Genomic DNA, 57,671 nt, shown 5'->3' on the forward strand with positions numbered 1-57,671 from the left:
ACCGGTATCCAGATCCATGCCGTCGAGACCGGTTGTATCAAACTCAGGAAGGGAAGAATCAGCTGCTGTATCACCCGTGTCAGGAAGGCTGTTTGTATCCGGAAGATCATTCATATCCGGAAGATCGTTCATGTCAGGCAGGCTGCTGTCAGAAAAGTCAAAAGTTTCAGGTGTGTCCGGTTCTGAAGCTGGAACTTCAGCTGTATCTTCTGCCGTTATTTCAGTTTCTGGTTCCGGTTCTGAAGTTTTCGGTTCAGGCATTTCAGCATATTCGCTTGGAAGGCCTTCGTTCATGTTTATTATGCCGCCGTTTTCAGATTCCTGAGGCTGTTCAAGGTCAAATTCTGCAAAAGGATTGTTTTCCGTGTCCTGAGAAAAATCTGTAATACCGGAATCCGGAGTGTCCTGTATATCCTGAGCCGGCTCTGGTTCCTGCGGCATTGAAAAGTCATCACTGAAGTCAGCAGTCTCTGCATTTAAGTCTGAGCCTGTGTCTGTGGTGAAATCAGTATTGAAATCCGGAATGTCATTCGGTATGTCAGCCGGTATGTCTTCCGGAACTGTAAGGTTCTCCTGAAATGCTGATTCATCAAGGGACGGAAGTTCCGTGTTTAAATCGTCCGTAAAATCTGTGTCTGTAAATGTATCTGAAGTTTCCGGTGCGGCAGGTTCACTCTGCGGTTCTTCTGGAAGCGGTTCATCAAGATCTTCAAGTTCCGGGAGTTCCTCAATTGTTCCCGGTTCTTCCGGCTCATCAAGTACTCCAAGTCCGTTCAGAAGGTCGTCTGCTGACTGCTGGTCTGCTGAAGGTTTCTGAGGAGATAGAATTGAATCAAGAAGGGCATCTGTTTCTGCGTCGCTGTCAGGAACTTTTTGAGGACTGGAGGTTTTTCTTGTGTTCTGAACTGGTTTTGCTTTTGGAACAGGCTCCGGTTCAGGCTCTGGTTCCGGTTTTGCTTTAGGTGCCAGCAGGGCATCCAGGTCAAGGTCTTCAATCGGTATTTCTTTTGGCGGCTCAGGTTCTTTAGGCGGCTCAGGTTCTTCAAATTCACTTAAGTCGAAGTCGCTTATATCCATGTCTGCAGCAGGACCGATGATGTCTGACATATCCGGTGCCGCAGGTTCGGAAGGTTTCTGTTCTTTTGGTGTGTCGGAGTCTTCGTTTTCTTCACCGAGAAAGTCAGAGAAGTCATTGGCTTCCCGTTCCAGTTCAGCAGCAGCTGCGTCAGCCTGAGCCTGGTCTTCTTCAGAAAGGACAGGAAGACCGAATTTAAAATCTTCTGAGTCGTCTATATCTTCTATGTTTCTTGGAATCGGAACTGTAACTGCCTTTTCACTGCGGGCAGCGCGAATCTTTACTTCGTCTCCGAGATTTAATAAGTCTGAGTTTAACTTCTGAAGCTGGCTTAATCCTGGCATTTGTCTATGATTATACTCCGCAAAAGGGCTTTTTTTCAATGTAAACAGGGCCCTTTATTCTACTTATCGGAATGCTATTTTTTTTCTAAATACTTATGTTTGGTTTCCGACAATAAAAGTATGAGAAAGTATCTTGCATTTTTATTTATGTGTTTTTCTTTCGGAACATTTTTATATGCTTCTACGGATGATGACAGGTGGGATTATTCGATTCTCGTTTCACAGATAGACTCTGTACAGGCGCCTTATCTTTCGGGCAACAGCGTTATTTTTACTGCCGATAAGAATGCCCGTCATGTGGGAATTGCCCTGGATTATGAGAATTTCTCCACAATTCATTCCTTTTCTAAAAAAGTAAAAAAAGACATGGATGATAATGTGGTTGATTCCTTTTATTTTTATGTACTCAATCTTCCTAAAAACGTTCAGGAGTTTAAATACCGCCTTGTGATTGACGGTTTGTGGACGATGGATCCCCTTAATTCCAACAGGGTATTTGATCCTAAATCAAACTTAATGCTTTCTGTCTTTGATGCCGGAAGGGATATTCCTGCCGTTACGGAGGAAAAGGGAAGGGGAAAAGTTCATTTTGTCTACAGGGGAGAAAGCGGCCAGCATATCCGTCTGGGGGGAAGTTTTACAAACTGGGACAGCTGGATTTACGAAATGAAGGAAGTCAGTGCGGGACTTTATGTTCTGGATCTTACCCTGCCACCCGGAACTTATCAGTATGCTTATTATTCCGGAATAAAGTCCTTTGTGGACAGGACAAATCCTGAGAGGTGCTATACCGATGAGGGAAAGGAAGCTTCCCTTCTGATAGTTAAATAAAAAAAAAGGCATGCCTGAGTTACTGGAGATATACTTCAAAATTCAGACATGCCTTTTTTGTTTTACAGAGAAAAAGTGTTTTAGAAATGGAATCCGCCCGGAAGCTGCATGTTTCCAAGCTGGCTTAAGTCCATTCCGCTCATCTGCTGCATCATTTTTGCCTGCATTCCGCGGTTTCTTGTAAGTTTTTTCATTGTAAGCTTTGTCTTTTCAAACTGCTTGATGAGTTTGTTTACTTCCTGTACGGAAGTGCCGCTTCCTTTTGCAATACGCTTTCTTCTTGAAGGACCGATGATAAGGTGATTCAGGCGTTCTTTATATGTCATGCTCTGGATAATGGCTTTCTGATGTTTAATACCTGCTTTATCCACCATGCTTTCATCAAAGTTGCTCATTCCCGGAAGCATCTGTACGATTTTTGAAACGCTTCCCATTTTTTCTACGGATTCAAACTGTTCAAGCATGTCCTGCAGCGTAAACTCATTGCGGGCCATCTTTTTCTGCATCTTGATGGCAGCTTCCTGATCTACGGTTTCCTGGGCTTTTTCTACGAGAGAAACAATGTCTCCCATGCCGAGGATTCTTCCTGCAATACGGTCCGGATGGAACTGTTCAAAGTCATCTGTTTTTTCGCCGGTACCGATGAAAAGGATTGGTTTGCCTGTAATGGTCTTAAGGGAAAGGGCAGCACCGCCCCTTGCATCAGAGTCAAACTTTGTAAGGATTACACCGGTAATTCCCAGCTGTTCATCGAAACTTTTTGCAATGTCAACTGCATTCTGACCGGTCATGGAGTCAGCTACGAGAATTGTTTCTACAGGATCGGTTTTCTTTTTAAGCTCAACCAGTTCCTTCATCATGGCTTCGTCAATCTGAAGGCGTCCTGCAGTATCTATGATTACAGTATCAATTCCGTTCTTTTTTGCAAATTCAATGGCATTTTTTGCAACTTTAACAGCGTCTTTAGCTCCCTCTTCCTTGTAAACCGGAACATCGATTTTCTGTCCTAAAACGGAAAGCTGTTCAACTGCTGCCGGGCGGACAAGGTCACAGGCTGTAAGAAGAGGTTTTCTTCCGTCTTTTTTAAGTTTTGCGGCAAGTTTATGTGCTGCTGTTGTCTTACCTGCACCCTGAAGACCAAGAAGCAGGATTACGCTTTGTGTGTCAGGTCCTTTCAATGCAAGGTCAGTTTTTTTATCTCCAAGCATTGAAACGATTTTGTCATGAATTATCTTTACAAACTGCTGTCCCGGGTCTACTGCTTTAAGGACTTTTTCGCCTTTAGCTTCTTCTATGGTTGAGTTTACAAAGCGGCGTACAACCCTGAGGTTAACGTCAGCTTCAAGAAGAGCCATCTTTATCTGTTCTACGGTATCCTCAATGTTTTTTTCTGTAATTTTTGAGTTTCCGCTTAATGTTTTTACAATAGAACTAAAGGTTCCTGTGATTTTTTCGAGCATTTTGTATTCCTTATGAAACAGTATCTTTTATCAGTAATTTTTGCCGTTTACGAGATCCTTGAGACACTGTTCCGGGGTTTTTTCTTTGTTAAGTACTTCATAAAGGGCATTGCAGATAGGAAGCTTAAGGTTTTTCTTTTCTGCAATCTGATGAACGTATTTACAGGCAATGGCACCTTCCGGAAGATATCCGACTTTCTTGATGTTTGCAATAAGGTCGTCAAGGTTTGAGAAACGGTTCAGCATGTCAGTCTTAATAAGATCCTGTCCGAATTTTCTGTTCCGTCCGAATTTTGATTTACAGGTAACGTCAAGATCTCCCACACCGCTTATGGATGTAAAGGTTGCGGCATGTGTGGCACCCATGGCAAAGCCGATCTGCTGGATTTCGTTAAGTCCTGCTGCCATGAGAAGGCTTTCTGTGTTGTCTCCGAAAATATCTGAAGTTTCTGCAAGGGCATCCATGCTTCCGTATACAACGGCAATTACGTTCTTAACTGCTGCACATACCTGAACACCGATAGTGTCAAATGAAGCATAGGCCATGATACCTTTAACAGCCCTGAGCATATCACGGACTTTTATTGCGTTGCGGTGATGATTGCTGGCTGCAATAAGACCGGTAATCTTGCCTAAGGCAACTTCTTCTGCATGACTCGGACCTGCAATATATACGGTGCAGTCTTTATAGCATTCAGGAAGTGCGTTTTCCATTGTCTCAAGAACAAAATGAGGAATGTCGTCAGAAGGCACAAAACCCTTTGTTATTGAAGCAATTATTGTAGAACCGTCCTGGATGTTTTTTACATCAGTAAAGCGGCTGATAGTAGATGCAAGGTAGAGTGAAGGAGTTGCAAGAATAAGAACGTCCTTGTCTTCTGCAACTTTTTTTATGTCCTGACAGCAGGTTACACTGTTATTAAGTCTGTAACCTGAAAGATATCTTTTATTTTCGTGTTCTTTGTTGATTGATTCGACTACATCTTCTTCCATTGCCCACAGCTGTACTCTGTGTCCGCCAGAAGCAAGGGCTGTTCCTAATGCGGTACCCCATGCACCTGCTCCAATGATTCCGATTGAAAGAGTTTCCATCTTTTACCTCATGTAATAATTATAAATTTTATGATACTCCACTGGTGAATATTTTTCAATATTGAAGCCGTGACGTGCAATACAGTGTTCTGTTTAATGTATGGAAGAAAAAAACTGAAGTTTACGATTCTTTTATGAAATCCGGAATTTCCTTCTTTTTTGTATAGTACATATCATAGGCATGGGTTCCCGGAAGTCCTGACTCTATTCTTTCATTTTCTTTTTCAAGCTGGAACTGAATCATTCTCTTGAAGACGATTAAAAGGGGTTCAGGATCTGCTTCTGCCGGGGCAAGGGCGTTTTCCTGAAGTTCTTTTATGAGGTAATAGCAGGATTCTATTGTAGAGATGCAGTATTCCGATGGTTCATGCTTGAAGGTAAAAATACTTTTGTATTTTCCATAAAAAGAGAATTTTGGCAGTGAGCTGACGTTGGTACTGTACCTGAGCATTTTTTTTGAGCAGAACCAGGTTGAATCAATGATAATGACGAGAAGTTTTCTGTCAGAAAGATTTTGTTTCAGAATCGGGCTTGAGGCTGTATGGGCGTCCTCACCGGGATAAAGTAAAACCGGATAATACTGAGGATCTTTGAGAAGTGCGCACAGCCGTTCGTTTTTAGTAAAGTCTATTCCTGTTATGATTTCGCTGTCCGGAAGACAGAGGGAGGCAAGTCGTCCTGTTCCTGTTCTCTGGCGTTTTGCTTCCTTCGGATGCATAAGGAATACGAATTTGACGTTGCAGTTTACAGGGGCTGTATATTTACAGTAACAGCTGGCTTTCGGTCTGAAACATTTATAGCAGATTTCTCTCATGGAAGGGAGTTTAGCATAACCATGCGTTTTTTACCATATAGTGTACAATTTTAGAAAATTTTAGTATTTTGTATGTGAAGCTGACCGTTTTTCAGTCGGCATATTGAATTATAACGAGGCATTTTTATGGCAAAGAAATTAACACCTATGACCCTTTTATGCGGTTACCTTGGCGCCGGAAAAACAACTTTGATGAATAAGGTCCTTACAAATCAGCAGGGATATAAAGTTGCTGTTATCGTAAATGATATCGGTGAAGTAAATGTTGATGCAAAACTTATTGCAGACGGAGCAAAAATTACAGATACAAGTTCAATTGTTCCCCTTACAAACGGTTGTATCTGCTGTACCCTTAAATCTCAGCTTGCCCAGAATATAGAAAACATTATTAAAAGCGGTAAGTATGACTATATCATGATAGAAGCGTCAGGTGTATGTGAACCTATGCCTATTGCCCAGGAACTTCAGCTTATAAAAAACGGTGTTCTTGACAATGTTGTAGGCGTTGTTGATGCAGCCCGTCTTGTAGATGAATTTGCAGGAGGCGATAAGCTTCTTCATAAAGATGATATTGAGGAAGAAGACATCGAAAGCCTTCTCGTACAGCAGATTGAATTCTGTTCAACCCTCATTATTAATAAGAAGGATCTTGTATCTGAAGATGATTTTAAAAAGGTCCGCAAGGTTATTGAAGCCCTTCATCCTGGAGTAAAGGTTATCGAGACTTCCCACGGAGATGTTCCGGTTGGAGAGATTCTTGCTACCGGAAGCTTTGATTTTGATGCAGTTTATTCATCTGCCGGATGGTGCAAGAAACTTGAGGAAGGTGAGGCTGATGAAGATGAGCATGAGGAACATGAACATCATCATGACCATGATCACGAAGAACATGAACATGAAGAACATGACCATGATCACGAGCATAATCCGGCACATGGAGAAGAAGGTCATCACTGTGACGAGCACTGCCATCACCATCATCATGAACACCGTCATGAAGGTGAAAGTGAAGATGAGTATGGAATCGGAACTTTCATTTACATGCGCAGAAAGCCTTTTGACCGCGTAAAACTTGATGAATTTGCAAATAAATGGCCTCGCAACATTATCCGCTGTAAGGGTCTTATGTGGTTTGCTGATGAACCGGAAATGGCCTGGGTTTTTGAAACTTCAGGACGTCAGATTCAGGCCGGATATTCAGGACAGTGGGTAGCTGCATGTCCTGAAAATGAACAGAAGCAGATTCTTGCCGCAAATCCGCAGATTAAGGATGAATGGGATGAGAAAGTTGGTGACAGAATGATTAAACTCTGCATCATCGGTCAGAAACTTGATAAAAAAGCCATCAGTGACGCCCTTGATTCCTGTCTTGCAGACTAAGCTGCTGATGAAGAAACATAAATATCTGTTACCTGGAGTTATAAATGACATATTTCATTGAAACCTATGGCTGTGAAATGAATCTCGCCGAATCCGCTTCTGTGGAGAATATTCTTTCTTCCCGCAGGTGGACAAAAGCTGATAATCCCCAGGTAGCAGATCTTGTAATAATCAATACCTGCTCAGTTCGTGCTACGGCAGAAACCCGCATTTTCGGACGCCTTGGTTTTTTTACGGGGCTCAAAAAAGTGCGTGCAATGGAAAAGGATGCAAAAGTCAAAAGTGATGAAATGAAAGCCGCCGTTGATTTTGTTAAGGAACACGGAAAGGTTCCCCTTACGCTTATCGTAATGGGGTGCATGGCTGAAAGACTTTTGAAAACCCTTCAGAAAGACTGGCCCTGTATTGATTATGTTGTAGGAACTTTTGCAAAGAATAAATTCGGGGACATCATTACGGATATTGAGGAAGGCAGGGAACCGGTTCAGATAGAAGAAGAACCTGTTTATGTTTTTGCGGAAACATCTTATGAAGAAGGTGCCTTTTCAACATTTGTTCCCATCATGCACGGCTGCAATAATTTCTGCTCATACTGCATTGTTCCTTACGTGCGGGGCAGGGAAACGAGCCGTCCTTTAAATGAAATTCTTCACGAGATTGAAGTTCTTTCTGCAAGGGGAGTAAAGGAAATAACTCTTCTGGGACAGAACGTTAATTCCTATAATTCTGACGGACTTACATTTCCGGCTCTGCTGAAAAAAATCAGTTCATATCTGGATGAAATAAAGTCCAGTATCAGGTGGATCCGTTTTGAGTCAAGCAATCCTAAGGATTTTTCTGATGAACTTATTAAAGTGATTGCAGAAGATCCTCATGTCTGCAAAGGCATTCATGTTGCCGTTCAGCACGGGTCTACAAAAGTCCTTAAAGCCATGAACCGCAAGTATACCAGGGAACAGTACCTGGAACTTGTATCAAAAATAAAGGCGGCTGTTCCTGAAGCCGCGCTGAGTACGGACCTTATGCTGGGATTTCCCGGAGAAACTGAAGAGGATTTTGAACAGGTGCTTTCACTGCTGAAGGAAGTACAGTATTCAAGTGCCTTTATGTACTATTATAATCCGAGGGAAGGAACTCCGGCTGCGAAGATGGATAATCAGATTCCGCTAGAAATAAAAAAAGAGCGTCTTCAGAAAGTTATTGACCTTCAGCTGAAAATTCAGTCCCAGGTAATGCAGAGGCGTATCGGTAAGACTGTTACTGTTCTCTGTGACATTATCAGCCGTGATAACCGCAGTGAGCTTCTTGGAAAAACATCCCTTAACGAGAGGGTTGCTTTTACTGCAAAACCTTCCCTGATCGGACATTTTGCAACGGTAAGGATAGACAGCCTTAACGGAAATACCTTCCGGGGAACTCTTGTTGAATAGGGCCTGTCCGGCTCAGATTCCTTTAATTCAGGAAGAAATGTGCCGATAAATTAAACAGGATTTTTTTTAGGGGTTTGAATATGCTTTTAAAACTTATAGGAGCACTTGCTGTGGCTGTTACGGCTGCAGTTCTTACGGGCTTTAATCTTGAGAACCGCTGTGACGTATGGATTTTTCATAATTTTACCGATGTGCCGGTTTTTTATACTGTTCTTGCCTCTTTTATTGCCGGCGTCATTGTTACTGTATTCGTTCAGGCTTTCAGTTCCGGCAGTTCTTCTGGAAATGAAGAAACAGGTAAAAAGAAAAAGTCACGCAAAGATAAAGATAACGGGGATGATGCTTCAAAATGAGTTTTAAGAGAACTGTCTGTTTTATTCTTACTCTTTTCTTTTTTGCCGGAATACATGCTCAGTCCGGAAAACTTTCTGCTTTATCCGTAAAAAATGAAGCGCTGAAGAAAACAGATGCAGCTTCATCAATAGAATATCTTCTTGCAAATGCAGATTCTACGGCTTCTGCTTCAGACAGAAGGGCTGTTCTTTATTTTGCCGCCTGTCTTCTGGAACAGAGTCAGCGTTATGAGGAGGCTGCTGCTTCCTATGCAAAAGCTGCAGGCATCAGTGCCGGCAATGCAGAGGGAATGCCTGCTGTTTCTAATGAACAGATTGTTCTTTGCGCAGTCCGCTCTTCCCTGGGTGCCGGAAACTTTCAGACTGCGGAAAGTTATCTGAACAGTGCAGTCCGTTCTTCAAAAGATAAATCCGTAAACGCATATGTAAATCTTTATTCTGCATGGACTTCCCTGTGTAAGGCTGCTTCCTATGATGAAGCTTCTGATACTGTAGAACTTCTTAAAGCTTATGCCTCCATGTCTTCCATGAAGGAAGTAAGGCATCTTGTCGTATTTACGTTATGGTATGTTACCGGCAAACAGATGTACGGGGATATTTTATTAAAGGAATATCCTTCTTCTCCTGAAGCAATGATAGTGAAGGGAAAGGTAACTCTTTCTCCGGTTCCCTTCTGGCTTTATATGGTCCGTAATGTAAGTGAGGTTACAGAGGCGCCGGCAGTTCCTGAAAAAAAAGAGAATCAGGTTCAGCAGCAGACTTCGCCTGCATCTGTTGCTTCTGAATCTGTAAAAAGGCAGATAGGTCTTTTCAGGGAAAAACAGAATGCAGAAAATCTTATTGATTCTCTTAAGAAAAAAGGTTTCAATGCGTACATGGAAGAAGAAAAACGCTCTTCCGGTACTGTATACTTTCTTGTAATTGTGGATGATGATTCAGAAGGTACTATGGGACTTAAGCTCATAGATGCCGGATATGAAAGTTACGTGCTTCCGTAAAAAGCCTTCCTTGTTGTAAAGTTCGTTCCTTTTCTTTATACTCTTAGAACTATGTCAGAAAGAAACGAAAAAGAGTTATGTCATTGGGCAGACCAGCAGGCCGCCCGTATTATTAAAGAAAAGGGTGATCTGCCTTCCTATACCTGTGCTTCAGGAATTACACCTTCAGGAACAGTTCACATCGGAAACTTCCGCGAAATTATTACAGTTGATCTGATTGTCCGTGCTTTGCGTGACAGAAACAAGAATGTCCGTTTTATTTATTCATGGGATGATTATGATGTATTCCGCAAGGTTCCTGGTAATATGCCTGAGCCTGAGGAACTTGGTAAGTATCTCAGATATCCTATTACAATGGTACCTGATACTTTCGGTCGTGATGAAAACTATGCCCGCCATCATGAAGTTGATATAGAAAAACAGCTTCCGAGAGTCGGCATTCATCCTGAATTTTTATACCAGGCAAGCCGTTACCGTGCAAACCGTTATACCGAGGGCATGAAAAAGGCTATGCAGAATCGTGAACTCATCAAGCAGTGCCTTAATGAATACCGTGATGATGAACATAAAATGAAGCCGGAGGATGTATACTGGCCGGTAGCTGCTTTCTGCTGCAAATGTAATAAGGATACTACAGAGATTCTTGATTATGACGGTGAATACGGTATTACTTACAGATGTACAAGCTGCGGTCATGAAGAAAAGGGTGACCTCCGTACTTCAAAAGAATTTAAGCTGGGCTGGCGTGTTGACTGGCCTATGAGATGGAATGAAGAAAAAGTAGTGTTTGAGCCTGGTGGAAAAGATCATATCAGTCCAGGCGGAAGTTATGACACTGCAAAACTTGTTTCTAAAAAAGTATTCGGCTGGGATGCTCCTGTAACCATGAAGTATGACTTTGTAAAACTTAAGGGTGTTCCTGGAAAAATGTCTTCTTCTAAGGGAAAGGTTATTTCCCTTGTAGATGCTCTTGAGGTTTATCAGCCTGAAGTTCTCCGCTATATTTTTGCTTCCAATAAAGTAGATCATGAATTCTCAATCAGTTTTGATCTTGATGTACTTACTATTTATGAAGCCTATGACAGAACGGAACGCATTGTATGGGGCAGAGAAGAACCTAAAGAAAAAGACCCTGCAAAGAAGGAAAGCATTATCCTCCGTGAAAAGCGCATTTATGAACTCAGTCAGATTGACGGAATGCCGGAAGAAATGCCATATCAGATTTCATTCAGGCTTCTTACAACTCTGCTTCAGACTTATTCCGGAGATGTTGATGCAGTCATCAAGGCTCTTGGTGATGTAAAACCTGCACAGGAAGAATGTCTGCGCCGCCGTGCAGCCTGTGCCTGGTATTGGATTACAGAAAGCGCTCCTGACTGTGCAGCTGACATGTGCTTTAAAATCCGTGATGACGGAAGTAAAGCTGAGGATATCAGCGGAGACATGCTTACTGCCGTACAGAGAGTACGTGATGAAGTAGTTTCTAAACTTGAAACTTATGCTCTTGATAAGGAATGTCAGCAGGCAATGTACGATATTGCTACTTCTCTTGGACTTGAAGCAAAAGCGCTGTTTACAGCCCTTTATCATGCCCTTATAAATAAGGACCAGGGGCCTCGTCTTGCAAACTTCATGCGCATTATCGGTAAGGAACGCCTTACAAAGATTCTCAGCGTATATTAATTCTTATTGATGTTATTTCAATGAGGAAAAAAATCCCGAAGCCTGTTTTTTTACAGTTTCGGGATTTTTTTTGTATGAATATTTATCAGTTTCTGCAGAGAATCAGGACATCTTTTGCCTTAATCATAAGGTCATTTCCTGCCTTTACAGATGCTGAGGTCAGAAGTTCTTCTGCTTCAAAAGGAATGTTTATTTTTTTATCCTCAGTTCCCTGATTGAGTATGAAGATAAATTTTTTGCCGTCGGAAGAAACTCTCTGTGTTACTTCAATATCTTTTACCGAAGGAAGAACAGGTTTTATTCCCGCTTCATCTGTAATGCTAAGGATGAGTTTTTCAAGAAGTCCGCTGTCTCTGTCGGCGCAGGTTCCTACATACCAGGCTTTTCCCTGTCCGAAAGAGTTTTTTGTAATTACAGGAGTTCCCTGGTAAAAGTCGCTTCCGTAAACAGCAATAGTTTCTGCCGTGTCCGGATGAATGATGTCTGCAAGAATGACAGCCGGATATTCACCTTTGAGGGAACCGTCTTTTATTACAACGGAATTTGGTTTTCCAGGAAGAAGGGCATCTGTCTCTTCTGCCCAGATTCCGCATACTTTTCTCAGTTCTCCAGGATAACCTTTATCCGTTACGAGATCATTTTCGTCTGTCATTCCGCTCATTACAGTTGTAAGAAAAGTTCCTCCGTTCTGAACGAAGCGCTGGATTTTTTCTGCGTTTTCTTTACTTATCATGTAAAGGGCAGGGGCGATTACGACTTTGTATTTATCAAGACTTTGATCCGGTGAAATTACATCTACAGGAATATTCTGTTTACAGAAAGCGTCGTAATATTTGTAAACTTCATCCGTGTATTTAAAATCAACGGATGGACCGGAACTGAACATTACTCCCCACATGCAGTTCCAGTCAAAGAGAATTGCAGCTTCTGTTTTTTCCAGAGAACCGATGAACTTATCGGACAGAAGTTTGAGTTCTTTTCCCAATGCGGCAGTTTCTTTGAATACTCTTGTTTCTGCACTCGGGTAGTGATCGATTACGGCACCATGGAATTTTTCGCAGCAGCCCCTGCTTCTTCTCATCTGGAAGAAGAGGACTGTATCAGCACCGTGAGCAACTGCCTGGTAACTCATGAGGCGCATTACGCCGGGACGCTTAAGGGAATTATAAGGCTGCCAGTTTGTTACGCTTGGTGTCTGTTCCATAAGGCAGAAAGGCTTGTCTCTTTTAAGTCCCCTCATTACTTCATGATTGAAGGCAACTCTGGTATAGGAATCATTTGGAGAAGGATAGTTGTCCCAGCTTATAAAATCCATATAAGGTGCAAATTTATTGTAGTCAAGTTCAGGATAAGTGCTCATGAGGTTTGTAGTAACCTTTGCATCAGGAAGTACGGAGTGAATTGCATCAGCTTCCATGCGGTACATATTTACGATTCCCTCTGTGTTGAATCTGTAGTAGTCGATGGTCTGAATCTGCATGTTGGTACGGTCATAGTTCCACCGTTCACTGATGTGGCTTGGAATCTGAATGTCTTCCCAGTCGTAGTATGTATGGCTCCAGAAAGCAGTGTTCCATTTTTCATTCAGGTTTTCTATAGTCTTGTATTTATTTTTGAGCCACTGCCGCCAGGCTTTCTTACAGTTGTCACAGTAACAGAGTCCGCCGTATTCATTTGAAATATGCCATGCCAGAATATTGCTTCTGTTTCCGTAGCGCTCTGCAAGTTTTTTTGCAAGAAGCGGCGCGTATTTTTTATAGGTAGGGCTGTTTGGACAGGAATTATGTCTTGAACCGAAATTATGTTTTCTTCCGTCAATGTCTGTTCTCAGAATGTCAGGATATTTACGTGCCATCCAGGCAGGATGTGCTGCAGTAGATGTTGCCATGCAGATATTCATGCCTTTCTGACTTACCATGTCTACGATTCTGTCCAGATCAGAAAAATCATATTTTTTTTCTGACGGCTGAAGTTTTGCCCAGCTGAATACATTCAGGGTTACCGTATCAATTCCGGCCTGAGGCAGAAGTTCCATGTCTCTGTTTCTTTCTTCAATACTCCACTGTTCAGGATTGTAGTCTCCTCCGTAGAGAACCTTTTTTACCTTTGGATCGTTAATCATATAAACCTCTTTTCAGCCTTAATAGCCTGCTTTTTGTGCACGGCATTTTCCGGCATTTTTTTATTTTACACAGATGTTCTAAAACAGACAATAAAAATGCTGTTCCCGTTTGAAACAGAAACAGCATAAGGTTTTCATAATCTTCATTCGTGAAGAATTATTTGTTCCATAAATCAACTTTTTCTTTAATGAGGCCTGTAAGGATTTTTCCGGCTTCATCAAGTTTCATGTCCAGAAGTTTTTTCTGAAGAGCATTCCACTGTCTGTCAAAATCTTCCGGCTTTCCCAGAACGATAAGTGCAAGCTCGCTTTTTACTTCCTGGTCTGCAGCCGTAACCATTTCATTTACGTTCTGAGGAAGGGCATACTGCCATACCTGTCCGTGCCTTGATACCCCCAGTTCTTCCGGTGACGGGAACAGATCTATCCACATTTCTGCACCGTAAGCTTTAAGTGTTTCTTTTTCTACATCAAGATAGTTTGCAATTATAGATTCTTTTGAAGTCGGTGTAATTTTATCTCCGTTAGAATCTACTGCAGCATTTCCTGCCTGAGGGAAGGGATAGCACCATCTTCCGACACCTGTTTTAGTTGCATAGTTAGGATCTGTTGCCGCAGCCTTCATTTCTTCAGCAGAGCGTACCCTTTTTCCTTCTTCATTGACTGTGTAGTTTATTCCCTTTATTCCCCAGTTGCAGAGAATCTGTGCTTCTTCCGAACACATCCAGTCAAGGAATTTAAATGCAAGTTCCGGATTCTTGCAGGACTTTGAAATTGCAATACCCCATCCGCCGGAATATCCGTAGTCTTTTCTTGAAGGATCTTTTGTCGATTCGTCAGCCTGAACCGGAAGATAGGCATAGGTTCTGTCTTCCATTCCGTTGTTGATGAGTGAAGAACGGGCTTCTCCATAGCCCCAGGTCGGATAGGAAATTCCCAGGACTCTTCCAGAGGCAATTTTTGCCCGCCATACATCTTCTTTCTGGGTAAAGCTTTCAGGATCAAGAAGTCCGTCTGCATTTATTTTATTAAGCCATTTGTAGAATTTGTAAATATCTTTGTTCAGGAATTTATATTGGGCTTCAAGTGTTTCCTGATTTACGATCCACTGACCGTCATCAGGATAGCCTATGGTGTAGTTTCCCGGATTGGAAAGATCTATGTACCACTGCCAGGTATCGATAAGCAGGGAAAGTCCTATTGTCTTCTGTCCGTTAATTGTCGGATGAAGTTCTATGTATTCACGCAGAGCCTGCTCATAGTCTGCAAGTGTCTTTATTTTCGGATAGCCGAGTTCCTTGAGGACTGCATGCTGAATCTGCATTGAGCCGCCTGTTTCAAGAACTTCACTTTTTACGCCGTATGTTCCTACAGTATATATGTGAGGATCTGAAGGAGAATTACGAAGCTTTACAATCTGGTCTCCATAGAGTTTTTTCATATTGCTTCCGTATTTTTCAATAAGATCATCAAGGGGAATGACGGCTCCTGCTTCAATAAGTTTTGTAAGCTCACCTTTTGCAAAAATAAGATCCGGGAGGTCACCGCTTACCAGCATGAGTGGAATAGCATTTGTATCTCCGGCAACAGGATGTTCCAGTTCAAGGGCAACTCCAGTCCGTCTTGTTATTTCTTTTGCAACGGGATCGGTAAAGTATATGTCTTCATTCAGGTCAGAAGTAAACATTGTAAGTACTACTGCATCACCGAAATCCGGTTTTTTTACGCATCCTGATATGAACAGACTGCCTGATATAAGTAAAGTACATGCTGCTGCAGAAGCTGCTTTTTTTATAAACGTCATTTTCTACTCCTTGACTGCGCCTAATGTGATTCCGCTTACAAAGTATTTCTGTACAAAAGGATACACTGCAAGAATCGGTACTGTACATACGATTGTAATTGCCATTTTAATAGCCTCCGGACTTTTTGTCGAAGCCTTGAGTGATTCAGAATGAATGTCAATGGTACTTCCGCTCTGGCTTACACTGTCAAGAACTTTCATAAGTTCAAACTGAAGTGTAGAAAGTGTCGTCCTGTGACTTCTGGTCATGTAAATGTAAGTGCTGTACCAGTCATTCCAGTGACCTACTGCAACAAAAAGCATTACTGTTGCAAGTACAGGCTTGCACATAGGCAGTATGATTCTGAAGAAAATCGTCAGGTCATTTGCACCGTCAATTCTCGCTGCTTCAGAAAGAGCCTGCGGTATGTTCATCATGAAGCTTCTTATAAGGATGATGTTATACGCACTTATGAGGGACGGAATTATGTAAACCCAGAAGGAATTGAGAAGGTTCAGGTTTCTCATGAGAAGGTAACTTGGAATAAGTCCTCCAGAAACATACATTGTGATTATGAGAATCCTGAGAAAGGGTTTGCGGGCAATAAAATCATGCCTGCTTAAAGGGTAAGCGAACATTGCACAGCACAGGGTGCCTAAGAAAGACCCCAGTACTGTTCTTACTATAGAGTTAAAAAATGCCGTTCCAAGATTGCTTCCCGTTTCAAAAAGGTCTGTGTAATTTTTGAAAGTCGGTTTTCTCGGAAAAACGGTTATGCCCCCTTTTACTGTATCAACAGCATCATTCAGGGATTTTGCCAGTACGTTTAAGAAGGGGTAGAGTGTTACTGTAACTACCAGAATCATTATAAGAGAACTTATTATGTGTATGTTGTTTTTTTTCGTTACCATCATTTTGTCTGCTCTCCTGAGTTTTTTTACATGATGTTGCTGTCGAATTTTTTTGCTATGCGGTTTGCAAGTATTATCATTGCAATACTTACAATGGATTTGAAAATTCCAAGGGCTGTTCCGTAAGAAATATTGTACATGGAAATACCGTAATCAATGATATATTTATCAAGAACCTGAGCCACCGGATCAACAACAGGGTTCGAAAGAAGCCACTGTTTTTCAAAACCGATATTGATTATGTTTCCCACATTCATTATGAAAAGTGTAATGATTGTCGTACGGATTCCCGGCAGAGTAACATGCCAGATTTTATGCCAGCGGTTGCAGCCGTCAACTTCTGCCGCCTCATAAAGCTGCTCGTCTATTCCGGCAATGGCTGCAATATAAATGATTGCATTCCATCCTGTTTCTTTCCAGACATCAGCAAAGGTAACAATCCACCAGAACAGTTTTCTGTCTGCCATGAATGCGTACGGGGATTTTATTATGCTGAGTTTGACGAGAATCTCGTTTACTGTTCCGCTGGGAGAAAGTGCAGAAGAAACAATGTTTGCGACAATAACCCATGATACAAAGTGAGGAAGATAGGAAACTGTCTGAACAAATTTTTTTGCACGAAGGGATGAAACTTCATTTAAGAAAATTGCAAAGGCAATCGGGAATACTGTTCCTGCAGTAAGTCCCATGAGGCTCATTCCGATAGTGTTCCAGAGTACCTGCCTGAATTTCGGAGCAAGGATTGGATCTGTAAACATTCTCTTAAACTGATACAGTCCGACGAATTTTGATTTTGTAAATCCCAGAAAAGGATGGTATTCTTCAAATGCCATGAGCCAGCCTGTAAGCGGAACATAGCAGAAAATCACCAGCCAGATTACGAACGGTACTGACATGAGAAATAAATACCGCTGTGAGTAAATCTTCTTTCCCAGAGAAGTTTTATGAATTATTGTAACGCTGTTTTCTTTCATGCTATTAAGGTAGCACCCGCCGGACAGGAAAAAAACATTAAAAATTACAATAAAAAACTTTGAAAAAAAATTGCAGGGCTGTTTTTATTTTCCTGCTTCTTTTAAGCCTGCCTTGAATTCTTTAGGGGTAAGTCCCGTGTATTTCTTGAATTTCATAAAGAAGTAATCAGTGTTTGCATACCCCACCAGTTTTGAAATCTGATAGACTTTAAGGTCCGTCTCTGTCAGACGTTTTTTTGCTTCTTCAATTCTAATCTGGTCGAGGAATGTATTGAACTGCACTCCTGTATGTTCCTTGAATTTTTTACCAAGGTAAGCACTGTTGCAGTAAAACATCTGTCCCAGGGTTTCCAGCTTAAGGTCATCGGCATAATTAGTTTTGATATAGGCAATTACTTTAGTGATTGTAGATGTTGAAGTATTTGTATTGAAATTTTCAATAAAGTCGTAACTGAATTTTGTTACGATTTCATATACGTCGCAGAAACGTGTTTTCTCAAGAATCTTAGGAACAAGGTCATAGGCTGAGCTTATCTCAAAATCCCTTTCCGGATATTTTTTTAACAGACCGGCCTGCAGTTCTATTATGTAAGTAATGCACTGTGTCTTTACGGCATCAGGATTAAGTATGGAGGTTAAGGCAGTTTTTGACGAATCCAGAATCTGCTGGAGATGTTTTTTATCATAAGTTTCTATGCAGAAAATAACGTCCTGGATTCTGGATTCAAAATTAAACTTGTCCTTGAGTGCATTTTCGTGAATTTCGGTGCAGTGAATCAGGCTTGAGTCTTCCCCGAAGAAAAGTCTGAATGTATTGTTCCTGCATTCAAGAAAAGATTTAAGCGCTCCCTCCACTCCTTTGTACGGGTTGCCTGTAATGACAAAAGGGCTTTTCTGAAACCTCTGGATGAACCGTTCCGTAGTTCTGTCAACTGCATCCGTGCTGCAGTCTGCAAACAGTACGATTATATCCTGGTCATGTACAACTGTAATCGGATTTAACTGGGAAAATGCAGACTGAATTTTTTTCTCAAGTTCATTGATACGTTCTGCATATCCGCATCTTTTGCTTGAGAAAAGTACGGCCTGATAGCTGCGGTTGTCTTCGTATCCTTCAGGAAAGGCATCTTCTTTTACTCCGAAAAGGAACAGCTGTGAGAAACACTGCTTCAAGTCTGCAGCGTCATTTGCGGTTGAGACCATGTCTTTTGCAAGTTCTGTAACCTTTTCTTCAAGCTGTTCTTCATCTATGGGTTTTACAAAATATCCCTTTGCACCGTAATTCATGGCTTCTTTTGCAAATTCAAAATCAGAGAATCCGGAAAGAATCAGAAAGGCCGTATTTTTTTTGTATTCACTGCCGGGATTTTTTTTAAGTTCCGCTATTTCCTTTAAAACTTCAACTCCCGTTTTTACCGGCATTTTTATATCAAGAAGAACCAGGTCCGGCTTCAGTTCCAGAATTTTTTCCAGTGCCTGATTTCCGTCTGAGGCTTCTCCGCAGATTTCATAGCCGCATTTGTTCCAGTCGATTATTTTTTTCAGTCCGTTTCTGATACTTTTTTCATCATCTGCAATAAGTACTTTAAGCATTTGTATCCTCTGTAACTAAAGGTAAAGTCAGCGTAATTGCCGTAATCTTCTCAGGAATGCTGAAGATTTTCATACCGTATTTCTGTCCGTAGAAAAGTCTGATTCTCTGATTGACGTTTACAAGTCCGATGGAAGATCTGAACTCTTCTACGTTGGTATTGTTAAGCCTTCTGTTCAGTTCGTCAAGTTTTTCTTCAGGAATTCCTTCTCCGTTGTCCTGCACTGTTATTTTTAAGACAGCTTCTCCGTTTTCTGTTTCTGTCTTTATCAGTATGTAAATAAAACCGTTTTCAGTTTTTGATTCAAGTCCGTGGGCAAAACAGTTTTCTACAAGAGGCTGTATAAGGAGGGGAAGGATTTTTATCCTGTTTATGTCGCAGAGGGGAACTATGTCGTAGGAAATTCTCTCTCCAAATCTTTTATGCTGGATGTCCAGATAGTTTCCTATGATTTCGATTTCCTGCGAAAGAAGTACGTTTTCTTCTTTTACAGAAAGATTGTATCTGAGTATCTTAGCAAGGATTTTCAGCATGTAAGGTACGTCCCGGTCTTCACAGCTGAGGGCCTGCATTCTTATGTGTTCAAGGGTATTGAAGAGAAAGTGGGGATTTATCTGTGCACTGAGCATTTTAAATCTTATGTCATTCTGCCTTGAAGTCAGCTGTTCTTTTTCTATGTCACGGATGTAAACTTCGTTTATGAGTTTTTTTATCTTTCTTGAGGTTTCGTATACCTCATCATATATTTCAGAGAATTCATCAGAACCTCCGATTGAAGGCGGAATGTTGAAGTTGTTCGTACCTACGCTTACGATACCTTTTCTGACTTGAGAAACTCTTTTATGTATGGAAAAAGCAAGAAGCAGAATCATTGCGAGGGATGAAAGAATAAAAAGAAGAAAGACTATGGAAATGTTGAGTCTGAATTTTGCAGTGGTCCTGAAAAGGTTTTCCATTGATATGAAAATATTTATCGTAAATTTTTCGTTCTGTCCGTGGTCAGGAGAAAATTCTTTTTTCAGTATGCTGAATTCTTTGGAGTCAATTTTTATTGTGTCACTGGATTTTTTTCCGGTGAGATTTATAAAGGTCGTTTCCGGATTGTTTATGGAACTGAAAATGCACTGGTCAGAAAATTCTATGATTGAAGAATAGGGTGCAGATTTTAAACGCTGATTGATGAAGTCATTGCTTACGTTTATGCACAGTATTCCGATGAGGGTGTGATCAATTCCGTTCCAGACAGAACGTATAAGAGTCAGATGGGGTTTTTGTGTGATGGAATCTTTTTTATAGTACCAGAAGGGAGCACCGTTAAGGGAAACTGCATTTCTGTACCAGTCACTTCCCGTAACGTCATAAGTGTTTTTGGTGAAGAATCCGTTGTCGTGCAGACTCATGTTTGACGTGTAGAATCTTATGCTTGAAATTGAACTGTAAGCCTTGATAAGCGGATCAATGAATTTTACCTCATTATATGCTTTGTACACTTCCAGCGGTGAGTGATATTCTTTTGATATGATGTTCCGTATTTCTGTGTTTACGCTGAGAACATTGGAAAGTTCGCTTATTCCGTTGAAACTTTCTTCAAAAAAAATATCAAGGGTGCGGAGAGTGCTTTCTGCTTCTTTGTTTTCCCAGCTGTTAAGGGTTTTGCTCAGCCATGAAATAAAAATTGTAAATGTGATTATAAGCGGAATGAAAAAAGTTATCGCATAAAGAAAATAAAGTTTCTGTGAAATCTTGAATCGGTTTATAACGGAAAAGAAAATGTTCCTTATGTTCATAAAAAAGACCGGAAAAATAAGATTACAGAACCGTCCTGAAAAATCAGGAATGTCCGTTAAGTTTCAGGACGTTCTGTTTTTTTTTGTGAATCTTTACCAGTTTTTAAGGAGACTGCTTGCAGAGTCCAGTGCGTTTGCGGCAGATTCTTTAATAGCTTTTGAATTTGCATCTACGCTTTCTTTGATTGTATCTTTGTATGAATCTGCAGTTGAAGAAAGTGAATCAGCGTAAGCTTTTGCCGTAGCATCAAGTGTTTCTGAGTATGCTTCTGAAGTTTTTTTGAGCGCTTCAATCTGTGCGTCCAGTGATGCAGATATGTTTCCTTTATCTGATGTGGAAGTATTTTCTGTTTTCTGTTCTGAAGTTTTTTCAGATGATGTTTCAGTTTTAGATTCTTTTTTTGAGCATCCGGTTATTGCTGCGGCAGAAAAAGCTGCGAGAATGATAGCTGCTGTAATTTTTTTCATTTGTGTCCTCCCGAGTATGAGTCCTGTTTTCAATAGCACTAAGTATATCAGCAAGATTGAAAAATAAAAAGTTTTTTGCTGAAATTTATGATGTTTTTTTTACATTGATCAGATTTTATTCTTATGGTGTATCATAATGAAAATGGGAGATTGTATGAAAAAGATTGTAAAATCACTTGCAGCTGCAGCATCGGCTGTTTTAGTTTTTGCAGGATGTGCAAGTACCGGTTCATCGGGAAGCACTTCTCCTCAGTATACTCAGAAAGGATGGAAGAGTGTAAAAATTCATGGCGGCGGTATGGTTCCGGGCCTTATCTATAATACTTCAAAGCAGGGTGTTCTTTATGCCCGCACGGATATGGGAGGCGCTTACCGTTTTGATGCTGCATCTCAAAGCTGGATTCCCCTTACAGATTTTGCAGGTGTGGAAGACTACGGACGCCTGGGTATCGCAAGTATTGCTACAGATCCTGTTGAACCGAATCGTCTCGTAATTGCTTCCGGAACATACACCAATGACTGGGAAAAAGGTCCTTCTCAGATGCTTGTTTCTGAAGATTACGGAAATACGTTTAAGAGAATTGACATGTATAAGTCAGACGGAACTCCACTTAAAATGGGCGGCAACATGCCTGGACGCGGTGCCGGTGAACGTCTTGCAATAGATCCGAACAATAATAAGATCGTTTATTTCGGAAGCTTCGGCGACGGTCTTTATAAAAGTGAAGATTACGGACATACATGGAAAGAAGTAAAGTCATTCCCGGCAAAAGGAAATGTCTACGATGAAGGTTTCAGTACATGGTCACATTTTGATCATTATTTCGGAATCATGTGGGTTGTCTTTGATCCTGAAAGCGGAACTCCTGGAAACGGAAGTAAAAACATTTACTGCGGTGTTGCTGATACAAAAAATACAATCTATGAATCTAACGATGCAGGAGTTACATGGCATCCTCTTGAAGGCCAGCCGAAAATCGGTGATTTCAGTTACGGAAAGCCTGAGGCTCAGAAAGCCCGTGGAGAAGCTAAGCATAAGCACATGACCGGTGATGTATGTTCATGTCACATGTATTATCCTTTGAAAGGAGTTTATTCACCAAAGGGAGAACTTCTTGTTTCTTACAATGCAGGTTTTGGTCCTTACTCATCTGCATACTGGGGAGGAGCAATCTGGAAGTTTAATTTCAAGACAAGGGAATGGACTGACATCTCCCTTCCTAAACATGATCCTGATCCAAGCTATGCAACGACAGACCGTGCCGTAGGAAGCGTTGCCGTTGATTATCAGAATCCTGATGTCCTGATTGCCGTTACGATGAATGAATGGTGGCCTGATGAATACATTTACCGTTCAACAGACGGAGGTGCAACATGGGATCCTATCTGGTATCTCGACGGATATCCTAACCGTGTAGATAAATATTCAATCAATATTAAAGACGTTCCGTGGCTTGACTGGGGAACACAGAAAACCCTTCCTGAGGAAAACCCGAAACTGGGATGGTGTATTGCAGATATTGAAATAGATCCTTTTGATTCTGACCGCATGATGTACGGAACAGGGGCGGGAATTTATTCTACCGGAAACCTTACTGACTGGGACAGGGGAAAGAGGGTTAACTTTATTCCTTATGCAGAGGGAATTGAAGAGTGTGCCGTTCTTGATCTTATAAGTCCTACAGAAGGAGCTCATCTTATTTCCGGTGTAGGTGATATCGGAGGATTTGTTCACTACGATCTTACAAAAGCATCTCCGATGATTGTCAATCCTAACATCAGTGGAGTAAGCAGTCTTGATTATGCAGCAGAGGATCCGTATTACATAATCCGCATGGGAGACGGCAAGCTCATGATTTCTTATGACGGCGGAGATGAATGGAACCCGGTAAAGAATTATATTCAGGGTGCAAATGAAGGCTGGGGCGGAACTGCTGCAGTTAATGCAGATTCAAGTGTAATTGTATGGGCACCGAGCAATCTTGTTCCGAGCTGGACTGATGATGAGGGTGAACACTGGAATGTCTGCAGTGGACTTCCAGAAAACTGTAAGGTTGTAAGTGACAGAGTAAATAAAAACAAGTTCTACGCTTACGGTGGTGATAAAAAATTCTATGCAAGTACTGACGGTGGAAAATCTTTTGTCATGGTAAATGACAGATGGAATAAATCCGGAAAAGATTCATGGCAGAGTGATCTTAATGCAGTAATCGGCTGCGAGGGACATCTGTGGTTTGCTGCAGGAGAAGCAGGTCTCTATCATTCTGAGGACGGAGGAATTACATGGACTTCCATCAGCGGATTTGATGATGCACTTGTAATCGGTCTCGGTAAGGCAAAGGACAGCTCTTCTTATCAGGTGCTTTATACAAACAGTAAGTATAAAGGAAAGTATGGAATCTATATGTCGGAAGACAAAGGGGTAACCTGGACCCGCATAAATGACGACAACCATCAGTACGGTGCTGCAAATACAGCCATTACCGGTGATCCGAGAGTTTACGGACGTGTATATCTTGGAACCAACGGCCGCGGTATTGTATACCGGGATGTTTTTGAAAACTGACTGTTTATATAGTAGTATTTATAAAAGTTTAGAAACATACTCCGTTTAAAACTTTTTTAGCTTTTTCCCCTGTTCAGCTTCACCCTGAACCAGGGGATTTTTTTTACGATTTTACCTTCAGACAATATAGGGATGACCAATAAGTTCAAAAAATGTCATTTTCGGGCTGTTAGCAACTTTTTATAAGTGTCATTTTCGGGCTGGACCCGAAAATCCCCCTGCATGAGATTGCCGCATCAAGTGCGGCAATGACAGGCTGTCGAGCACGGCAATGACTCATACTTATTGGTCATCCCCCAGAGGTTTGCACACCTTGTTTTATCTATTTTGATTTTGTTGTATACTTTCAGGAAATAATTTTTTTCGAGGTTGTTTTATATGAGTGAAAATTGCGGTGGAAACTGTTCCGGCTGCGGTCAGAACTGTGAAAAGCGTTCTTTAAAGGAAAGTCTTCATGAAGGTTCAAGCGTAAAAAAAGTAATAGCTGTTGTTTCCGGAAAGGGTGGTGTAGGAAAATCTCTTGTTACAAACCTTCTTGCCTGCAAAGTTCATAGGGATGGTTTTAAAACCGCCATTCTTGATGCAGATATAACGGGACCTTCTGTTCCTACAGCATTCGGTCTTCACGGAGAAAAGGCTGAAGCCGGTGCAATGACAATGAAAGATGGTAAGGCTCAGGAATATCTTAAATCCGTAAAGACTTCTACCGGTATTCAGATTATGAGCATGAACTTTCTGCTTCCGGAGGAAAATACTCCTGTAATCTGGAGGGGGCCTGTAATTTCTGGTGCGGTAAAGCAGTTCTGGACAGATGTAGTATGGGAAGACGTAGACTTTATGTTCGTTGACTGTCCGCCGGGAACAGGTGACGTACCTCTTACTGTTTTCCAGGCACTTCCTGTTGACGGAATCATTGTTGTTGCTTCTCCACAGCAGCTTGTACGCGTTATCGTAGAGAAAGCAGTAAACATGGCCAACATGATGAATGTTCCTATTCTCGGTCTTGTAGAAAACATGAGCTATGTTGAATGTCCTGACTGCGGTAAGCAGATAAGAATTTTCGGCGAAAACAATATTGAAGGAATTGCCAGGGATTTTGGCCTCAAAGTTCTTGCCCGCATTCCTATTGAACAGAAGATGAGCGTTACGGTAGATAATGGAGAAATTGAAACTCTTGATGTAAACTATGTAGACGAAGCAGCTTCTGTTGTAGAAAATCTTTTAAAATAAGCGGCAGAATTTAATAATGAAGCTGGTCTGTGCACCCATGGCAACTTTAAGTCATGAAGCCTTCCGCCGTATTACGGAGGGCTTTGGCGGTTGCCATGAGTATTTTACTGAAATGATAAATGCAACTTCTCTTTTGAATAACGGCCCCTGGGAGAAGTTTTACCTTATTAACGAAACTGCTCCTGAAAAAATCGTGTGGCAGCTTACGGGAAGTGATGCAGAAAAAATAGCGGAAGCTGTTCCTGTTGTATGTTCCCGTGGTGGAACAGGGGTTGATCTGAATATGGGCTGCAGCGCTCCACAGATTTATAAAACTGGAGCCGGTATTGCATGGATGCTTAAAGATATTTCTGAAACAGAGCATCTGGTCAGTCTTGTCAGAAATCGTCTTGATGAAGCAGGCCGGCAGTATGGACGAAAATTCCGTTTCAGCGTAAAATGCAGGCTCGGTGATGAGGATTATACAAAAGAAAAGTTTTTTGATTTCATCCGCATGCTTTACGAAAACGGAGTTGAGCTTGTAACCCTTCATGCACGGACAAAAAAAGAAAAATGCGTCCGTACTGTTCCCCGCTATGAAATTGTTGAAGAACTTGCCCTGAAATTTCCTGCACTCGATGTTTATGTAAACGGAAGCATAAAGGATGTTTCTTCTGCTGACTTTGCCTTAAAAAAATGTCCTTTCGTAAAGGGAATGATGATTGCACGTCAGGCAGCCGTTACTCCGTGGATTTTTAGTCTGCTGGATAGATACATTAACGGCACGGAGCTGAAGGTTTCTAAAGTTGACCGGATGCAGGTTGCCCTTGATTTTGCAGACTATGTAGAAAAGTATCAGCCGGAAGAATTTTACCGCACCAGAATCCAGAGGTTCTTTGCGTACTATTGTACTCAGTTTTTTTTCGGTCATCTGTTTTCATCAGAACTTCTTAATTATAAAAGTATTGAAGATACGAAGAAAAAAATAGAGGGCTACTTTGAACGTAACCCTCATGAAAGATTTATTGAGCTTTAATCAGATAAGCCTTACATTCTGTCAAGGTATGGAACCAGAACGAGATCCATTGCATTTTTAAGGACTGTATGAGTGCATTTTGCAAGGGAAAGTCTTGCCTTTGCAAGTTTTGCATCTGATTCTGCAATTGACATGATCGGACAGTCTCTGTAGAAACTGCTGAATGCCTTGCTTACGTCATAAATGTAAATGGCCATTGCGCTTGGATCAAAATTCTGAGCTGCATACGCTACAGTCTTCGGGAATCTTTGAAGTGCCTTTATAAGTTCCCATTCACTTTCATGGGTAAGAAGAGAAAGAGAGTCTCTGTCTTCTGCAGGTTCAAGACCAGTTTCCTTAGCCTTGCGGAGTATTGATGCAATGCGTGCTCCCATGTACTGAAGGTAAGGACCTGTATTTCCGTTAAAGCTGAGGCTTTCTGCCGGATTAAAAAGCATGTCCTTAACAGGATTGACCTGAAGAAGATAGTAGTGAAGGGCTGCAAGTGCAACTTTTTCTGCAACTTCATCAGCATTTCCGACTTCCTCATCTCTTCCCCTTTCTTCAATAGCTTTGCGGGCATCTTCGTGAAGGGAATCTATAAGATCGTCTGCATCTACAATTGTTCCTTCACGGCTCTTCATTCTTCCGCTTGGAAGATTTACAAGACCGTAGCTGAGGTGATGGAGTTTTTCTGCCCAGTCAAATCCCAGTTTTTTAAGGATGTAGAAAAGAACCTTAAAGTGATAGATCTGTTCTGAGGCAACTACATATACCAGCTGGTTGAAGGCCCAGTCGTTGTGGCGGCTGATGGCTGTACCGATATCCTGGGTAATGTATACGGAAGTTCCGTCCTTGCGGAGAAGAACTTTTTCCTGATTAGTGCCGTCTTTTCCTTTTCCGGTTGCTTCAGTAACGTCGATTCTTACGGAACCGTCTTCAGCCTTGAAGAAAATGCCTTTCTCAAGACCTTTGAGGATTTCGTCTTTTCCCTTGAGGTAGGTTTCGCTTTCAAAATAAAGCTTTTCAAATCCGACGCCTGTTCTTTTGTATGTTGCCTGAACGCCGTCAAGAGCCCAGCCGTTCATCTTTTTCCAGAGAATATGGAGCTCGTCATCGTCAGTTCCTTTTTCCCACTGTTCAAGCATTGCCTGAGCTTCATCATTTGCTTCCGGGTGTTCCTTTGCATACCTGTCAAATTCAACATAGCACTGGCCTACAAAATGGTCACCTTTCATTCCCAGACTTTCAGGGGTGTCATTGTTCTTTTCATGGAAGAGCTTATATGCAAGCATGCTCTTGCAGATGTGTACGCCGCGGTTGTTGATGATGTTTACACGGTAAACTTCTGCACCTGCTTTTTTAAGAATCCTGCTTACTGATTCACCAAGGGCATCATTCCTTAAGTGTCCGAGATGGAGAGGTTTGTTTGTATTTGGTGAAGAGTATTCAATCATTACTTTCTGACCTTCAAGAGGTGCCTTGCCGTCCTCATTTTTTGAACCGTAAGATTCTCCCTGGGCAATAATGTCAAGAAGAATATCTGCTCCGGCACTTGCTTTGTTAAGCTTTACGTTTACATAAGGACCTGCTGCTTCTATAGAACCAAGCTCTGATGCACCGGAAAGGGCAGCTGTAATTTTAGCAACTTCCTGAGCGATAGCCATTGGAGATGAACGGAATGCCTTTGCAAACATAAACATAGGAATTCCAAAATCTCCCATTTCTGGTTTAGGCGGATTTTCCACACGGATTGAATCTATGGTAATCTCATCGCCTTCCAGTGATTTTTCTTTTTTGTACTGATTAACAGCCTGTAAAACTAATTTCTGAAAAACTTCTCTCTTATCTGCCATAATAAATTGATTTTATCAGAAGTGCAGTTTTTAAGGAAGTGAGGAGACTTAAAATCATCAGGGTATTGCCTCAGGAACTGACTTTACTTAAGAAGTCCGATTATTCCTCTTGTATACCATTTCATGTTCAGAATTTCGCTGTCAGACAGTGTATCGTTTTCTTTGATTGCCAGATTGAAGTCCTGTCCGTATACAGGTCCTGAAAATACATTGAGGGTTCCGTCTTTCAGTTTGGTTCTTGCTTCCAGAATGTCCATGTAAATATCTTTGTCGATGTTGCTTATTTCATCAATATCAACGGCTCCGTCAGCTATTGAACCCCAGTAACTTCTTGCAGTCCAGGTTCCGTTAAGAATTCTTTCTACGTCGTCAAGAATGTATGCAGCCCAGTTGAAGGTTGCAGCCGTAATGTAATAGTCAGGAGACAGGTCTCTGGATGATGAGTTGTAGCCTATGGAATAAATTCCGTTTGATGCGGCAACGTCCTGTGCATCTGCAGAATTCTGGTGCCAGGTTATTACGTCACAGCCTTTTTCTATGAGAATGCGGGCTGCCGTTTTTGAAAGATAGGGATCATACCATGTGTCAGTCCATATGATTTCTATTTTTGCCTCAGGATTGATTTTTCTTGCTCCCAGGGTAAATGCATTAAGTCCCTGGATAACTTCAGGAATAGGCACTGATGCTATATAACCGATTTTTCCGGTGTGGGTTTTTGCTCCTGCAGCCATTCCTGAAAGATAACGGGCCTGATAGATGCGGGCAAAGAATGTTGATACATTTTCTGCCGTGTGGGTTCCGGCAAACCATGAAAACTTTATGTCAGGATATTTTTTTGCATATTTGAATACAGAGTCTTCAAATCCGTATCTGGTGGCATAGATTACGTTGCAGCCGTTTTCTATCAGAATGTTCATTGCCCTGTCGCATTCTGTAGTTTCCGGAATGTTTTCTATGACCATAGTTGGAATTCCTTTTTCCTCAAGGACATATCGGGCCTGTTCAAATGCCTGGGTAAAACCGTTGTCATTTGTCTTTCCGGAATAAATGAATCCGGCCTTGATGTTTTCCGGCGTTATTTTTCCTGAAAAACCTTCCGGATTCTTTTTACAGGATTCCAGCGGAACTGTAAACATAGTAACCGATATGATTAAGAGAAGTATTCCTGACTTTTTCACGATTGCCCTCTTTTTGTTATGTATACTCCTTTAAAAACCGCATCAGCAGTCCTGCAGGAGGTACGGGATAAAAAGTACCCGGAGGTATTTTTTATCTTATATCCTATTATGACACGAAAATTTCATTTTGTGCTGAAAAAATGATGTTTTTATATGAAAAAAATTTGATTTTAATATGTTTGAAATGAGTTTATTATGAAAAAATGCGTTATTTTACAGTTTCGGCAGTTTTTTCAGATTATTGCGTGTTGCAGAGAGACAGAGATCTCTGTATTTTCGGTTATTCTTCCGGTTTTGACGGAGAAATGGTTAAGTGTGTCCTGAAATCAGGAGGAAATATTCTTTCAAGCTCTGAAAGCAGGATTGATTCTGAAAAATGGACGGTTACTCTTCCCGGAACAGGTGCCTGCAATGAATGTACCCTGGAAGTGTCCTGCGGCGGGGTTGTAAAGATTTTTAATCATGTTGCCGTGGGGGAAGTCTGGATTGCCGGCGGTCAGTCAAATATGGAATTTGAAATCGGCAGCTGTACGGAAAAAGATGATGCATTTTCTGAATCAGGGGATGATGGAGTAAGGTTTTATTATACACAGAAAATAGGATGGCTGGATGAATCTTTCTATAATAAAGAGAAAGAAACGCACTGGGAAACTTATTCCTCGGATAAAAAAAAGCACTGGTCTGCAATAGGATATTTTTTTGCAAGAAAAATTGCCCGAAAACTTGGAGTTACCGTAGGAATAATAGGCTGTAACTGGGGCGGGACATCTGCTACCAGCTGGATTGACTTACAGTCCCTTAGAAAAGAAAAGTACCTTGATGTGTATTTTGAGCCCTATGAAAAAGAAAGCGCCGGAAAATCCGTGGAAGAGCAGTGCCGTATTTTTGATGAGTATACGGCTTATCATGATGAATGGCAGAAAAAATGTGATGCCCTTTATAAAGAAAATCCTTCAATTGAATGGCAGGAAGTTATTGATATTATAGGACCATGTGAATGGCCGGGACCTAAAGTCTGCAAGAATCCTCTCAGACCTGCGGGGTTATACGAATGTATGGTCAGCAGGATAATGCCTTATACTGTAAAGGGGGTCATTTATTATCAGGGAGAAAGTGATGATAAGCACAGCTTTCTGTATGAAAAACTTTTTACCCTGCTCATAAAAAAATGGCGGGAATATTTTAATTCTCCAGAACTTCCCTTTATTTTTGTCCAGCTGCCGGAGCACCGTTATGCCGCAGACAGGGATTTTAAAAACTGGTGCATCATCCGGGAAAACCAGATGAAGGTAAGGAATTTTGTAAGGAATACTTTTATGGTGTCTGCCCTTGATCAGGGGGAATATAATGACATTCATCCGAAACATAAAAAAGTTCTGGCCCTGAGAATGGCTGACTGTGCACTGGTTAACTGTTATGGAACAGATGAAAAGAAAGAAACGGAAAATCCTGCTTTTGAAAGCTGTACTGTAGAAAAAAACAGAATCCGGATTGTAATAAAGCGTTCCGGTACGGGACTTGAAATTCGGGAAGATAAAAAGGAACTCCAGCATCTTATTGAAATGGAAAAAGTGCAGGGAAATGAAGTTCCTGAAGATTTTACAGGGGTTGAGATTGCAGGCGCTGATAAAAAATTCTATCCTGCTGCCGTAAAACTTTCTGGTGTACGGAAGAACATTATTGAAGCTGAGTCTCCACAGGTTCCTGAGCCTGTTTATATCCGTTATGCCTGGTACAATTATGGTCCGGTTACTGTATTTTCCCGGGAAGGCCTTCCTTTGTGTCCTTTCAGAAACTATTCAGAATCCGTGGAAGAGACAGAAAGCGCAGGCATTCAGCAGGTAATGGAACTGTGAATGTTAGCCTGAGTTAATTGTATATTTATGCAAAAAAAACTATAATTTCCTCATAGAAAATGCGTGATTGTTATAAAATTCTGGGTGTGTCTCACTCTGCGACGGCTGCAGAAATAAAGAGGGCATATCGTTTAAAAGCAAAGCTTCTGCATCCGGATTTAAGTCAGGACGACGGAGAAAAATTCCGTGAACTTGTAGAAGCCTATGAAACTCTCTCAGATCTGAAGACACGGCAGCTTTTTGATGAGTCATATTCCTACGGTAAGTTTTACGGAAAAAAACGGGATTCTGTTTCCTTTGATTACAGAACCTGGCTTCTTGAACGTGAGGATGACGAAAGCAGGGCCAAGCTTATTTTCTTTGATTTAATGCACAGAAATGAAGATGAGGCAGTAAAAGAATTTAAGCGTATGAATTCTGAGCGGACCGGTTTTAAGCTTTCAAGATGGTTCACCCGGGAAGATTTTATGGATTATGGATTTATTCTTGCGGAAGAACTTGTACTGCGGCAGGAGTATTATGATGCGGTGATTCTTCTTGAGCAGATAATAAAGATGGAATATTCCTACAGTTATTTCAGATTGTTTTTTCCGGAGGTTCTTTCTCTTGCCCGGCATATACTGAGGAACAACATAGAAGGACAGGTAAATGATGAACTTGCCCTGGATGCCTGGGAGATGGCCCTTGATCTGAAACTGGGAAATTCTGACGATGCTTTTTTCCTTCAGAAAATGGCGGATGTTTATGAGCGTATGGGAGATTTTCGTACGGCTGATGTCTGCAGGGAAGAATCAATGAGGCTGAAGGGGATGACCAATAAGTTTACATCCTAGTGTATAGAACTAGATGTGGCGTAGCGTTCAGTATGAGTCATTGCCGTGCTCGACACGGCAATCTCTTGTATTGTAATTAAATAGATTTTCGGGTCGTGCCCGAAAATGACATTGTTTCCGTTAATAGTGTTTATAAAAGAGGTGAATATATGATCAGACTTAAGAATGAAGACCAGATTAACAAAATCAGAAAAAGCTGTCATGAACTGGCAGATCTTTTTAATGAAATTATTCCTAAAGTAAAACCTGGCGTAAGTACCTGGGAAATTGATCACTGGTGTCAGGAATACTGCCGTAAGCACGGAGGAAAACCTGCCTGGATGAAAGAAGGATTTCCGGGAATGGCATGCATCAGCATTAACAATCAGGTTATTCACGGGGTGCCAAGTAAAAAGCGTTTTGTTGAGGACGGAGATATTGTTTCCCTTGATATCGGTATTGATCTTGACGGTTACATTTCTGATTCAACCCACACTGTAATGGTAGGAAACGTAAAGCCTGAGGTAAAGAAACTTGTCCGTGTTACAAGAGAAAGTCTTCTTGCCGGAATTGCTGCCTGTCATCCGGGCAACAGAATCAGTGATATTTCAAATGCCGTTTATGATATCTGTGCCAATCAGAATAAGTACGGTGTCGTATATGATTACTGCGGTCATGGAGTAGGACTTGACGTTCATGAAGATCCAAGCATTCCTAACTGTCCGAGCAGGGGGCCTAATCCCCGCATTCAGGCAGGAATGGTTCTTGCCATTGAACCGATGATAAATCTTGGAACGGATGACGTGGAACTTGAAGAGGGCAGTGACTGGACTGTAGTAACCTGTGACGGATCCATAAGCTGTCATGAGGAACATACTGTTGCAGTATTCCAGGATCATACGGAAATTCTTACTGACCTTAATTATAATGGTTGCGCCGTAACAGGATTTTAATTTATGAAAATAAGATTTGTAAAAAGAATATTTGAAGCCGCTGTGCTTTCTGCCGTGCTGTCAGGATTTTTTTCCTGTGCTTCAACTTCTGTAAACCTGAGGGATTATAAACGAACTGCAATTGTATCGGTTTATGGAAATTCCATGATTCCGTGGTATTCAAATAATATCAGGGGTTCAGCTGAACCGGAGTATACGGAAGGCATAATTTCCGGGGCAATCAATCGTGCCGTCAATGAAGGGGATCCTGAAGTTTATCTTGCCGGAAAGCGGGCCGAAAATGCAGCTGCCGCTCTGGAACAGGCCCTTCTGTCCAACGGTGTGGATGTCGTAAGTCCTTCTTCTTTTCCTGACTGTAAGGTTTATGTAAAACCGGACGGAGCAGAAAAGAAAAGTGCTTCAAAATATTCTGGCAGGGGATACAGGGTTCTTGATTCTGCTTCAAAAAAGTACAGGACGGATCTTGTAGAAAAAACTTCCTGTGATTCCATGCTCTTTGCAAATTTTAAATTTGAAAAAATGCAGAAGTCAGGAGCCGTATGGCTGAGGGTAACACTTTCAGTATGTCTTACAGATGCGCAGGGAAAGGCTGTTTATAGAAATAAGTATACGGCTGTTTCAGATCAGTCTGTGGAATCAGGCAGGGGGGAGCGTTATGACCATGAAGGCTTGTGTGCTCTTGCTGATTCTACCGTGCTGAAAGCAGTGAACCTTTTTATGCAGGATTCTATGGATTCTGCGGATGTACTTGAAGTTTTTGAACCGTTGCCGGAAAAGAAAGTTTATGACGATGCAACGATGGCAAAACTTGAGGCTGCCCGGCTTATGCTTAAAGACGGAGTTTCTCCTGAACAGATTGCAAAGTGGCAGGATCTGCCTCTGGAACTTGTAAAGGAACTTGCAGAAGAGTAAATAAGATATTGCCATTTTCTACAATCAAAAAAATGCGTAATATCTGAATATAAGAACAACACTGAAAATACGGAGAAAGTTATGTCAAAAATTCAGATGAAAAATGCGATTGCCGAACTTGACGGTGATGAAATGACCCGCGTTCTTTGGGCAGTAATTAAAGAAAAACTTCTTGAGCCTTTTGTAGATTTGAAAACTGAATATTATGATCTCGGTCTTAAAAGCCGTGATGATTCTGATGATAAAATTACTTACGAAGCAGCTGCTGCCATAAAGCGCCTGCATGTAGGTGTAAAATGTGCAACCATTACTTCAAACGAAGCCCGCATGAAGGAATATAACCTTAAACAGCTTACCCGCTCTCCAAACGGAATCATCCGTGAGGAACTTGACGGAACTGTTTTCCGTGCACCTATTTTTGTAAAAAATGTAAAGTGCTGTGTTACTTCATGGAAAAAACCGATCGTTCTCGGACGTCATGCTTACGGAGATGTTTATAAAAACTGTGAGATAAAGACTGACTGTCCTGGTAAGGCTGAACTTGTATTTACCGGTGAAGACGGAAAAGAAATCAGAAAGACAATTCAGATAATGAAAGGTCCCGGAATCCTTCAGGGAATTCACAATATGGATTCTTCCATCGAAAGCTTTGCCCGCTGCTGCTTCAACTATGCCCTTGATCAGAAAATCAGCGTATGGCTTGGAACAAAAGATACTATTTCTAAAATTTATGACGGAAACTTTAAGGCAATTTTTGCCCGCGTATTTGAAGAGGAATTCAAATCTAAGTTTGATGCTGCAGGACTTGAGTATTTCTATACACTCATTGATGATGCAGTTGCCCGCGTAATGAAGAGTGAAGGCGGTTTCCTCTGGGCCTGTAAGAATTATGACGGGGATGTAATGAGCGACATGATTGCTTCTGCATGCGGAAGTCTTGCCATGATGACAAGCGTTCTCGTAAGTCCTGACGGAAACTTTGAATATGAAGCAAGTCACGGAACGGTACAGAAACACTATTACCGCTACCTTAAAGGCGAAAAAACTTCTACAAATCCTGTTGCTACTATTTTTGCATGGACAGGAGCTCTTGCTAAGCGCGGAGAACTTGATTCAACTCCGGAACTTGTGGATTTTGCAAAGAAACTTGAAAAGGTAACTCTTGAAGTAATTGAAGAAGGCCTTATGACAGGTGACCTTGCCCGTATTGCAACTCCGGCTGCATCAAAAGTCCTTAACAGCTGGGAATTTATTGATGAAATTGCATCAAGACTGTAATCAATTGTAATCGGGATTCTGTAAAAACAGTCCGCAGTAACATGCACGGAAGAAACTTAGTTTTTTTGTGCATCTGTTTACTGCGGATTTTTTTTCAAAAAATTAAGTTTTTTAATTTAATTTCTGATGTTTTTTTTGTTGAAAACCCCTCTTATTCTTATGCTATCGGAAGTCTGGAAGTGTTCCATGGAGTTCCCGGTTCCTCTGCCGTGATTAGAGGCAAAAGTTTTCAAAAAAAGTTGTGACGGGCTTGAGAAAATCAGTAACCGTCTCTTAAGAAAAAGGGGGATTTTTTATGAAAAGATTAAGATGGCTTGCAGTACCTGCAATGGCTGCAGTTTTATTTGGCGCAGTCAGCTGTGGCGGTGGAAGTGATGATAAAACTTCAAGTGATATTCTTGCATCTGGAGAATACACATTGAACGGATGGAGTTCAATGAAAGTTGTTGATTTTACAGCTTTGAGTTCAGCCCGTCTTGCACGCATTGGTTCAGTAAGCGTAAAATATTCTATAAATCTTGAAGAAGCAAATGCAGATAATACCGTACAGGGTGCCTTCTTCCTGTCTTCATCAGCAGATGAGACAGCACTTTATGGAGAGAAAAATGCAAATGTTGTTGGCTCTGAAATAAATGCATCTTCTACAACAGAAGCTACCGTGGAAATTCCATTTGCAAATGACGGATATAATACAACTGCAAAGACACTTGCGTTCTGCAATAAGTCATATGGTTCAGGATGGGTTGGAGTTCCTGCAGTTGTAAATATCATTTCTGTAACTTATAACGGACTTTCTACAATGGAAAAAGCAACTTCTGCAACTGCAAATAATTTTGCAGAAGAAACAGATTCCACTGTCTATATGTATACTTATGATGCACAGACTGGACGTGACGTTACTGCAGATAAACGTGAAGAATATCTTGCAAGCCTTGAAAATCTTTCTTCAACAGTAACGGCTTATGAATCAACTTACAATGATGCAGATGCAGTTCTTCTTAAAGCTGGTGCCGGAAATGATGGTACTGCACGTCTTACTTATATCTTTGATGGCAGTTATACCATCTCAGAAAATACATATTTTCAGATGAATGCAAGTGCCGGTGGAAATGTTTCTGTACTTTTCTGGGATACAAAAACTGATGAAGAGTCTGGTAAAGAAATCTATGATTCTGCATATCTTACATGGACAGAGTCTAAGAAGATTTCTTTAGGTGAGTATTCAGGAAAAAAACTTCGTGGCGTTGAATATGCCGGAAATGCAGGAACATATATCTATGGATGGTCGATTGGTTCTTCAACAGCAGATACAGTAACACTGACCGTAAATTCAATAAAGCTTGATGATACAGCTTTAACACTTTCAAGCGGAACTACAGTTACAAGCAATACAGAACTAAAAATTGAAACAAATAATCCTTGGGATTCTAACCTTCAGTGTACAGATTTCCCTGAAACTGGTGTAACTAGTTTAACGGTAAACTTCAGCGTTGCAGGCCTTTCTTCTTCATCTATAAGTCCATGGGTTAGTCTGTGGGTTAATGGTAATGATGCTTTAAACTGGATAAAGATTCCTTATACTTCTACAAGTATTTCTGAAAATGGAGAATATTCAATAACGTATACATTTGATGAAGCGACAGAACTTTCTGCCACAACATGTTATCTTGGTCTTGAAGCAAGTTTTAATTAAAATTTTTATGATGCATCAAAAATATTTTGATTTTTGATGCATCTTCGTAATGAAGTGCGGAGAAAAATAAATTGAATAAATTACGTTTGTTGTCAGCCATATTATTAACAGCTGTTTCCATACTGAGCTTTTCATGTAATGAGGAAGTTACAGATGATTTTGATGCGTATCCAAGTGAGATTTATAAAAAAACATCAGCACTGTCTGAAAATGCGGCTTCTAATGTTGATTTGACTCATATTAAATCAATAAAGCTGTATAATTTCTGTATGGAAAGTGGCTGGGCAAATGTACCTGTAAAACTTGTTCTGTATACTGATTACCTGACTGAATATCAGTTGAATGATTATGCTTCAGACGGAGATATACTTTTTAATGAACTTCCATTTGCTGATTTTGAAGTAGACCGCTGGGGATATACCATAGAGTGGACAGCAGCTGATACCGGTGTATGGAGCGGTTCTGCAAAAACAATTCCACTGCGGAAGACACTGAATCTTGAAAAGTATTCTCAGCTTGTTACATTCTATGAACTGTATGTTGATAAGACTGAAAACAACAGTTCAAGTCGCATAGGTGTTGCATTTGTTGATTCTTCCGGCAATGAAACGCCATATGATAATTTTTCCTTAACAAAAACGGGTATTCTTGAATAGAAAAAAAACAGCAGTATAAATGGAAAAGAAGACTAGATGGTAAAACGCAGGCAGCAGTATCGTAAAAAAACTGCTGTCTTTTTTTTTGAAGTGCATTAAAGAAACTGCTAAACTCCATTATTCGCCGGAATGATACGGCTTTTTCTTTGTAAAAGATATATTATATAGAACAAATTTTGTAGGGGATGACCAATAAGTATGAGTCATTGCCGTGCTCGACACCCTGTCATTGCCGCACTTGATGCGGCAATCTCTTGTATTGTAATTAAATAGATTTTCGGGTCGGGCACGAAAATGACACTTTTTGAACTTATTGGACAGCCCCTTTTTTTTTCACCGAAAAGTATTAAAAAATATTAAGGTTCATAGTTGTTTTTGTATTTTCTTATAATTACAATTATTTCAGTTAAAAATATTATTTGTTGCATATTATTCCGTTCTATATGGAGAGTTTTATGAAGATTAATAGTCTAAAAACAAAACTTGCAGTTCTTATTTTAGGTATTGTAGTTGTATCTAATCTTGTTTTAGGAATTATTGCCTATTCCATGTCAAATTCAACCCTTGAGGATTCTGTAGAGCAGACAGTTACTTCTGTTGCAGAAAATGTTGCAAATCAGGTTCGTCTGTTAAATGACAGGGAATTCCATATGCTGGATGTTCTGGCAAATTTGTCTGACATTAGAGATCCGTCTAAATCGATGGAAGAAAAAGTTGCATTGGTTCAGAATGCAAAAAAAACTGATACTAATTACGAGAATATTGCTTATTATGATATAAACGGGATGACAATTACCGGCGATGGTGAAGTTGCAGACTGTTCAAATCGTGAATATTTTATTCACGCAATTTCCGGGGAACATTACGTTTCTGACCCTAATGTCAGTCCTGTAAACGGCAAGCTTCTTATTTTCTATGCTGTACCTGTTTATGATGCATATTCAAATTCAATTTCAGGGGCGATTGCTGCTGTGTTCTATGGAGATACCCTGTCAAAACTCTGCAGTCAGATTACAATCGGTAAAGACAGCCACCCGTTTATTATAAATATGAAAACAGGAAAAACTGTTGGTGATGCTGATGTTCAGTACGTACAGAAAGGGCAGATTCTTAAAAACGATACTACCGGAGAAATGAATGAAGCTATTGTTGATGCAATGAATGGCAATACTTCATATCGTATATTTCATGAACCTTTAAGAAATAAAACAATGCTGGCTTCTTACAGGCCTGTAGGGGATAACTGTGACTGGGCTGTATTCTGCATGGCTCCTCATGAAGATTTCTTCTCAATGATAAAAACGATGATGGCATCCATGACTTCTGTTATTTTTGTGATTCTCGTTATTGCCGTAATTATTTCAATGATTATCATTGCGTTTACTATAAAACCTCTTAAACTTGTAGAAACTTCGATTACAGAAATTGCCAGCGGAAATGCAGACCTTACAAAGAGAATTGAAGTTACATCTCATGATGAAATCGGTAATGTGGTAAAGGGATTTAATTCATTTACAGAAAAACTCCAGTCAATTATTTCTAACGTTAAGAATTCAAACTTTAACCTTGAAACTGTCGGAACAGATATGAATGCCAGTGTTGAAGATACGGCAAGTTCGATTACACAGATTATTTCTAATATAGAAAGCATGAAAAAACAGATTGATACTCAGAATCAGAGTGTAAATCAGACCGCTGGTGCCGTTAATGAAATTGCTTCAAATATTGAATCTCTTGAGCACATGATTGAAAGTCAGACAACAGGAGTAACTCAGGCAAGTGCTGCAGTTGAAGAAATGATTGGCAATATTTCGTCTGTTAACATATCTGTAGACAAAATGGCTAATTCCTTTAATGAACTTCGGGCAAATGCTCAGTCAGGAATTGATAAGCAGAGAGATGTTAACGATAGAGTAGAGCAGATTGAAAGTCAGTCAGATATGCTTCAGGAAGCAAACGTTGCTATTGCTTCTATTGCGGAACAGACAAATCTTCTTGCCATGAACGCTGCAATTGAAGCTGCACATGCCGGTGAGTCAGGAAAAGGTTTTGCCGTTGTTGCAGATGAAATCAGAAAACTTTCTGAAACTTCTTCCGTACAGAGTAAGACTATTGGACAACAGCTTAATAATATTAAGGACTCTATTAATGATGTCGTTACTGCTTCTTCCCAGGCAAGTATTGCTTTTGAAGCAGTATCCCGCAAGCTTGAAGAAACAGATGCTCTTGTAATGCAGATTAAGTCTGCCATGGAAGAACAGAATGAAGGATCACGACAGATTACCGATGCCCTTCATAATATGAATGACAGTACTGTTGAAGTAAGAAATGCTTCTTCAGAAATGGCAGAGGGTAATAAACTTATTCTTAAGGAAGTTCAGCTTTTACAGAATGCTGCAATGTCTATGACTCAGGGTATGGATGAAATGTCCGTTGGTGCAAAAAAGATAAATGAAACTGGAGCTGCCTTAAACGGTATTTCAAATAAAATGAGTGAATCAATCAGGGATATTGGTTCTCAGATAGATCAGTTTAAGGTTTGAGTTAATAGCTGCTGAATTATAATGATGGTTCCGTGCTGCGGTCTGAAACTGGCGGTACGGAACTTTTTTTTTTGTAAAAAAAATAAAAGTTTTTTGGGATAATTTTCAATGTTTCTTTTATTAAAATCTGCTTCTATTCTTAAAATACAAGAAATAGCGAGGAGTTAAGAAGTTTATGAAAAGGATAAACAAGCTGTTTGCAGTTACGGCATGTATGTTTATTGCTGCCGGTGCTTTTGCTCAGGAAGAGGATGAAGCTCCAGTTCATGAAGGATATTCCATGGAACTGGCAAAAAGTGCAACGATTGGTGTTGAGGCTGGAACAACTTTCGAGTATGACCTGAATGATGGTTCCAGCGGACTTGAAACAAAAGTCGGAATCCAGTTCTATCTTCCTTTGTTTGATAAAACAGACCGGGGTGTCGTGGAAGAAACATACGCACAGCCGGGTGTACGTCTTGTTGTAAAGGATATGTGTTTTCAGTGGCTGGAAAGTTATTTTACCACAGGCGGTAATTATGCCCAGGACAATGTAAACTCCTGGTCAAGCCGTCCTCTTGTCCTTACATACGGAGACATCACGGCTGATCTCGTTTATAAAAATGTATTCCTTCAGGTTGCCGGTACGACACACCCAATGGAAACTGATAATGCAAGCATCAATTCAATTTTTGATGATGTAATGGATACTGATGACAGATGGTACTTGAAAAAGCAGTATGCCCTTTATTCAAATACACGCTACAACAAACTTGGACTTCCGCTTTTAGGAAGTTTTATTAAGCGGGATGCTGTTGATACTGATTATTCAGATGATGTATCAGGTCAGCTTGGTTTTGGAGTAGAGTTTTCTAAATTTACTGCAATTGCAAAAGCTGCATCCTTGTATTCAGGCCGTGATAATGATGAAAATGAATGGCTCTTTGGCCTCGATTCAGAGTTCTATCCTGTGGAAGACATGAGCATCAGTGTAAATGCAATGGCCGGACTTCACTGCGAAAATTCCTTCAGCTATAACGGATCTTCTTACAATCCGTTCAGTGCCGGAATCAGTGCTGACTACAAGATAAAGACAGGTCGTAAGACTGTACTCAAACCGTATGTTGGTTTTGATTACTTTAAGGATCTTGAAGGTAATCTTGATGATACATGGGAAGCAGGCATCGGAACTTATCTTTATACAAGGGGAGAAGATTTTCTTACAAGTCATCGAGACATAGACTATGACGAAATCGTACCTGTAGGGTTTTCTCTTGGTGCAAATGCCGTTAAAAACAAGAATCTCTATGGAGATGATGACGTTCATGCAAACCTTATCTTCAGTGCCTTTGAACTTGCAGACCGCAAGGCTGTCGTAAAGAATCTGGGTTATTTTGTTGAACTTGAAATGTGTGACATCGGCGGTGACGACATGCATACTGCTGTTGCCGGACAGATTGAATATCTTCTGGGAGGAAAATATCTTCCTTATGTATTCGGCAAGTATTATCCTGAACTTTCTTCAAATGGTGAGCACATGACCGGAGATAATTATGTAGATGTAAAAGTAGGTTGCTACATGACTCCGGTACAGTATTTCTCGCTTGATGTAAGCTATCAGCTTTCAACCTGTGTTGAAGGTGAAGGTGATGATGACAAGGGTCTTATCAGCGTAGCCTGCACGATCAGATTGTAATCATCGGAGGTGTTACTTATGAAAAGAATTGCAAGTTTAATACTTGGATTGCTTGCCACCTCATTTCTATTTGCTGATATTCAGGTTCCGTTTTTTGGCGGTAACTCCGGCGGTCTTGATTTCGGGACAACATTTTCTGCTGACTTGAATGACGGGTCAACAGGTATGGCAACTTCCATGGGCTGTGACCTCTGGTTTGAATTTACACCGTATACGGATCTCGGGCTTATTCCGCGGCGTAACAGGCTTTCGGTTTCCCTTAAGATGAGTAATACGGCAATATACGCATGGCGCGGATATAATTTCAATAATTCAGGTGTATCAGAAATAAATGACATCGGTTCCAGGGATCAGGCAAAATCAATCTGGTTTGGCTCCCTTATTGCTGAACTTCAGTATGGTGAATGGTGGCTTCGAGCTGCTGGAATTGATCCTCAGATTACAATGAATCAGGCTTCCATAAAGTCTGTCCTTGACAACAACATGCAGGAACGTACAGGAGATAAAAACCAGTATTTCCGTCTTCCGTTGTTTCATTCAGGAGGACCTTATTCCGGTAACGGAGGAACTGTCAGCGTAATAGGAAGGGATCTCGTGCATCTTAATTCCCGTGAAGTTGAAATCTACGGTATGTACAGTGCAGGCTATAACGGACTTGATTTTCAGGCAAACCTTAAGGCCGGTTCATGGAAGAACGGTGAAGACAACAATAAAAACAGCTGGGTGTTCGGTGCAGACATGGCATGGAAGCCTACGTTTAATACTAAACTTACTTTTACAGGACTTTATTCTGTAAACTACGGAACATATACTTCTACCGGTCTTAGCCGTGAAACTCTTGATTCCGATGAAGAGACGAATACGACTACTGTAGTCGTGTCAGCAGCTGATGATCCTGAAGCTGATGCTTCTGCACTTGTAGAACAGCCTCTTGCTCTCGGAGCTGGTCTTGAATACAGTCTGCCGGTACAGGGATTCGGTTCATTCAGACCTTATGTGGGAATTGACTGGGTCCGCCAGACAGAAATTGCCTGGGGAGAAGACGGTGACTGGGATCTTGAGGTTGGAGCAGGTTTCATGTGGCTTTTCAGGGGACCGGGGGCTTCATTTAAGAGAAATTACAGTCTTGGCGGAATGCAGCTTTCAGGAGATACTGCAAACCGTGTAGGTCTCGGTGCCGGATTTAACATGAACAGGGATGGTGTTGTAAACGGAATTCTTTCATTCAATGAAGATCCTGCTGCTTCTCCTATAAAGAATCTCGGCGGTTTCTTCCAGGTTGAGCTTATGAATATTACCGGTAAGGAATACACAGCTCCTACAGGAACTGTTTACAGTGATTTCCTTTATGCTTTCATTGCTCAGATTGAGTATAAGGCAACGGATACTGTAATGCCTTATATTTTCGGCTGGTACGTTCCGAGTGTAAACTATGGTGCTGCTTATACTGATGAAAACGGTGAAACTCAGTACAGCCGCTATGCCTATAATAATTACAATGATTCTCCGACTTATGAAAAAGACAGTCTTACCTTTACGTCAAAACTTGGTGTAAAAATTACTCCTTCTGCACACTATTACTTTGACGTGTGGTATGAGCGTACGGATCAGAAGTCTGGAGATGAGTGGAGCACAGATTCCGGCCTTGTTTCTGTTAAAATCGGAATAAAATTATAGGATTTACTGTGTTTTAAGTCTTGCTGCAGGTATGTAATGCGTATCTGCAGCTTTTTTTGTTATTTTAGTACCGGATGGGTAAAAAATAATGAAAAAAGTTTTAAAAAAAGTATTTTCAAAAACTTTTCATAATGATACTATCCGCTATGTTTTAAATAAAACACATTATCATCAGTTTTAAGGCAGGACGATGCTTTATGTTTAACCGTCAGGAATTTATTTCAGACAGTGAATGGGAACAGTTCAGAAAATGTTCCGAAAACTTACCTACGCCTAATGTCGTAGTAAATCTTCGTACCATTAAGTACAATTACGTGCATTTAAAAGATTCTTTTCCTTATGCTCACATCTATTATGCCGTAAAGTCTAACCCGGGAACTCCGGTTTTAAAACTTCTTGATTCTCTTGGATCTAATTTTGACATTGCTTCACGTTATGAACTTGATGATGTTCTTTCTCTGGGAATCAGTCCTGATCGTGTTTCTTACGGAAATACGATAAAAAAGCCTGCAGACATTCAGTATTTTTATGAAAAAGGCGTGCGGATGTTTGCAACAGATTCAAAAGAAGACCTTAAGAATATTGCTAAACTTGCACCTGGTTCAAGAGTATATGTTCGTATTCTTGTAGAAAGTTCTCCTACTGCAGACTGGCCTCTTTCAAGAAAATTCGGCTGTCATCCTGATATGGCTTATGATCTGCTTGTTCTTGCCCGTGATCTGGGACTTACTCCATATGGAATCAGTTTCCATGTAGGAAGTCAGCAGCGTGATATCGGTCAGTGGAATGATGCTATTGCAAAGACAAAGTATCTTTTTACAGCTCTTGAAGAAGAAGAAGGCATTAAGCTTACCATGATAAATATGGGAGGCGGATTCCCTGCTCATTACATTCAGCCTACAAATGAATTAAAGGAATATGCCCACGAAATTACCCGTTATCTTGAAGAAGACTTTGGTGAAGATATTCCTATGATTGTTTTTGAACCAGGAAGAAGTCTTGTAGCAGATGCCGGTATCCTTACTTCTGAAGTTGTTCTTATCAGCCGTAAGAATAATACTGCTCTTGACAGATGGGTTTATCTGGATGCAGGAAAGTTCAACGGTCTTATCGAAACTCTTGATGAAGCCATTAAGTATCCTATAATTACAGATAAGGACGGCGGAAAAGAGGGTAGCGTAATCATTGCCGGACCTACCTGTGACAGCATGGACATTATGTATGAAAATGATAAGTACAAGCTTCCTCTTGAATTGAAGCAGGGAGATAAGCTTTACTGGCTTACTACAGGTGCTTATACATCTACGTATGCAAGCATAAAATTCAATGGATTCCCTCCTATAAAAACATACTATATGGACGAAAACGGTATTGTGGAGTAATTCTTTAAGGTTTTTGACCTTGCAAATAGTAAATAATATTTTTTAATGCTATAATGCTGCCATGAAAACAAAAAGATTTTTTATGGCAGCTTTTTTTTGCCTTGTATCAGTATTTGTTTATGCCCGGTCAACTCCTGTAAAAGGATTGTCTGAATATACCCTGGATAACGGACTGCAGGTTTTTGTTGCAGAAAATCATACGGTTCCTCTGGTATATATTGAAATTGCAGTAAGAAGCGGAGCTGTGGATCAGACTCCTGAGAGCGCAGGACTTTTTCATCTGTATGAGCACATGATGTTTAAGGGTAATGCCCTTTATAACGATGCTGCGGCTGTAAAGAAGGCAATGTCTGACCTGGGAGTTACCCAGTGGAACGGAACAACAGGAATTAACCGCGTCAATTATTTTTTTACTGTTCCTTCTGACCGGATTGAAGAGGGAATGGCTTTCTGGAATGCTGCCATACGTTTTCCTCTGATGGACAGAACGGAATTTGAAAATGAAAAGAAAGTTGTTCTTGCAGAAATTGAGGGAGATCAGGCAGAGTCTTCCCATAAACTTTTTAATTATTTTATCAGCACTTTTTTTGAAGATGCTCCCTACAGGCTTGATGCAGGCGGTTCTTTTGAGGCTGTAAGGAATGCAACTGTTGAACAGCTCCTTGAGATAAAAAACAGATATTATATTCCGTCAAATGCAGCTCTTTTTATCGGCGGAGATGTAAATCCGGAGGAAGTTCATGTTCTTGCAGAAAAAATTTTCGGCACCTGGAATAATAACGGTGTAAAAAATGAAAAAAGAGCACAGCAGAATGTAAATCCTTTCCCTGTGATGAAAAAGGCTGTAATGAGCTATGACTCCCTTTCTTCTCAGTTTGTAAACTATCAGCTTTCTTTCAGGGGGCCTGACACTGATTACGAAATTGAAGATACCTATGCTGCGGATTATATTCTTACACTTCTTGAAAAACCTTCCGGCAGCTACGTTCAGTCACTTATAAATGACAAAAACATGCAGATACCGGGTCCTGAATATGTCAGCGCTTCCTATCAGACGACAAGGGCAAACGGAACTTTTGATTTTTCAGCCATGTCTTATACTCCGGAAGGTAATATAGCGGAAAATGCCCTGTATTTCAGTAAAACCGTTACGGAAAAGGTCCTGCCTGAACTCTACGGTGATAAGAGTCTGTTCTCAAAGGCTCAGGTAAAGGAGATTGCAGAAAATATTGCAGATTCCAGGCTGCTGTCTGAAGAAACTGCAGAGGGGCTGCTTTCAAATTTAAGTTTCTGGTGGAGCATTGTCCCTGTTGATTATTATTACCAGTACAGCAAAAAGCTTCAGAAGGTTTCCTGGCAGGATGCGCAGCATTTTATAAAAAAATATTTCTATGAAAGAAATCCGATGCTTCTTGTTCTTGTAAACCCTGAAGTTTATGAAGCTCATAAGGCAGATTTTGAAAAAGCCGGCTTTGAAACGATAGACGGAGAAAAAAACGTATGGTGGAAGTCCGGAAAATATTCAGCAGAGTCAGATGTTTCATTTCATTCCCTTCAGACGGTTTCTGAGGAAGTGTATTTTCCCGTAAAAAAAGAAAGCCTGCAGAAAAAAACGGAAGCTTCGGCAGTTACGGTAAAGAATCTCAGTAACGGAATACCTGTATATTTTGTAAAAGGCAGCGGATCTTCCTGCGTAAGCGTAAATCTTGGCCTTAAAGGAGGTGTAGCCCGCCTTGAACGCTCAACTTCAGGTCTGGAAAAGGCTTTGTGCGAGCTTCTGTCCATGAGTTCTCAAAATTATTCAGCTTATGAAAGGTCTCTCCTTGCCTATAAAACAAAAGGCTCTCTTTCCTGCAGCAGTTACATGACTGGAAGTGTCCTGAGCATGAACTGTCTTTCAAAATATTTTGATACAGTTTTTGACGTTTATGCGGACAGTATCTTGAATCCTGATTTTAATGAAACTGAATTAAAAAAACTTTATGCCGGATACGAAAACGGAGTTCATCAGGAAAGCGTGGAACCTGTTCAGCAGCTTTATAAAAAGATTAATGATTATATGTTTGCAGGCCATCCTTATGACGTCAGAAGCTATGTTACGGATTTTTCACTGGAAGGAATTACCCTGGACAACATGAAGAATCTCTACGCCCAGGTTTTTGTTCCTGAAAACATGTTTTTCCTTGTCAGCGGTGATGTAAAAGAAAAGACCGTACTCAAAAAACTTGACTCTTCCTTTGGAAAAATAAAGGGTACCGGTAAAAAAACTGCTGAGAACGGTGAAATTCCGCCTTTAACCATAAAATCCGGAGAAAGCATTGTAGTTAAAAATGAAAATGCCCGCGGAACTGCATATATTGGAAGGGTTTTCGTGTCTCCTCCAAATACCTCAGAGGATTATCCTGCTGCCCTGATTGCTTCCGCCGTATATAATGACCAGCTTTTTAATTCTGTCAGGATTGCAAGAAGTGTCTGCTATACCCCTTCTACAATGGTTGTAGGGTCAAAGGCACCTTACGGAATGGAATTTTTATTTAAAGTCTCTGATTTTAAGGGATTTAAAAAGGCTCTGGATGAGGCACGGGAATACCTGAAGAAAGGCCTTGTCATAACCGGAACTGATGAAAAGGGCATTTATGTAACCGAACCTCTTGAAAACATGCTGGAAAGCTATAAAAACAAGTATATTAATTCTACTTTCCATCAGAAACAGACTCCTTCCGCTGCTTCACAGGAACTTGCCTATAATATCCTTCAGTTTGATGATGCCGGACACAGCCTTAAGCTGCTGGATATGGTAAGGTCTCTGACTGCGGAACAGGTTCAGTCCGTATTCATCAGGTACTGGGGGGCTGAAGCGGATAAATGGTTTGCCGTATGTGACCCTTCTGAAGCTGAAATCATAAAGTCGGTCCTTAATTCAAAATAGAATTAGACTTTTATATGAATATTCGGTATATTAAAGGCAGTAAAATTAAAAATGCACTTATTTAACAGGAGAAAAAATGAAAAGTTACATGAAGATTGTTTGTGACGATGAAGAAAAAGAGGATAAAAAGAAAGAAAAAGGTGCAGATCCTCTTACAGAAAAATTCCTTAAGACTCGTCAGGTTCTTCTTAGCGGTGAAATCAACGAAGAAATGGCAGACGGAATCATCCGTCAGCTTTTGATTCTGGATGCAGATAATTCTGATCCGATCTATATTTATATTGATAGCCCTGGCGGTGATGTTGATGCCGGATATGCTATTTTTGACACTATCCGCTTCCTTAATTCACCGGTTTATACAATCGGTATGGGACTTGTTGCAAGCGCAGCTTCCCTTATTCTTCTTGCTTCTCCAAAAGAGCGCCGTATCGGATTTCCTAACAGTCATTACCTCATTCATCAGCCTCTTAGCCGCATGAGTGGTGTTGCAACGGATATAGAGATTCATGCAGCAGAAATGGCAAAGACTAAGGCAAAAATTAATGCCCTGATAGCTCAGGAAACAGGTACTGCCCTTGAAAAAGTAGAAAAGGATACTGACCGTGACTACTGGCTTAATGCAGAAGAATCTGTTGCCTATGGTCTTATAAGTAAAGTTATTACAAAACGCAGTGAGCTTGCCTGATGACATTTGAACTTACAGATTCCCTGGAATCATCTATTATTTTTTACATGGAAAATCAAACGGATGTTTTTGTGGTAGATGCTTCTGGTCAGTCTGTCGTTCCTTTAAAGGAAACCGGCCTGGACTGTGCGGATGAGGATTTATATTATTCTCTTCCGGAATGGTCTTCAAAGGACGGTTTTGAGCTGCTTTCTGAGTTTACAAATAATCTGCATGCGCCTGTTGCTAGAGAAAGCCTTAAGCGCGTTCTTTCAGGCGGAAGGGGGGTGTTCAGGAATTTTAAGAAAGTTATAAAAGATTTTCCGGAAGTTGAGCGTCAGTGGCACTTTTATAAGAATAAAAGCATGAGCCTTCGTATCAGCGGATGGTATAACGTTTTACGTGAATCCTGGGGGCTGGAAAAACTTGAACTCCCTGAAGAGACTGAAACCGAAGATCTTGTAAACAGTGATTTTATTGTCCGTCCTTATGATTTTTCGGTGGATTCTGAAAATTTGGATTACGGAGAACAGTGTCTGAAACAGCAGTTTGCACAGAGTTTGGAAAATCCGGTACTTGGAGAAACGGCTGCATATTTGTCAGGGATGTGTAATCCCGTACCTGCAGAAAACAGACAGGGCTTTGTATGCTGTACACAGGACGGAGAGTTTGTAGGCTGTGCCCTATATGGATATGTTTCAGAAAATTTGCACACTTCAGTTTATCTGACTGATCTGTTTGTTTTTGAGAATTACCGTGGTTTGGGAATCGGAACTGAGCTTCTTTCTAAGTGTCTTGATTCCCTTAGAAAAAACGGAATTCAGTGGGTCCTTTTTTTTAATATGGTTGTGACCCCGCCGCTGGAACTTTTACTAACCCGGTGTGAATTTAAGAAACTGGGAGCCGGTTACGCGGTAAAATTGTTTTAATGGAGTTAAAAATGGCTTTTAATCGTGGAAATGGATTTATTGTGAATGAAGAACAGATTACTGCTTTACTGGAAGATACTTTGAAATCTGTGGAGAGTGCCGGAGAAGAGGATATTAAGGCCCTTAATGCCATCAAGAAACTTTTTAAGAAAGTTCCTTTCTCACGCAGAAAGTATGTTACAGCCATGCTTGTAAAGCAGGCAATTCTCAGCGGAAGAGGAGGACGGTTTGCTCATAAGGATGACCGCCGCAACCGCTATGAACAGCATGGAGAAACTTCCCGTGCAAAGTTTGATTCTGCTTCAGGAGAAAAATTTGAAAGAGCTCCAAGAGTAAGAATTGATAAAGATGTTTCTACATCTATTTTTATCAGCATCGGTAAGTATTCTCATGTATACAAGAAAGATATCGTAGGAATTCTTGTAAGTGTTGCTCATCTTGATCATGACCGTATCGGTGACATCAGGCTTTTCCCTAAGTATTCTTTTGTTCAGCTTTATAAAGAAGACTGCAAGAAAGTAATTGATGCACTTAATGGATATGAATACCGCGGAAGAAAACTTTCTGTTGACTATGCACAGCAGAAGGGTGAAGAAGCTGCTGCTGAATATTCAGAAACTGCTGCAGAAGAAAAAATTCCTGAAAACGTAACTAATTTTGGTCATGGTACAGTTTCAGAATCTTCTGAATCAGATAAAATTGCTGCAGAACAGACAGCTTTTGCTGCTTCAATGGCAAGCGCACCTGTAGAAGAATCGGTTGCTCCTTATTCAGAAACAACTGATGACGGACAGGTAAAGTCTCACTTTGGTGATGGTGCTGCATATTGATCAGTGTAATTCATACAGGGCCCTACGGAGTTAATACTTTAATAGTACCTCTGTCGGGGCCTTATGTTTTTGTTGTAGATCCGGCATGCTGTTCTCAGTGCGGAGACGAGCGTGCCGTTACTTCATTCTTAAAAAATAATTCCTATATTCCCCTCGCTTTTATACTTACTCACGGTCATTATGATCATGTTGCCGGTCTTCCGGTGATGAAGGAAGCTTATCCTGATGTTCCTGTACTTATTCATGAAAAAGACAGGGAGCGCATCGGTAAATCGGGTTTTGATTTTCAGTCAGCAGATATTGCAGCAGCCGGACTGTCTTCTCTTGCTGAAGTTTACAAAAACCTTCCTGAAAGTGACGGTAATCTGACTGACGGCAGTAATCTTTACGACTGCTTAAAAGAATCCGGAGTTACTCCAGGTAATGCAGAAGCAGAAGAGGCTTTAAAAAAGTGGTCTGTTCTATGGACTCCAGGACACACCATGGGGTCTGTCTGTCTTTATAATGAAGAAGCAGAAGAGTTCATTTCTGGTGATACAGTTTTTTACGGTGCCTGGGGAAGAACTGATCTTGCCGGCGGCAGTGACTCTCTTATGGCGGACAGCCTGAAAAAAATTTACCGTACTGTTAAGGACTCTGCTCTTGTTTATCCGGGACATGACTATTGCGGATTTGAGCTTAAGGAGTTTTTTACTTTTTTGAGCCGCTTTTAATTTTCTGAGGCAGGACTACCATATTTCCCGGGGAATGAACGGTATGTATCCTTTTGCCGTTATCTGATAAAAAGTTACGTCTGCAAAAGAGGAGTTTTTCTTTAATCTCAGCGTGGCAAAGCATGGCGGCTGTCCTGAACGGGGCAGTGAAATGCTTCCTGGATTTATTACATTTATTTTAGGGGCCTTTAATTCACTGCAGGCTATGTGAGTATGTCCGAAAAGAACGACGTCTGCATTTTCTGTTTTTGACATTTCTACAAGTTCATCAGAGCCGTAAAAAAGGGAACATCTGTGTCCGTGGGTAAAAAATATATTATGGCCACATACTTTCATTGTATTTCTTAAAGGACATCTTATGCGGTTTATAGTTTCGGGATTAAGTGCAAAACTGTAGCTGTCACTGTCATTGTTGCCTTCTACAAGACCAATTACAGAAGGAACTTTTTCTGCAAATTCTTTGTCAGCAACTGCTTCTTCAAGCAGGTAAATCATGTCACCGCATCCGTCTCCGCAGAATATCATGGCGTCACACTGAGTTCCAAAAGCAGAGGTTATATCAAGAAGTCTGTAGTACTGCCCGTGAGAATCTGACACTATAAGAACTGTGGCTTCGTCTTTTTGTGCCAGAGACTCCATTGCCTGTGTATTTCCGATGAGCAGATTAAGCTGTTGTATGAGTGAGTTCATTATAATTCCAGATCAAATTCTTCAGGCAGAACTTCACCGTCATTTTTACTCTGTTCTGAATCAGAGCCTTCCGTAACCGGAGCTTTAATAAGAAAGTGGTTCATTGAAGGAATAGGTGCGATAGAATCCACGTAGTGTCTTACTGTTCTTGTACCGGTAATATGCTTTACGTTTTCAATAAGATCCCATGATACCGGAAGAACTTCATTAAGCGTTGACATGTATTTTATAGCATTGATGATGATTTCTGTCGTTTCTTCATTAGGTCCCTGGTCTACGTCCCTGCCTTCGGTTTCATCCTGAATGGAAAGCTCATATTCCAGGACAATGTTGCTTGTCATTTCCTGACCAAGAATGCTGTTGTCTGTAGGAAACAGGGAGAAAATATTGTAAGGAATGCCTTCTTCATAGCTGTCCTGAATTGATGATAGCACTTTATGTGTATTTGCAGGTGCTCCGAGAATAATGATTCCTTTTATTTTTTTGTCACTTATATAATCAGAAAAATTCCAGATACGGGAATTAAGGTCTTTTTCATAGAAAACAGGAAGTATGAGACCGCCGTTTTCTTCAAAACCGAACTTTTCTTCAAGACGGTTAAGAAAAACGGTTTCTTTCTCACTGTCTTCTTCAAAGCCGTGGCCGAAAAGAATGCAGATGTAACCGTCGTCAGTGTTCCATTCCGGTTCGGCAGGTTCCTGTGCCTGAACTGAAGTATTTTTTTTGTCTGTTTTGCTGCAGCCGGTAATAATGACTGCAGCCATAATCATAAGCATTTTTAAAATAGTGTTTTTAATTTTCATTTTGTTTACTCTCAGTCTTCAATTGAAACAGTAAATGTTACGCTGGTATTTTCAGGAGTAGAATTTGTTCCCTGAATAATGCCTGATGCGGCAGAGGCTGTTGAAGCAGCTTCTGTTTCTGAAGCTTTTGACGTACTTGAAGTAAGGGTTGTAACTTCCTTAGATTTTTCCTGGGCAGGAGAAGAGAAGGAGGTTCCTGCTGCATTCAGGGTAGAGGTCTGGTTTTCATAGACTGGAACTCCCTTGACTTCTCCGACTTCTGCAGTAGACGTAAATATCGAAGTTTTCGTTTCTGCTGGTTTTTCTGAATCTGCTTCAGGCTGTACCGGATCTTTATTTTGTACGGAATCAGATATTTTTTCTGCAATCTCGGCTCTCTTTGATTCTGCAGGACTTAATGCCACGAGACCTTTTGTAACGTGAAGCCTTCCGGATGACAGAAACTTAAAACTTGTTCCGCGTACAGAAGCGGTTGCAACTGCCGAGCGAACTTTGAATTTGTTGCCGCTTTTTACATCAGACTGAATGGAACCGCTGTCTATGAACAGCTGGGTGTTTTCCCTGCCATCCTGTTTTGTCAGTTTTTCAAGAGTAATGCGTGTCATAGGACCGATTGTAAAAGTTGAATTCTGTGAACGTATTACGGCTGATGATTTATAGCCTGTAGAAATTACGGTCCCCTGCTCAACAACATCTCCTTTCTGTGCCTGAACCCAGATGCCGCCGTCCTGAAATTCAACTTTTCCTGTTGTGGAAACAAAAGTAACATCAAAAGCTGACGCACTTATAACTGAAACAGCTGAAAAAGTAAGAGCTGTAAATAATTTCTTTAATTTCATATGACCTCCTGAGGAAAAATCCTAGAATGCAAGGGTAACTGTAAGTTTTACAGTTGTTTTGTTTTCTTCTTTTTTGTCTGCAATGAAAGTCTGAGCTTCAAAAGAAACTTCCAGGTCTGAAAATGCCTGATATGTAAATTTTCCGCTTAACTGAGTTCCGCTGTATTTAACTTCCTTTTCAGGGTAATCAAACAGAATGTCTGCTCCTGCAGCAAGTATTGCTTCCGGTGTAAGTCTTGCGGTACAGCTTAAGCCGCCTTTTATAAGCTCCGTGTATTTTTTTTCTGTTGCATTCAGTCCTGCTGTTGCAGAAGTAAACGATGCAAAAGGTTTCAGAGAGCCCTGAGATCCAGAAGCGTAGTATCCGTTTAAATTCAGCATGATGTTTTCTGTCGGAAAAAACAGGACGCTGAGCTTAGAGAGGTTTGCAGGAGAAAAGTCTCTTTCTTCAGAAAAGAGGAAGGTAGTTCCTGCGTTATAGAAAAGGGAAGAAGAAAGAGGTCCGTCAAGTATAAAGCTTGCGTAAACCCTTTTGTCATCTTCAGAAGAAATTTTTCCGGGACCTTCCGTATCCATAAAGGCAAAGCATTCTGCCGTAATACTCTGGTTAAATAAAAGATAAGGCAGGTTTATGCTTAAGGCTCCTGCAGCATAGGCCGGTGCAAATTCATAAAAATCCTTGTCTTCTGTTCCAAAAGTGCTTGCAACCGGTGTGAGCATCGTAACAGTCTTTGCATTAAGCAGACCTGTGTAGGCTCCGTAGGCTGAAACAGAAACATAAGGCGAACTGCACTGAAATAAAAGTCCGTCTGCATTCTGATTATAGATAATTGCAGTTGCATCGGACATAGAAAAGCGGCCTGCTGAAACAGTGATGTTTGTACTTCCTGCCGGAATTATAGAAGAAAACTTACAGAGCGTAAGGTCAGCCGTAAGTTCCGTGCTGTCTGTTGCAGGATCAGAAAAAGTTCTGTCGTATTCAAAACTGAATAAACCTTCTGCACTTATGTAAGTCTTTCCTGAATCTGTAAGGGGAAGCCTTAATGAGCCTGAGATGGAATCTTTCTGAATGAGATTCGGCTCAGAAAAATCATTTTCATAGAAATCAAACTGAGTTTCATTTGAAACGGTTCCTTTTGTTTCAAAGGAAAATGCAGCTGCTGTCAGCATTGATGCTGCCGTAATAAGAATTATTTTTTTCATCGTTTACTCCTGTTCTGCATAAATGTTCATGCAGTCGGTAAGAATATTGAAAAATCTATGACCGTCAGGAATTGAATCAGGATCATCAAAGTCGTTCAGTATTCCATCTGCCTTAAGCTGTCTGCAGGCATAACGCGGTCCTGGAAAAATTTTCATCATAAGTCCGCCTTCGATTTTCCAGGTGCAGGCAAGCATCCATGAAAGCTGCTCAATGGTAACATAATCAGACGCTTTAATGTCCTGATCCGCAAACTGAATAGCTTTCATTACTTTTACGGCATCTTCTTCTGTTTCAGTTTCCTGTATCTTTTCAGCAGCTGTTGCAATAAAATACGAAGCCTGTCCGTAAGTAACTTTTTCTGATTCAAGAACCTGCGTCACTTTATCAGCTGACTGAGCAGTACATAAGCTGATGCCAAGCAGAAAGATTGAAATAAGTGTCAGAGTTTTTTTCATACACACTCCCGAGGAATTAATGACCTCTAGAACTTTAAATTTCCTTTATAGAAATTATAATGTATTGTATAGTATTTGTCATGGAACAAAATAAAAATTCAAAGAATAACGGGAAATTGCTGAAATCGTCCCTTGCAGTTGTATTTATTCTCTTTTTGTTGTGTTTTGCATCCGGTTTTTTCAATATTTTTCAGAAATTTGAATACCGAATGTATGATTCCATGCTTCACCTGCATGAGGATATTCCTCAAAATGAATCAATATGTATTCTTGATATAGATGATGATTCCCTTTCTTATCTCGGTTCCTGGCCGTGGAAAAGGGACATAATGACTGAAGTTCTGTACAGGCTCAGGGAACTGGGGGCTGAAACTGCCGTATTCGATATTGAATACCTGGATGAATCTGCTCTGGCGGTAGATGATAATCTTAAGCAGACGGTAAGCGATGAGTTTGAAAAGATTTTCCTTACGCTTGATTCAGCGGCAGACAGGGATGAACTGGGACAGGCAATATACGACGGACAGCAGAAAATTACTGACGGCTTCAGTCTGAATTATGATGATGAATTCGGTAAGGCCGTTGAATTTTTTGGTAATGCTTTTCTTACGGTTAACCTCAGGGATATTGGCGTTAAGCGTACTCAGGAAGATCTTGATTACGTAAGGAACCGGTTTTTATTCAGGAATGTAGAGGATCCGGGCAACGTAATTAATGCAGGCAATCAGTCCGTATGGATGGATGAAGATGATACTCATTCAAGGGGCTTTGTTCCTGCCCTGAACAGAATTATTTCTCACGCAGAGGGCGCAGGCTTTACGAATGTCGTTGTTGACAGGGACGGTGTAAGGCGCAGGGTTGAGCTTTTAAATTATGTTGACGGAAAATATGTTCTTCAGCTGGCTTTTTCACCCCTCGTGCACAATCTCGGTGTTACTCAAATACTCCGTAAGAAGCACAGCATCATATTAAAGAATGCCCGTTTTCCGGGTTCCCAGTCTCCGGAAGATATAGAAATTCCGGTAGATTCTCAGGGGTGCATGCTTATAAACTGGTCTCATTCTTTGTATCTGGACAGCTTTAACCATGTTCCCGTTTATTACATCTATGATTTATATAATGGAGAAAAACGTATTGCTTCAGATTTTGATCTGATACTGAACAGTGATCATATAGATTACGACAGCCTTACGGATTCAGAAATCAGCCTTTTTGAACGCATTTCCATGCTTTCTGACCGTTATGCAGATGTCTGTTCAATGAAGGATTCCTTAAAATTAAAGTGCTCGGGCTTTGATGCTGCCGGAGAAAGTATAAAGAGAGGACGCAGGGGAGGCGGTCTTACTCAGGAGGACTACGACTCGTACTTTGGTGAGCGCAGGACATTTTTTGAAGACTGTCTTGAAGTTTCTGAAGAAATTCTTTCAGATGAAAGTCTCTGTCGTTTTGTAGAAATTACGGATTTTGCAAGTCATGTAAAAAGCTACTGCAGCGGTTTTCAGGCTCTGGCAGAGGTTCTTGACGGAAAATTCTGTCTGATAGGTAACTCTGCTTCTGCAAGTACAGATTTAGGTGTTACTCCTTTTGAAAAGCGGTATGCAAATCTTGGAACTCACGCAAACGTTCTCAATACGATCGTTCAGAAAAAATTCATAACTGAACTTCACTGGATGTGGGGACTTGCTGCGGCATTTGTATTTGTAATTCTTGTGGTCTTTTTTACAAAGAATCTTACTCCTGCAAGCAGAAACCTCCTGGGCCTGCTGTATCTGTGTATCGTACCGGCTTCCTGTGCGTCTTTAATGATATTCAAGAGTCTTTATGTTCCTCTGATTCTTCCACTTATTTTTGTAGCTGCAGTTTATCTTTCTCAATTGATAATAAACTTTCTTGCCGTTGAAGATGATAAGAATTTTATAAAGGGCGCTTTCAGTCAGTGTCTTTCTGCAGATGTAGTAAATGACATCATAAAAGATCCTTCCAGCCTCAGACTCGGAGGTTATACTTACGAAATGTCGGCAATCTTTACTGACATCCAGAAGTTCTCTGGTTTTTCAGAATTCCTTACTCCTCAGGAACTTGTTGCTTTCCTTAATTATTATCTTACAGATATGTCAGATATAATAATCAGTGAACGTGGAACTGTAGATAAATATGAAGGAGATGCCATCGTTGCTTTTGTGGGTGCTCCGGTTCAGATGCAGGATCATGCTGTAAGGGCCTGCAATGCGGCGTTAAAAATGAAAAAAGCAGAGAAACGCATGAATGAAGAAATTGTAGAGTATGCTTCCGGTAAGCGTTCTGATTTGATAGACAATGATCTTCTTACGGCATTCAGAAAGATGGTAAAAAACGGCAGAAACCTTTTTACCCGTATAGGAATTAATTCCGGAGACATGGTTGCCGGATTCATGGGGTCATCAAATAAAAAGAATTATACAATGATGGGAAACAATGTAAACCTTGCATCCCGTCTTGAGGGAGTAAACAAGCAGTATTCAACAGGAGGAATACTCATCAGTGCCGGTACCAGGGAAAAACTTGATGATTCGTTCATCGTACGTAAACTTGACCGGGTTAGGGTTGTAAATGTAAAGACTCCCCTCAGACTTTATGAACTTGTGGCCTTTAAATCAGAAGCTGATGAAGAACTGCTTTCTTACATGAAAAACTGGGAAACTGCCATGGATACATTTGAAGCCCGGGATTATGAAAAGGCTCTTAAAATGTTCAGGTTCCTCAGTTCAAAGGATCCTTCTGACAATGTGGCAAAGTATTATTCCGTAATGATTGCAGATTATTTTATAAAAGGAAAGTATCCTGTCAGGGATGATGATTTTGGCGTTGAATATGATCCTTCTGACGGAGTATTTACACTTTTACAGAAATAATTTATAGAAAAGAGTATGAAAAAAACTAATGCAATGCGGATTCTGGACGGACTGAAAATTCCTTATGAATCTGCTGAATATGATGACGACGGTGAACATAAGCTTGAACACGGTGCAGCCGGCATGACTGCGGAAAAACTCGGGATAGACCCTGCCCGGGTTTTTAAGACAATAGTCATGCGTACTGAAACAAAAGAAACTGTGGTATTCTGTCAGAATGCTCTTTGTGAGATAAATCTTAAAAAAGCAAGAAATGCCTGCGGTGCAAAAGAGGTAACTCCGGTAAAACAGGAGGAACTTCTTGCTCTTACAGGTTATGTCCGGGGAGGATGTTCTCCTCTGGGAATGAAAAGACAGTTCAGGAC

45 protein-coding genes (2 of these 45 cut by a window edge) are annotated in these 57,671 nt (G+C 40.8%); 27 read left to right on the forward strand and 18 right to left on the reverse strand.

Annotated elements, in window-relative coordinates; translation table 11 throughout:
- Positions 1-1,419: the beginning of a periplasmic flagellar collar protein FlcA gene (gene flcA, locus HNP77_RS09400; protein ID WP_184652936.1), read on the reverse strand. Its footprint begins 2,388 nt before the window's first position; the window shows 1,419 of its 3,807 coding nt (coding positions 1-1,419); its start codon is at positions 1,417-1,419; its stop codon lies off the left edge, out of view.
- A 120-nt stretch (positions 1,420-1,539) separates the two neighbouring features.
- Between flcA and HNP77_RS09405 the strand changes: the two genes are divergently transcribed.
- Positions 1,540-2,250 (forward strand): glycogen-binding domain-containing protein, encoded by a 711-nt coding sequence (locus tag HNP77_RS09405; RefSeq protein WP_246428910.1) that lies wholly within the window; start codon positions 1,540-1,542, stop codon positions 2,248-2,250.
- Positions 2,251-2,330: 80 nt separating this feature from the next.
- Here HNP77_RS09405 and ffh read toward each other — a convergent pair whose 3' ends face one another.
- The 3 genes from ffh to HNP77_RS09420 form a co-directional block, all read right to left on the reverse strand.
- On the reverse strand, positions 2,331-3,710 hold the full coding sequence (ffh, locus tag HNP77_RS09410) for a signal recognition particle protein (RefSeq protein WP_184652937.1): 1,380 nt from the start codon (positions 3,708-3,710) through the stop codon (positions 2,331-2,333).
- Between the two features lie 30 nt (positions 3,711-3,740).
- The gene (locus HNP77_RS09415) at positions 3,741-4,802 is read right to left on the reverse strand and encodes an NAD(P)H-dependent glycerol-3-phosphate dehydrogenase (protein ID WP_184652938.1); all 1,062 of its coding nucleotides are present in this window, start codon (positions 4,800-4,802) and stop codon (positions 3,741-3,743) included.
- A 121-nt stretch (positions 4,803-4,923) separates the two neighbouring features.
- A complete protein-coding gene (locus HNP77_RS09420; RefSeq protein ID WP_184652939.1) occupies positions 4,924-5,616 on the reverse strand; it encodes a tRNA-uridine aminocarboxypropyltransferase in 693 nt (230 codons plus the stop codon).
- Between the two features lie 126 nt (positions 5,617-5,742).
- Between HNP77_RS09420 and HNP77_RS09425 the strand changes: the two genes are divergently transcribed.
- The 5 genes from HNP77_RS09425 to lysS all read left to right on the forward strand — a co-directional run bounded on the left by HNP77_RS09425 (position 5,743) and on the right by lysS (position 11,460).
- Positions 5,743-6,996 carry a CobW family GTP-binding protein gene (locus tag HNP77_RS09425; protein ID WP_184652940.1) on the forward strand — a complete coding sequence of 418 codons (1,254 nt, stop codon included), beginning with the start codon at positions 5,743-5,745 and terminating at the stop codon, positions 6,994-6,996.
- A gap of 44 nt (positions 6,997-7,040) precedes the next feature.
- A complete protein-coding gene (miaB, locus tag HNP77_RS09430) occupies positions 7,041-8,426 on the forward strand; it encodes a tRNA (N6-isopentenyl adenosine(37)-C2)-methylthiotransferase MiaB (protein WP_184652941.1) in 1,386 nt (461 codons plus the stop codon).
- A gap of 80 nt (positions 8,427-8,506) precedes the next feature.
- Positions 8,507-8,779, forward strand: coding sequence for a hypothetical protein (locus HNP77_RS09435; RefSeq protein ID WP_184652942.1), 273 nt, complete (start codon positions 8,507-8,509; stop codon positions 8,777-8,779).
- Positions 8,776-9,777 carry an SPOR domain-containing protein gene (locus tag HNP77_RS09440; RefSeq protein ID WP_184652943.1) on the forward strand — a complete coding sequence of 334 codons (1,002 nt, stop codon included), beginning with the start codon at positions 8,776-8,778 and terminating at the stop codon, positions 9,775-9,777. The genes HNP77_RS09435 and HNP77_RS09440 overlap by 4 nt, the downstream gene beginning before the upstream one ends.
- A 51-nt stretch (positions 9,778-9,828) precedes the next feature.
- Positions 9,829-11,460 carry a lysine--tRNA ligase gene (gene lysS, locus HNP77_RS09445; RefSeq protein ID WP_184652944.1) on the forward strand — a complete coding sequence of 544 codons (1,632 nt, stop codon included), beginning with the start codon at positions 9,829-9,831 and terminating at the stop codon, positions 11,458-11,460.
- An 85-nt stretch (positions 11,461-11,545) separates the two neighbouring features.
- Here lysS and HNP77_RS09450 read toward each other — a convergent pair whose 3' ends face one another.
- The 7 genes from HNP77_RS09450 to HNP77_RS09480 all read right to left on the reverse strand — a co-directional run bounded on the left by HNP77_RS09450 (position 11,546) and on the right by HNP77_RS09480 (position 21,098).
- Positions 11,546-13,582 (reverse strand): beta-galactosidase, encoded by a 2,037-nt coding sequence (locus HNP77_RS09450; RefSeq protein ID WP_184652945.1) that lies wholly within the window; start codon positions 13,580-13,582, stop codon positions 11,546-11,548.
- A gap of 157 nt (positions 13,583-13,739) precedes the next feature.
- Entirely contained in the window at positions 13,740-15,386 is a 1,647-nt protein-coding gene (locus HNP77_RS09455) for an ABC transporter substrate-binding protein (protein WP_184652946.1), read from the reverse strand.
- Positions 15,387-15,389: 3 nt separating this feature from the next.
- Positions 15,390-16,280 carry a carbohydrate ABC transporter permease gene (locus tag HNP77_RS09460; RefSeq protein ID WP_221266569.1) on the reverse strand — a complete coding sequence of 297 codons (891 nt, stop codon included), beginning with the start codon at positions 16,278-16,280 and terminating at the stop codon, positions 15,390-15,392.
- A 23-nt stretch (positions 16,281-16,303) separates the two neighbouring features.
- Complete coding sequence (locus tag HNP77_RS09465) at positions 16,304-17,251, reverse strand: ABC transporter permease (RefSeq protein ID WP_184652947.1); 948 nt, start codon at positions 17,249-17,251, stop codon at positions 16,304-16,306.
- A gap of 84 nt (positions 17,252-17,335) precedes the next feature.
- Entirely contained in the window at positions 17,336-18,844 is a 1,509-nt protein-coding gene (locus HNP77_RS09470) for a response regulator (RefSeq protein WP_184652948.1), read from the reverse strand.
- Positions 18,837-20,630, reverse strand: coding sequence for a cache domain-containing sensor histidine kinase (locus HNP77_RS09475; RefSeq protein WP_184652949.1), 1,794 nt, complete (start codon positions 20,628-20,630; stop codon positions 18,837-18,839). The genes HNP77_RS09470 and HNP77_RS09475 overlap by 8 nt, the downstream gene beginning before the upstream one ends.
- A 93-nt stretch (positions 20,631-20,723) precedes the next feature.
- Positions 20,724-21,098: a hypothetical protein gene (locus HNP77_RS09480; RefSeq protein WP_184652950.1), complete on the reverse strand. Its 375-nt coding sequence runs from the start codon at positions 21,096-21,098 to the stop codon at positions 20,724-20,726.
- 154 nt (positions 21,099-21,252) lie between these two features.
- On the opposite strand from HNP77_RS09480, the gene HNP77_RS09485 reads away from it, so the two are divergent.
- From HNP77_RS09485 to HNP77_RS09495, 3 genes are all read left to right on the forward strand, one after another.
- Positions 21,253-23,664, forward strand: coding sequence for a sialidase family protein (locus tag HNP77_RS09485; protein ID WP_184652951.1), 2,412 nt, complete (start codon positions 21,253-21,255; stop codon positions 23,662-23,664).
- 378 nt (positions 23,665-24,042) lie between these two features.
- Positions 24,043-24,894, forward strand: coding sequence for an Mrp/NBP35 family ATP-binding protein (locus tag HNP77_RS09490; protein WP_184652952.1), 852 nt, complete (start codon positions 24,043-24,045; stop codon positions 24,892-24,894).
- A gap of 16 nt (positions 24,895-24,910) precedes the next feature.
- On the forward strand, positions 24,911-25,909 hold the full coding sequence (locus HNP77_RS09495; protein WP_184652953.1) for a tRNA-dihydrouridine synthase family protein: 999 nt from the start codon (positions 24,911-24,913) through the stop codon (positions 25,907-25,909).
- An 11-nt stretch (positions 25,910-25,920) separates the two neighbouring features.
- On the opposite strand, the gene argS is transcribed toward HNP77_RS09495, so the two are convergent.
- Together argS and HNP77_RS09505 are read right to left on the reverse strand one after the other, a co-directional pair.
- A complete protein-coding gene (gene argS, locus HNP77_RS09500; RefSeq protein ID WP_184652954.1) occupies positions 25,921-27,744 on the reverse strand; it encodes an arginine--tRNA ligase in 1,824 nt (607 codons plus the stop codon).
- 83 nt (positions 27,745-27,827) lie between these two features.
- Entirely contained in the window at positions 27,828-28,922 is a 1,095-nt protein-coding gene (locus HNP77_RS09505; protein WP_184652955.1) for a BMP family ABC transporter substrate-binding protein, read from the reverse strand.
- A gap of 203 nt (positions 28,923-29,125) precedes the next feature.
- Between HNP77_RS09505 and HNP77_RS09510 the strand changes: the two genes are divergently transcribed.
- The 16 genes from HNP77_RS09510 to HNP77_RS09585 all read left to right on the forward strand — a co-directional run bounded on the left by HNP77_RS09510 (position 29,126) and on the right by HNP77_RS09585 (position 50,424).
- Complete coding sequence (locus HNP77_RS09510) at positions 29,126-30,778, forward strand: sialate O-acetylesterase (RefSeq protein WP_184652956.1); 1,653 nt, start codon at positions 29,126-29,128, stop codon at positions 30,776-30,778.
- A 59-nt stretch (positions 30,779-30,837) separates the two neighbouring features.
- Complete coding sequence (locus tag HNP77_RS09515) at positions 30,838-31,611, forward strand: J domain-containing protein (RefSeq protein ID WP_184652957.1); 774 nt, start codon at positions 30,838-30,840, stop codon at positions 31,609-31,611.
- Between the two features lie 149 nt (positions 31,612-31,760).
- Positions 31,761-32,543: a type I methionyl aminopeptidase gene (map, locus tag HNP77_RS09520; RefSeq protein WP_184652958.1), complete on the forward strand. Its 783-nt coding sequence runs from the start codon at positions 31,761-31,763 to the stop codon at positions 32,541-32,543.
- 3 nt (positions 32,544-32,546) lie between these two features.
- Entirely contained in the window at positions 32,547-33,455 is a 909-nt protein-coding gene (locus HNP77_RS09525) for a hypothetical protein (protein WP_184652959.1), read from the forward strand.
- 81 nt (positions 33,456-33,536) lie between these two features.
- Positions 33,537-34,733, forward strand: a complete 1,197-nt coding sequence (locus tag HNP77_RS09530; RefSeq protein ID WP_184652960.1) for an NADP-dependent isocitrate dehydrogenase — start codon at positions 33,537-33,539, stop codon at positions 34,731-34,733.
- Between the two features lie 295 nt (positions 34,734-35,028).
- A complete protein-coding gene (locus HNP77_RS09535; RefSeq protein ID WP_184652961.1) occupies positions 35,029-36,426 on the forward strand; it encodes a hypothetical protein in 1,398 nt (465 codons plus the stop codon).
- A 71-nt stretch (positions 36,427-36,497) separates the two neighbouring features.
- Positions 36,498-37,082, forward strand: coding sequence for a hypothetical protein (locus HNP77_RS09540; protein WP_184652962.1), 585 nt, complete (start codon positions 36,498-36,500; stop codon positions 37,080-37,082).
- 455 nt (positions 37,083-37,537) lie between these two features.
- Positions 37,538-39,625, forward strand: a complete 2,088-nt coding sequence (locus HNP77_RS09545) for a methyl-accepting chemotaxis protein (protein ID WP_184652963.1) — start codon at positions 37,538-37,540, stop codon at positions 39,623-39,625.
- A gap of 175 nt (positions 39,626-39,800) precedes the next feature.
- Positions 39,801-41,300, forward strand: a complete 1,500-nt coding sequence (locus HNP77_RS09550; protein WP_184652964.1) for a hypothetical protein — start codon at positions 39,801-39,803, stop codon at positions 41,298-41,300.
- 18 nt (positions 41,301-41,318) lie between these two features.
- Positions 41,319-42,977 carry a hypothetical protein gene (locus tag HNP77_RS09555; RefSeq protein WP_184652965.1) on the forward strand — a complete coding sequence of 553 codons (1,659 nt, stop codon included), beginning with the start codon at positions 41,319-41,321 and terminating at the stop codon, positions 42,975-42,977.
- 197 nt (positions 42,978-43,174) lie between these two features.
- Positions 43,175-44,359 (forward strand): type III PLP-dependent enzyme, encoded by a 1,185-nt coding sequence (locus HNP77_RS09560; RefSeq protein WP_184652966.1) that lies wholly within the window; start codon positions 43,175-43,177, stop codon positions 44,357-44,359.
- Positions 44,360-44,420: 61 nt separating this feature from the next.
- On the forward strand, positions 44,421-47,288 hold the full coding sequence (locus HNP77_RS09565; protein WP_184652967.1) for a M16 family metallopeptidase: 2,868 nt from the start codon (positions 44,421-44,423) through the stop codon (positions 47,286-47,288).
- A 76-nt stretch (positions 47,289-47,364) separates the two neighbouring features.
- A complete protein-coding gene (locus HNP77_RS09570; protein ID WP_184652968.1) occupies positions 47,365-47,973 on the forward strand; it encodes an ATP-dependent Clp protease proteolytic subunit in 609 nt (202 codons plus the stop codon).
- On the forward strand, positions 47,973-48,881 hold the full coding sequence (locus HNP77_RS09575) for a GNAT family N-acetyltransferase (protein WP_184652969.1): 909 nt from the start codon (positions 47,973-47,975) through the stop codon (positions 48,879-48,881). The genes HNP77_RS09570 and HNP77_RS09575 overlap by 1 nt, the downstream gene beginning before the upstream one ends.
- Positions 48,882-48,892: 11 nt before the next feature.
- Positions 48,893-49,711 (forward strand): DbpA RNA binding domain-containing protein, encoded by an 819-nt coding sequence (locus tag HNP77_RS09580; protein WP_184652970.1) that lies wholly within the window; start codon positions 48,893-48,895, stop codon positions 49,709-49,711.
- Positions 49,708-50,424: an MBL fold metallo-hydrolase gene (locus tag HNP77_RS09585; protein WP_184652971.1), complete on the forward strand. Its 717-nt coding sequence runs from the start codon at positions 49,708-49,710 to the stop codon at positions 50,422-50,424. The genes HNP77_RS09580 and HNP77_RS09585 overlap by 4 nt, the downstream gene beginning before the upstream one ends.
- A 15-nt stretch (positions 50,425-50,439) precedes the next feature.
- Here the strand turns inward: HNP77_RS09585 and HNP77_RS09590 are convergent, their stop codons facing one another.
- From HNP77_RS09590 to HNP77_RS09610, 5 genes are read right to left on the reverse strand one after another with little or no spacing between them, the layout of a single operon-like run.
- Positions 50,440-51,114 (reverse strand): YfcE family phosphodiesterase, encoded by a 675-nt coding sequence (locus HNP77_RS09590; protein WP_184652972.1) that lies wholly within the window; start codon positions 51,112-51,114, stop codon positions 50,440-50,442.
- Positions 51,114-51,917: a hypothetical protein gene (locus tag HNP77_RS09595; protein ID WP_184652973.1), complete on the reverse strand. Its 804-nt coding sequence runs from the start codon at positions 51,915-51,917 to the stop codon at positions 51,114-51,116. Before HNP77_RS09595 ends, HNP77_RS09590 begins: the two co-directional genes overlap by 1 nt.
- Positions 51,918-51,928: 11 nt before the next feature.
- Positions 51,929-52,756 carry a FecR domain-containing protein gene (locus HNP77_RS09600; RefSeq protein WP_184652974.1) on the reverse strand — a complete coding sequence of 276 codons (828 nt, stop codon included), beginning with the start codon at positions 52,754-52,756 and terminating at the stop codon, positions 51,929-51,931.
- A 21-nt stretch (positions 52,757-52,777) separates the two neighbouring features.
- The gene (locus HNP77_RS09605; RefSeq protein WP_184652975.1) at positions 52,778-53,959 is read right to left on the reverse strand and encodes a hypothetical protein; all 1,182 of its coding nucleotides are present in this window, start codon (positions 53,957-53,959) and stop codon (positions 52,778-52,780) included.
- Between the two features lie 3 nt (positions 53,960-53,962).
- A complete protein-coding gene (locus tag HNP77_RS09610; RefSeq protein WP_184652976.1) occupies positions 53,963-54,415 on the reverse strand; it encodes a hypothetical protein in 453 nt (150 codons plus the stop codon).
- Positions 54,416-54,495: 80 nt separating this feature from the next.
- Between HNP77_RS09610 and HNP77_RS09615 the strand changes: the two genes are divergently transcribed.
- Positions 54,496-57,306 (forward strand): adenylate/guanylate cyclase domain-containing protein, encoded by a 2,811-nt coding sequence (locus tag HNP77_RS09615; protein WP_184652977.1) that lies wholly within the window; start codon positions 54,496-54,498, stop codon positions 57,304-57,306.
- 15 nt (positions 57,307-57,321) lie between these two features.
- On the forward strand, positions 57,322-57,671 hold the 5' portion of the coding sequence (ybaK, locus tag HNP77_RS09620; RefSeq protein WP_184652978.1) for a Cys-tRNA(Pro) deacylase. The gene runs 133 nt beyond the window's last position; 350 of the gene's 483 nt are visible here — the first part of the coding sequence; its start codon is at positions 57,322-57,324; its stop codon lies off the right edge, out of view.

This window comes from Treponema rectale (genome assembly GCF_014202035.1).
GTDB lineage: Bacteria > Spirochaetota > Spirochaetia > Treponematales > Treponemataceae > Treponema_D > Treponema_D rectale.

Bases quoted from the DNA above. Each gene is read 5' to 3' on its own strand.
- HNP77_RS09525 (WP_184652959.1), top strand. From the start codon at position 32,547: ATGAAAATAAGATTTGTAAAAAGAATATTTGAAGCCGCTGTGCTTTCT.
- HNP77_RS09515 (WP_184652957.1), top strand. From the start codon at position 30,838: ATGCGTGATTGTTATAAAATTCTGGGTGTGTCTCACTCTGCGACGGCT.
- HNP77_RS09570 (WP_184652968.1), top strand. From the start codon at position 47,365: ATGAAAAGTTACATGAAGATTGTTTGTGACGATGAAGAAAAAGAGGAT.
- HNP77_RS09435 (WP_184652942.1), top strand. From the start codon at position 8,507: ATGCTTTTAAAACTTATAGGAGCACTTGCTGTGGCTGTTACGGCTGCA.
- HNP77_RS09605 (WP_184652975.1), bottom strand. From the start codon at position 53,959: ATGAAAAAAATAATTCTTATTACGGCAGCATCAATGCTGACAGCAGCT.
- miaB (WP_184652941.1), top strand. From the start codon at position 7,041: ATGACATATTTCATTGAAACCTATGGCTGTGAAATGAATCTCGCCGAA.
- map (WP_184652958.1), top strand. From the start codon at position 31,761: ATGATCAGACTTAAGAATGAAGACCAGATTAACAAAATCAGAAAAAGC.
- HNP77_RS09565 (WP_184652967.1), top strand. From the start codon at position 44,421: ATGAAAACAAAAAGATTTTTTATGGCAGCTTTTTTTTGCCTTGTATCA.
- HNP77_RS09545 (WP_184652963.1), top strand. From the start codon at position 37,538: ATGAAGATTAATAGTCTAAAAACAAAACTTGCAGTTCTTATTTTAGGT.
- lysS (WP_184652944.1), top strand. From the start codon at position 9,829: ATGTCAGAAAGAAACGAAAAAGAGTTATGTCATTGGGCAGACCAGCAG.
- HNP77_RS09485 (WP_184652951.1), top strand. From the start codon at position 21,253: ATGAAAAAGATTGTAAAATCACTTGCAGCTGCAGCATCGGCTGTTTTA.
- HNP77_RS09510 (WP_184652956.1), top strand. From the start codon at position 29,126: ATGCGTTATTTTACAGTTTCGGCAGTTTTTTCAGATTATTGCGTGTTG.
- HNP77_RS09450 (WP_184652945.1), bottom strand. From the start codon at position 13,582: ATGATTAACGATCCAAAGGTAAAAAAGGTTCTCTACGGAGGAGACTAC.
- HNP77_RS09575 (WP_184652969.1), top strand. From the start codon at position 47,973: ATGACATTTGAACTTACAGATTCCCTGGAATCATCTATTATTTTTTAC.
- HNP77_RS09480 (WP_184652950.1), bottom strand. From the start codon at position 21,098: ATGAAAAAAATTACAGCAGCTATCATTCTCGCAGCTTTTTCTGCCGCA.
- HNP77_RS09595 (WP_184652973.1), bottom strand. From the start codon at position 51,917: ATGAAAATTAAAAACACTATTTTAAAAATGCTTATGATTATGGCTGCA.
- HNP77_RS09470 (WP_184652948.1), bottom strand. From the start codon at position 18,844: ATGCTTAAAGTACTTATTGCAGATGATGAAAAAAGTATCAGAAACGGA.
- HNP77_RS09600 (WP_184652974.1), bottom strand. From the start codon at position 52,756: ATGAAATTAAAGAAATTATTTACAGCTCTTACTTTTTCAGCTGTTTCA.
- HNP77_RS09615 (WP_184652977.1), top strand. From the start codon at position 54,496: ATGGAACAAAATAAAAATTCAAAGAATAACGGGAAATTGCTGAAATCG.
- HNP77_RS09415 (WP_184652938.1), bottom strand. From the start codon at position 4,802: ATGGAAACTCTTTCAATCGGAATCATTGGAGCAGGTGCATGGGGTACC.
- HNP77_RS09440 (WP_184652943.1), top strand. From the start codon at position 8,776: ATGAGTTTTAAGAGAACTGTCTGTTTTATTCTTACTCTTTTCTTTTTT.
- HNP77_RS09610 (WP_184652976.1), bottom strand. From the start codon at position 54,415: ATGAAAAAAACTCTGACACTTATTTCAATCTTTCTGCTTGGCATCAGC.
- HNP77_RS09580 (WP_184652970.1), top strand. From the start codon at position 48,893: ATGGCTTTTAATCGTGGAAATGGATTTATTGTGAATGAAGAACAGATT.
- HNP77_RS09555 (WP_184652965.1), top strand. From the start codon at position 41,319: ATGAAAAGAATTGCAAGTTTAATACTTGGATTGCTTGCCACCTCATTT.
- HNP77_RS09460 (WP_221266569.1), bottom strand. From the start codon at position 16,280: ATGATGGTAACGAAAAAAAACAACATACACATAATAAGTTCTCTTATA.
- HNP77_RS09530 (WP_184652960.1), top strand. From the start codon at position 33,537: ATGTCAAAAATTCAGATGAAAAATGCGATTGCCGAACTTGACGGTGAT.
- argS (WP_184652954.1), bottom strand. From the start codon at position 27,744: ATGGCAGATAAGAGAGAAGTTTTTCAGAAATTAGTTTTACAGGCTGTT.
- HNP77_RS09490 (WP_184652952.1), top strand. From the start codon at position 24,043: ATGAGTGAAAATTGCGGTGGAAACTGTTCCGGCTGCGGTCAGAACTGT.
- HNP77_RS09495 (WP_184652953.1), top strand. From the start codon at position 24,911: ATGAAGCTGGTCTGTGCACCCATGGCAACTTTAAGTCATGAAGCCTTC.
- HNP77_RS09405 (WP_246428910.1), top strand. From the start codon at position 1,540: ATGAGAAAGTATCTTGCATTTTTATTTATGTGTTTTTCTTTCGGAACA.
- HNP77_RS09560 (WP_184652966.1), top strand. From the start codon at position 43,175: ATGTTTAACCGTCAGGAATTTATTTCAGACAGTGAATGGGAACAGTTC.
- ffh (WP_184652937.1), bottom strand. From the start codon at position 3,710: ATGCTCGAAAAAATCACAGGAACCTTTAGTTCTATTGTAAAAACATTA.
- HNP77_RS09425 (WP_184652940.1), top strand. From the start codon at position 5,743: ATGGCAAAGAAATTAACACCTATGACCCTTTTATGCGGTTACCTTGGC.
- HNP77_RS09455 (WP_184652946.1), bottom strand. From the start codon at position 15,386: ATGACGTTTATAAAAAAAGCAGCTTCTGCAGCAGCATGTACTTTACTT.
- HNP77_RS09465 (WP_184652947.1), bottom strand. From the start codon at position 17,251: ATGAAAGAAAACAGCGTTACAATAATTCATAAAACTTCTCTGGGAAAG.
- HNP77_RS09420 (WP_184652939.1), bottom strand. From the start codon at position 5,616: ATGAGAGAAATCTGCTATAAATGTTTCAGACCGAAAGCCAGCTGTTAC.
- HNP77_RS09590 (WP_184652972.1), bottom strand. From the start codon at position 51,114: ATGAACTCACTCATACAACAGCTTAATCTGCTCATCGGAAATACACAG.
- HNP77_RS09475 (WP_184652949.1), bottom strand. From the start codon at position 20,630: ATGAACATAAGGAACATTTTCTTTTCCGTTATAAACCGATTCAAGATT.
- HNP77_RS09550 (WP_184652964.1), top strand. From the start codon at position 39,801: ATGAAAAGGATAAACAAGCTGTTTGCAGTTACGGCATGTATGTTTATT.
- HNP77_RS09535 (WP_184652961.1), top strand. From the start codon at position 35,029: ATGAAAAGATTAAGATGGCTTGCAGTACCTGCAATGGCTGCAGTTTTA.